The following is a 54555-nucleotide window of genomic DNA, read 5'->3' on the forward strand; positions in this document are numbered from 1 at the left end:
CGCCAATTTACCAAAAAAGTAGCTGTTAAACTATGAAGATGTTAGACTATTTAATAAAAGAAGAAATCTGAGCATTCTATTCATAATTAAGTTTGGAGATTAATTTTATGACAAAAACAACATTTGCATTAATCGGTACTGGTATTGTAGGGGAGCGCATTATTAATCAAATTTTAGCGCACCCAAATGCTGAAATTTTTGCTATTTTTGATGGCAATCAAGCACGTTTGCAAGAGGTTGCTGATAAATATGCAATTTCGGCTGTTGCAACATTGGATGAATTATTGGCAACAAAGCCTGATTGGGTATATATTGGTACACCACCAGTTAGTCATGCGCCACTCGCTAAGGAAATTGCAGCACGTGGTTTAAATATTCTTTCTGAAAAGCCATTAGCACATGATGCACAGGATGGCGCTGGAATGGTACGGGTAGCAAGTGAAGCAGGTGTTCATACAGCGATGCATTTCCCATTAATGTATAGCCCTGCGGTACATGAAATAAAGCAAGCTCTAGCGAACAAAGAATTGGGAGATATTGTGCGTATTGAATTGCATACATATTTCCCAGAATGGCCAAGAAAATGGCAACAAAATCCTTGGATTGCTTCGCGAGAACAAGGTGGCTTTATTCGTGAAGTATTCCCGCATTATTTACAGTTAATGCATCATTTCTTTGGGGATATTGACATTCTATCACATGAAACAACATATCCAGAGGATGTTTCGCTATGTGAAACAGGTGTATCCGCATTAGCAAAAACATCGAGTGGTATACCTGTTGTGTTAAACGGCTTGTCTGGCATAGGGCAAGAGGAGCGCTTAGAATTTAAAGTGTTCGGCACAGAAAAAGTGATGACACTGCGCAACTGGTCTGAGCTATGGGTAAGTGTGGCATATGAAGAAGCACAACAAATTAGCCCAAGCGCACAGCCAGCATCATTACTCGATGCATGCCGCGCACAACTTCAAGGTGAAGACGCACTAATTGTTTCATTTGAAGAAGGCTTAAAAGTGCAAAAGTGGATTGATGAGTTATTGAAATAGAGAGCAGCTGTCGAATTCGACAGCTGCTTTTATCATGATTCAGCGAGTATCACAGATTTTTTAGAAGCTTACTCGAAAAATATGGATGTAATTATATCGAGGCGTAATTGATATTTCAAATCTAATATTTGGATATATAAGAAATCGTTTGGTATCAGGCTTTTATTAAAATCAAGGTGTCTAAAATATGAATTTGAATGGCTGAAAAGCGGTAAAATGTGATATTTGGGAGTTTGTTAAAATGCTAGAAAATGCATATGATACATGAAAAGGAGGGAGGATATGATTGTTTTACAGAGAGAGCAAACTGTGCAGGAACACTTGCTACAAGCAGCGATTCGTCGGGGATTTTCTGAATATAAGGACAGGCTGATTCGATTGCAGCAAGGTATAATAGGAGAACGCTATGTTGACCGCAGTTGGCATGATATGCAATTAGAAGAAGCCTATTATTTGTTTCACGACTTTCAAACAACTATGCATCAGATAGATACAATCTTTTTATGCGCCAAATTTATCCTGATTGTAGAAATTAAAAATATTGCAGGTCGCATTGATTTTGATGAGGACCGACATCAGTTTACGCGAACATTAGAGAATGGCATTGTTCATGGTTTTCGCAATCCACTAGACCAAGTGCGTCGCCATCAAAGAATGCTACAGGAGGTTGTTCGTGGTTTGCCTATTTTATATGCCATTGTCCTTGCTTTACCAAAAACAATTATTGGTCATATTCCACAAGGAGAGCCAATTTTTCATCGCAGCGGACTAGAATTCCACATTAGAAAGCTCCTCACACAATATGCTGTGCGACTAACTTCGCCAGCACTTCAAGATTTAGTTACGCAATTACTTCAAATGCATACTATTCATAAAGCACAATTAAATATTGATAAAGCTAGGGTTCGTACAGGTGTGCTATGTGTACAATGCCAAAGCAAAATGCAGTATCATTATGGGCATTTTAAGTGTTCGAAATGCGATTATAAGGATGATGGCACGGCATTAAAGCAAGCGATGAGGGATTATTGCTTATTGGTGGATGAATGGATTACAAATGAAGAATTTCGGATGTTTGTAGAGATTAAGTCAGGTGATACTGCAAAATATTTGCTAAAGAAATTAGGTTTTCCATATGAAGGAGAAAAAAGATGGAGGAGGTATCAGATAACTTGCTGATAGAACCTAAAAAGTTGCCGATAGAATAGCCAAAGTTACTGATAGAACTTTGAAACTTGCTGATAGAATGTCAAAGCTTACTAATAGTATTCAAAAACCACCGATATATGCTGCCTCGTACAAATTTATGACAAAACAGCTAGTACCATAGCGCACAGTCCCATATATAATGTATACTAAATAATAGTGACTATAATGAGGGGAAACTATTATGCAGAAGCAATCTATTATAAATTTATGGGCACAGGCTGTGAAGACAGGCATTATTAAATCGAATTTGATTCCAATGATTGCAGGGCTTATGCTTGCGCTTTATACGTATGAACTAAATTTCATTAAAAATATTCCTAATATTATTTTGGCGATAGTCGGTTCAGCCCTTGTCATTGCAGCGGCTGGTATTTTTAATAATTTGTATGATCGCGATATCGATAAAATTATGTCGCGTACGAAGACGCGCCCTACTGTAACTGGAGAGCTACAGACACGTACAGTGTTAATGGCTGGGATTATCTTTTTAATTCTCGGTTTAATTGCACTGGCATTTACAACACCGCTTGCAATGCTGTTAGGCTTTTTAGGTGTATTTTTTTATGTAGTGCCGTATACGATATGGACAAAGCGTCGTACGATTTGGAATACAGAGGTTGGTAGTATTTCAGGGGCAGTGCCACCATTAATTGGTTGGGCGGCAGTAGCACCAGATATTTGGCATCCAGCATGTTGGGCATTGTTTATTATTATGGTTATTTGGCAAATGCCGCATTTCTATGCGATTGCCATTCGTAAGCATGATGATTATGCAGCAGCAAATATCCCGATGCTCCCTGTAGCAAAGGGGCGACGGAGAACATATATTCAAACAAATATTTATTTAGTTTTACTAATGTTAACAAGCTTTTTATTTTTACCGTTAAGTTTAGGATTAACACTCGTATCGCTCGTTCTAGGTGGTATTTGGTTGTGGCTAAGCTTTATCGGTTATCGTAAAATGGAAGGGAAAACATGGGCAAATAAAATGTTTGCTTTCTCCTTAATCCATATGACGGTTCTATTCGCAACTGTTATTATTTACGCATCTGTCGGGTTGATTTTGCAAGCTTTATAAGAAAAGGTCTGTCCGAAATGGACAGACCCTTTTTCTTATAGCTTTAATTCTGCAACTTCATGTAAATAATCGCCTAATACGCGTAAGCCTTGATCAAAGTTTTCTAAATGGAAGTGCTCGTTTGGTGCATGGAAGTTTTCTTCAGATAAACCGAAGCCCATTAGCACAACAGGTAAGTTTAAAATTTCATCAAATGCTGCTACAATTGGAATCGAGCCACCACCACGTGTGTAAGCAGTTGGCACTTTGTATACTTTTTCATAAGAGCGACCAGCCGCTTGAATTAATGGGTGATCGAATGGCGTTAAGTATGGTTTTCCTTTATCAAATTCAGAAACGATTACTTCAACACCGTCTGGCTTGAGCTTTTCAATATGTGCTTTTAAGAGTGCCACAATTTCCTCTGGATCTTGATTCGGGACTAAACGACATGTAATTTTCGCACCAGCCTCAGCAGGTAATACCGTTTTAATGCCTTCTCCAGAGAATCCACCAAATACGCCGTTAATTTCCAATGTCGGACGTGCCCAAGTTTGTTCTAAATAAGAATACCCAGCTTCACCAAATAGCGCTGGTACTTGTAGCTCCTGCTTCAAGGCTTCCTCATCAAAGCCTAAGTCACGATATGCTTGACGCTCCTCATCAGATAATGGTAACACTTTATCATAGAAGCCATCAACTTGAATCGTGCCCTGCTCATCGCGGAATGATGCTAAAATTTCAGTTAATGCATGGATTGCATTTTGTACACCACCGCCATAAAGACCCGAATGTAAATCGCCTTTTGCGCCGCGCACATCAATTTGCACACCTGTTAAACCACGCAGACCATAGCACACAGCAGGCTTGCCCTTCGCATAAAGACCTGTATCAGAAATAACAATTAGGTCTGCTGCTAATTTTTCTTTATTATCTTCTGTATATTGTGGAAGAGAGGGGCTACCAATTTCCTCTTCACCTTCATAAATAAGCTTCACATTTACAGGCAAAGTGCCCTCTGCTGCAAATAATGCTTCAATCATTTTTAAATGCATAAATACTTGCCCTTTATCATCAGAAGAACCACGTGCAAACAATTTATTATCGCGAATCGTGGGCTCGAAAGGTGGTGTTTCCCACAAATTTAGTGGGTCTACAGGCTGCACATCATAGTGACCGTAGAATAAAATTGTTGGCTTGCCTTCAGCATGTAGCCACTCGCCATAGACAACAGGATGTCCCGCCGTTTCTTCAACCGCTACGTTTTCAATATTTAGTGATTTTAAATGCTCTGCTAGCCAATTCGCTGCATTGCGCATATCTTCTTTATGCTCAGACAATGCAGAAATACTAGGAATGCGTAAAAACTCATTTAATTCTGCTAAATGACGCTCACGATGCTCTGTAAAATAAGCATCTAATTTTTCTAAATGACTCATGAAAGAAAGCCTCCCTTTATTTCGAATATGGAAATAGTATAGCATAAGGAGGCTAGATAATCCTGCTATAGCAATAGTTTCTAACATGTTTCCTTCGAAAATGATTTTGAAATGTTTTTTTAGGAGTAAATGTGTATAATTTGAATTGATTTAAGGGTAAGTGAATCCATTATATTCAATATGCTTTTATGGAATGATTGAAGATTATTGAAAGGGTTATACGGAATACTTCTCTATTTTAAGGAGACGTTACGATGAAATATATTTTAAAAAGAAAACTGCTAACAAGTTTTATTGTCATATTTAATATTGGATTTTTAGTAATTGTAATGGATACTAATGTCACACAGGGCAGTCACGATAATGTACTATTTTCATTGGTTAGTAGCGTAATACTAATTTTAGTATTCTCTTTAGTATATGTTGCTCCGTTCATTACCACCATAGGTATTCCCGCATCGATAATAATTGATAGAGTTAGTAAAAATAAAAAGCTGCTATCGCTTATTTTACACATGACGGCAGGTTGTGTCGTAGCTGTTATTATTCTCAAGTTATTGGATTCTAATTTACTAACTTATGAGTATTTAACGAATGAGTTTCATCTAATTAAATTAATGTTTATATGCTTATATCCAGGTGTGAATTTCTGGTTTGTCGACCTAGTGATGACTAAAGTCAATCGAGTATTATAGTTAGCCCTCTTAACTTTGTAAGGAGGGCTTTCTTTTTGTATGTTTTTTGCTCACCATAATATTTTTATGACCTAAAACTATATTTTGTTTTGTACCTCATTTCATTGAAAGTAGCATCATATTTTTTCATACCCCACACGAAAACTAAATCTGCAAATCCCCAATCTCCTTTTTGATAAAAGCGTCAATTGGGCTGTCAAGTCGAGAGCTTGAATAAATAAATTGGATTTTGCGTGTTAAGGAGCGGTCGGCTAAATCTTTTTTGACTAAAGAGCCAGCGCGTAGCTCCTCTTCAATTAAAGCTGCTGACAGGAAGGCAACGGTTGTGCCGAATGTTAGCATTTTTTTAATCGTGCTGATGGAGTCCAATTCCATTTTATTCATTGCGGATTGCGGACCTAGCCATTGCTCAATAAAATGATTCGTTGAGCTGGAGGAAGTATGCAATAAAATTTTGTATTGTAAAATATCTGCCTTTGTCACGCTTTGTTTGGAGGCTAACTCATGCTTTGGGCTAAATGCTAAAACAAATGTATCTTCACCGATTGTTTCATATACAAGCAGTGGGTTTTTTAGCTTTGTTTCCATAATAAAGCCAAAGTCAAGCTCATGCTGTGCAACGAGCTCCTCAATTTCAGGAGCTGTTTTCACGATAAATGAAATTTGTATAACTGGGTAGGCTGTTGATATTTGGTGGATAAGCTCTGGCATAAAAATATGTGCAGGTAAGCCGCTTGCACCAAGCCGAATTGAGCCGACATGGCCTGCTAGTAAATCCTCGATAAAATGCGTCATCTCTTTATGTAATTGTACAATTTGTTTTGCGTAATGATACAGCCCTTCACCAGCAGCCGTTAAGCGGTAGCCGCCCCCATTTGTACGAAATAGCTGGATACCGTATTCATCTTCAATGGATCGAATATGGAAGGAGACAGTTGGCTTTGTAATATTGAGCTGCTGTGCTACCGGAGCTAATTTTTTGTATTCCACTAATAAGCAAAATGCCTGTAATTTTATATTGTTCATTTTATCCTCCTAAAGTAAATTAGATAAAATCTTATGTTTGTTTTATTTTATTAGAATTTTTTTAACGCTTTATTAATAGTAGGTTAATATTTTCTAAATATCTGCGCTCTATAGTTGTAATAGACAGGGAGGATATAATGAAAATTTCATTAACGAATATTGAAAAAAAGTACGGAGATACACAAGTATTATGGCCGCTTAATTTAGAGTTAAATAGCAAATTCATTACGATTTTAGGGCAATCGGGTTGTGGCAAAACGACATTGTTAAAAATGTTAGCTGGCTTGGAGCAGCCAACGCAAGGGGAGATTCGTTTTGATGATATGGTAATCTATTCAACTGAACGGAAAATCAATATACAGCCAAGTAAACGTAATATTGCAATGGTGTTTCAAGATTTTGCCTTATGGCCACATATGACCATCTTTCAAAATATCGCATTTGGCTTGAAGGGCATCGTATCGAAAGCAGAAATACCACAGCGTGTGAAGCATGTGATGCAGCTTGTCAGTATGGAAGGGTTTGAGCAAAGAAAGCCTGGAGAGTTATCTGGGGGACAGCAGCAGCGTGTAGCATTAGCAAGAGCGCTCGCGATAAATCCTAAGTTGATTTTGTTTGACGAGCCATTATCAGCATTGGATGCGGTGTTACGAGAGAAGATGCAGTATGAAATTATGAATATTATTCAACGCTTTGATTGCCAAGCGATTTTCGTTACGCACGATCAAACAGAGGCAATGACGATGTCTGACCAGATTATCGTGATGGAGGCAGGACATATCGCGCAAGCTGGCACGCCACAAGAAATTTATAAAACACCTGCGACACCTTATGTAGCTGATTTTATTGGCAAAGTAAACTGGCTAAAGCAAGATACATGTATTGTGCGTCCTGAAGATGTCTCGCGTCAGCAAAGTCAAGGTACAATCGCTATGCAAGCAAAGGTCATGAAAAGTATTTTTCTTGGAGACCGCTACTTTATACAGGCACAAGTAGGTGGCAGAGAGTGGGGCTTTTATGACACAGAGCCTATCGCACAGGGGCAACAACTCGAAATATTTATTGATGAACAGCAAATCTATCAACTGGAGGAACGAGCATGAAAAAGGGGAAATTTTTAACGACAGCAGCACTTGTATTAACACTAGCATTAGCAGGGTGTGGTAACAAAGAGAAGGAAGAAAAGTCTGTGGAGGCCGCAGAACCTTCAACAACGGTAACGGTTTATTCAGCAGGTCCAGATGGTTTAGCAGCAAATATTCAAGAGGCATTTGAACAAGAAACGGGCATTAAAGTGGAAATGTTCCAAGGGACAACAGGTAAAATTTTATCGCGCTTAGAGGCGGAAAAAAATAATCCAATAGCAGATGTTGTTGTATTAGCTTCTGTTGCTTCAATGGATGGTTTAAAGGAAGCAAATCAGCTACAAAGTTATAAGGAAGCAAAAAATGCAGATAAAATGAATGCTGAATGGTCAGATGGAGATGGCTATTATTACGGCTATAGTGCCTCAGCATTAGGTATTGTCTATAATACGAAAAATGCAGAAACTGCTCCGAAGGAATGGGCAGATTTAGCACAGTCACAATGGCAAAACAAAATTAATATTCCTGACCCGAGCTTATCTGGTTCGGCTGTCGATTTCTTATTTGGCTATACAGAGGCTGATGGTGCAGCATGGGATACGATGGCGCAATGGCAAAGCAATGGCTTACAAGTAAATGGTGCAAATAAGGAAGCTTTAGATGCAGTAATTACAGGGGAAAAGGATGTAACGATTGCTGGCGTGGACTATATGGCTTATAAAGCAAAAGCAAGTGGTGAACCAGTAGATATCGTCTATCCAGCAAGTGGTACCGTTGTTAGCCCACGTGCTGTTGGAATTATGAAAGAGGCAAAGCATGTAGATGCAGCACAAGCTTATGTAGATTTTCTATTGTCTGATGAGGGCCAAGCACTTGTAGCAGATGCTTATTTATTACCAGGTAATGGAGAAATTGCTGTAAAGGATCGTGCAACATTAGAGGAAATTCCGCAATTAGCAGTGAATTGGCGCGGAGCAGAACAAAAGCAAATCGATGTTTTAACGAAGTTTATTGAATTATTCCGCTAACAGGATGTTGCAAGGGGCTTGCTCGGTCATGCCGAAAAGCCCTTTTTTAGAAAGGATTGAAGAACATATGGTGATGGAAAGCAAACGTAGTTTTATTATATTAGTAGCAATCATTAGCGCGTTTGCCATTGCACCGATAGTAGCCATCGCATTTTATACATTTGTTCAAGATGGACAATTGAATATGGAGCAATTACAGCGGTTATTTTTACAGGATCGATTATGGAAAACATTATCGAATTCTTTATTACTCGGCTTATTTGTCATTATTGGCACAACAATAATTGCTTTTCCGATGGCACTCATTCGTACAAAAACGAGCTTAGTAAAATACAATTGGCTAGATATTGTGTTGACAATTCCATTTATGACACCGCCTTATATAGGATCAATGGGCTGGATTTTATTTATGCAGCATAATGGTTTTTTACAACAATTAGCACCGAGTATGGCATGGCTTTCAGAGCTGTTTTTCACACTTTTTGGCATGGTATTGATTATGAGCCTGCATTTATTCCCATTCCTATATTTAATGCTAAAAAATACGTTGCTCCGTATTAATGGTTCATTTTTAGATGCTGCTTTAATTTTTGGAAAAGGTGCTTGGCGCAATTGGTTTAAAGTTGTTTTACCTTTAGTTGTATCCAGCTATGTGCTTGGGAGCTTGCTTATTTTTATTAAAACGTTAGCAGAATTTGGGACACCTGCAACATTTGGTAGCCGCATTGGTTTCCCTGTGTTTACAACAGAAATACATTCCTATTTATCAAGATGGCCTGTCGATATTCGCATGGCAACATCCTTATCATTGCTTTTACTATCGGTTTGTTTAATCGTTTGGTATTTCCAAAATTGGATTGGACGTAAATATACATATGGCGTGCGTTCAGGGAAAACACCTGAAGTGCGAGATGTTTGGTTTGTAAAGATTGGAGCATGGCTATTTGTTACTATTGTTTTACTATTATCTATAGGTGTGCCTTATTTTTCTATTATCGTAACATCGTTGCAAAAGGTGCGTGGAAATGGCTTACAAGCGGGGAATTTTACATTTGCGGCATACGCAGAAATATTTACGATTGGTAGCGCAGGCTTTACTGCGTTTATGAATAGCTTTGTTTTTTCGATTTTAACGGCAATCATTACGGCAGTGCTTGGATTGTGTATTGCACTATATGTGAAAAAAGGACAAACGAAAAAGCAGCAGTTATTGGATTTCTTTAGCTTAACGCCAAATATTATTCCAGGTATTGTCTTTGTCGTAGGCTTGATTATGTTTTGGAATTCACCGCTACTGCCTTTTACAATATACAATACGAAAGCAATGGTTGTTGTCACATATTGCGTATTATTTTTACCGTATTCAGTGCAATATACGAAATCTGCATTTACACAATTAGATGCGTCTATTTTTCAATCAGCAGCTATTTTTGGCCGCAGTAAATGGACTGTGTATGTGCAAATTATTATTCCACTGCTGGGGCAGGGCATTGTGGCAGGGATGATGATGACTTTTATTATTTCGATGCGCGAGCTTGTAGCAGGTTTGTTAATTTTGCCTCCTTCTGTTGAAACAGGAGCTACCTTTATTTACAGCCAATTTGAGCAGGGTAATGTAAGTGTTGGGATGGCTGTAGCTGTTATCACAGTCATCATTACGGTGCTCTTTATGTTTTTACTGGAGTGGATGCAAAAGGGAGGGAAACGAACAAATGCTTAACGTCGAAGTTTTAGGAGGGGTTGGCGAGTATGGGCGTAATTGCTTTTACATTGAGGTAGATGGACAAGCAATTTTATTAGATTGTGGCATTATGAAAAATGCGCAAAAAACGCCACCAAAGTTAACAGCAGCACATGTTGAAAAATTAGTAGCCGTTTTTATTTCGCATTCCCACATCGATCATGTTGGAGCACTGCCAATTGCTGAGCGGCTAGGCTATGCAGGGCCGATTGTGATGAGTGAGATGACACAGTGCCAGCTTAAACAATGCTATCGCAATACACATATATTTTACGAAGATTCTATAGGCGAATGGGTGCCAATTAATGATTATTTAGCTTTCAAGTGGGGCTATAGTGGACATGTCATCGGTAGTGTTTGGTATCAAATTCGTTTCGTAGATAAAATGATTTTTTATTCGGGTGATTATGTTGTGGATACTTATGTATTGCAGGCGACATTGCCACAGGACAACGTTATATACGATATTGCTTTAATTGACAGTGGACATGTGGAAAAACATGTGGATAATCAAGCAGTTTTACAGCAAATCGCTCAATTTGTCCAAACATATCCACAGCAACCGATTATTTTTCCTTCTTCCTTTTCAGGGAAAACTCTTGATATTGCAACATATCTTTTCAAACACACCGCAAGACCTATTTATGTAGAACAGCAATTACAAGCATTGTTTCAGCAATATATTGCTGTAGGGCAAAATATGAAGTCAGAAAAAGCAGTGAGTGCCCCGTTTTGGTTACCTATGGAGGGTGTAGAAGAGGGGCTCTATTTTGTAGCAGAACATAGTGAGGTATATTATCCACAGGCAATGGCAGTTTATACAGGATATTTGCAGAAAGAGGATACTTATCCACATTTTTTCTATAAGACCCACCCGGATTATGAGGATATTGTAAAATTATCAAAGCAAATACGTGCAAAGCAAGTAATTTATTTTCATAGTACATTTCCAGTACAGCTAGAGGGCTATTCAGAAAGTCGAAAATAACCTCTAAACAATCACGTTAAAAGTGAATGTAGAGATATTGAATTCTATGTTTTTAATATGTCAAAGAAGGCAACCACTTTTCTGAATGATAAATAAGTTCATTGTTGTCTGAAAAGTGGTGCGTTAAGCATGTTGATTGTGCTGAAAGCAATGTGATAGGTAGATACTTTTCAGACAACCCTCTTTCTGATAGTCCGCAAAACTAATCCAATCACCAAATAAAGCAATGTTGTCACAATGCCAGCTGTTGGTGAAACAAAAAACTCCTTGCCCTGAACAATTTGAATGTAACCATCTAGCATTAAAGGGTTAATCAACGCATCCTCTGTTGCGTGCATCAAAACAAGTGGCCAAATGCTTCTTGTTATTAAATAAATTTCTGTATACATAATCGTCCATACAATCATTGTTAAAATACCGATAATAGCAAATGCTAAACGATTAACGGGTAGTACTGTTGCGATATCGCTTGCTGGTAAAAATACTAGGAAATAGGGTAGATGCCATGCCCCCCAAACACCTCCGACTGTGATATAAAGCCACCAATCATTCATTTTCAGCTGCAGTAGCTTACTAGTTAAGTAGCCTCGCCACACCGATTCTTCGAAAATATTTTTAATAAATTGGATAAGAAATACACTTGCAAAAGCAGATATGACAGCCTGCATATTGAAATTAGAAAAATCAATCCATCCTGTTACATAACCAAATAGCAATAACAGAAATGTTGTAACAGGATAGATTAAAATTGCGACAATATACCATTTCATATTGCCTTTAACATTTAGTGCAAGCCCCATGTCTCTCCAGCCATCCCCTGCAAATGCTCGTAAAAAAATCGTTGCAAGCAAAGGAATAACTAGCCAAAGCCCCATACCAAGCGTGTTCCCGTCTGGCTGTTCTGGTATAAAACGATCAATCACAACACCAAACCAGCCACATAATAATGCAACTACAACAAAAATAATGATATTTCTTTTCGTCTTCATCTCTTATAGCCTCCTTATTTTTTGAGTATAGCGATAATCCACTCTGCTTCAGGACAAGGTACCTCAGGGTGCAAGGCGATATGCTGTGCGATGCCTTGTAAGGAATTCCAAAAGGCAATCGCTAGCGCCTGTGGGTTGCCATCCCTTATTTCATTTAAGCGTTGACCTTCTTCGATAAGGGAGATACTTTTAGTAATTAATTTATCTGCCTCAACTAACATTTCTTTTATATCTGCTGGCAAAGTGTCTAAGTGTTGTGCGTTCTCCATTAAAACAAACATTTTGGCTGCAAATGGATTGGCACGAATGGTTTGGAAAATATCCTCGGCAATGTATTGGAAAGTCGCCAATGGTGATGTTGTTCCGAAATTTAGCTCCATCTTTAATTTTTCACTACCGATTCGAATCAAAGCTTCGTATAATTTCTCTTTTGAGTCAAAATAATGGAAGAGAAGCCCCATGCTCATATTTGCTGCTTTGGCAATATCAGCAATTTTTGTTTCTCCATAGCCTTTGCGAATAAATAAATCTAAGGCCGTTTGTAAAATGAGCTGTCGTCTCTGTTCTTTTTGCTGCTGTCTACTGTTCATATAAAAACCCTCTTCTATTGAATTTATTTTCATTGAAATTATATTCAACAAAAGGGGCGCAAATTCCTTCTTTGGAGGCGTAAAAATTTTTCGAAATGGGTATAAGGATTTTTGAATAGAGGTATAACTTGGCGAAGAGGGCATAAATAATTCATAGGTGACATGGAAGCTTACACAAATGTAAGGAAATTGAAAGTAAATCCGATAGAGCGTAAGGAAGTATTTTGCGAAAATAAGGTTAATAAAGCAGACTGGACGGAGGCAATAACAATGAATGAAATGTTAACGAAAGTTTATGATGAATATAATCGCTATATATACCACCTTTGCTTAAAGCTTACGCGCAATACATTAGAGGCGGAAGATTTAATGCAGGAAGTATGGGTAAAGGTAGTACGCTATGAAGCGACAATTGAACAAGTGGATCATGTAAAAGCTTGGCTTACAACAATTACAATGAATACATTCCGCGACCGCTATCGCAAAAATGTAAGACGTAGTAAGTACATGATGAATCAACCTGAACAATTAGACGTACCGATTTTAGATTTGGTTCCCAATAATGAAGTTTCTACAGAGGAACAGGTGGAGAAAGTGGAAATTACGAAGATCGTGCAAGAGAAAATGCATGAACTTGATGCAATTTACCAAAAAACATTATGGTACTTCTATGTAGACCAGTATTCATTAGCTGAAATCTCAACGTTAATGAAAGTATCCATCGGTACTGTGAAATCGCGTTTATTCCGTGCGAAGGCGCGTTTAAAAGAAATGCTATTAGCAGATCATAAACTAGCAGATGTCGTCCTACCAGCTTAAAGGGTAGGGCGATTTTTTAGGATGGACTAGGGTTTTGAGATGCAACGTAGAATAAATTTGAAAAAACGTAGAATAAATCTTTGAAAACGTGGAATAAACTCTGAAAAACGGAGAATAAACTTCAGAAAACATAGAATAAATCTGTAAATTTATAAAGTGTGGGGCATTATTGTGAGATAAGCTAGAAAGAGGCTGTCCAAAATGGACAGCCCCTTTCATTTTTTATTTGAAATTTGCGCACTTAATAAAGATTTGGCGCAAGTTTTCAATTTCTTCCTCTGTCAGCATGCCGAAAAGTTGGTGGATTAGTGTGTTTACTTGCTCGCGCGATTCGTTTAAAATGGCTCTGCCCGATTCGGTAATCGTGATTTGCGAAGCGCGGCGGTCATTTTCATTTTGTGCTTTTTCGATAAAACCTGATTTTAAAAGCTTTGTTGTTAATACGGTTACGCCACCTGTTGTTACTTTTAAATACTCCGCGATGGCAGAGGGGCGCTTTGGGCCTTCATTTGCTAAAAAGTCTAAAATTAAAATATGTGATTTCGAAAAACCAAGCTCATTTAAACTATTCCATTCATTGGCAATTCTACGTTCTAATGCCGCTACTGCTTCGAAAAGTGGTGTTAAATGCTCATGTTTATGATCACCCATGTTTGTTCATCTCCAATTTTCTTTCATACAAAAAAAGGCGACTTATTCAACCGCCAATTTTTGCAAAGCATTCAGCTCAAACGCACGTACTTTACGTGGGATGAAGCGACGAATGTCCATTTCATTATAACCGACTTGAATGCGTTTTTCATCGAGTAAAATAGGGCTACGCAACATGCGTGGGTATTTTTGAATTAATGTATATAGCTCTTGAATCGAAAGCTGTTCAATATCGATATCAAGGTTTTTGAAATCGTTTGAGTTCGTTGCGATAATTTCATCTGTTCCATCTTCAGTCATACTTAAAATATTTTTAAACTCAGCTAGTGTTAGTGGCTGAGAAGTAATGCGTTTCTCATTGTATGAAATATTGTTTTCGTTTAACCATTTTAATGCTTTTCGTGATGAGGAACAGCTTGATTGAGTATAAATTGTTACTGACATAATTAAATTCCTCTCTTTCTTTACATTAGTAACTTACTTGTAAGGTAATTACTTATATTTATATCTTACAACTAAGTTAATTGTAATGCAATTGTTTTTTTGAATTTTTTTATTTAGGAAAGCAGTAATTAACTCCTATTTAATGTATACCCGCTTCATTACTAATATATACGTAAAAAATAGAAAAAAGTTTCATAGAAATAGAAAAAAGCTGTGGCATTATGCCAACAGCTCTCAACATTACTCTTCTTCTAATTCAATCGTACGACCAGTTGTGAACCAGTCTTGTACGTTCCAAACTTTTGTGGCAAGACCTTCATAAAAATCAGGCTCATGCGATACAAGTACAATTGTTCCTTTGAATGCTTTCATTGCACGTTTCAATTCCTCTTTTGCATCGACATCCAAGTGGTTTGTTGGTTCGTCAAAGATTAGCCAGTTGGCTTCATTCATCATGAGTTTACATAGACGTACCTTTGCTTGCTCACCCCCTGATAATGAGTTAAGCGGGCGAGTAATATGCTCTGTTTTTAAGCCTGCCCGAGCAAGTGCTGCGCGTACTTGTGCTTGCTCCATTGATGGAAAGGCATTCCATACATCATCAATCGGTGTGATTTTATCTGCCTTTACCTCTTGCTCGAAGTAAGAAGGGTATAAATAGTCACCGCGAATGACTTTACCACCTAGCGGATTAATTTTGCCAAGCATCGTTTTTAATAAAGTAGATTTCCCGACACCGTTCATCCCAACAAGGGCAATTTTTTCACCGCGCTCAATTTGGAATGTTAAAGGCGGTAATAGAGGTTTGTCATAGCCAATTAATAAATTTTCTGCTTCTACTACGTAGCGGCTAGGGGACCGTGCCTCTTTAAAGCCAAATTCAGGTTTCACTGCTGTTTCAGGTCGATCGATACGTTCAAGGCGATCAAGCTGCTTCGCGCGAGATTTTGCACGACCTGTTGTTGAGTAGCGCGCTTTATTTTTAGCGATAAAATCCTCTTGCTTTTTAATAAATTCCTGCTGTTTTTCGTATGCTTCAATATGCTGGCGTTTATTAATTTCAGCAAGCTCTAAAAATTTCTCATATGTTGCTGTATAGCGGTTCATTTTTGAAAACTCTAAATGGAAAATAACATCGACAACATCGTTCATAAATTCTGTATCATGTGAAATTAATAAAAAGGCATATGGATAACCTTTTAAGTAATTTTTCAGCCAAGCAACGTGCTCTTCGTCCAAATAGTTCGTTGGCTCATCTAGTAATAATACTTTTGGCTTTTCTAACAGTAATTTAGCAAGTAATACTTTTGTACGTTGACCACCAGAAAGTGTGGCAACGTCTCGCTCTAATCCAATTGCATCTAACCCAAGACCACGTGCAACTTCCTCGATTTTCATATCTAGTGTATAAAAATCGCCTGCATCAAGCGCATCTTGCACTTCTGCCATATCCTCTAGTAATTTCTCTAGCTCTTCAGGTGTAGCCTCCGCCATTTTACCTGCGATTTCATTTAGTTCTTCTTCTTTTTTATAAAGAGGTAAAAAAGCATCGCGTAGCACGTCACGCATTGTACGACCTGCTGTTAATACCGCGTGTTGGTCTAAGTAGCCATAATGCGTGTTGGGTAGCCATTCGACTTTACCAGCATCATGGATTTGCTGTCCTGTAATAATGCCCATAAGTGTTGATTTACCAACACCGTTTGCACCAACAAGCCCGATGTGGTCGCCTTCTACAAGACGGAAAGACACATCTTTAAAAAGGGTGCGGTCACCAAATGAATGACCTAAATTTTCAACTGTTAATATTGCCATATCGATTCCTCCGATAATTAGTATACAAAGAAAAAACTCGCGGGCTTACAACGCCGCGAGCTGTTTATTCAGTTCTGCAAGTCGTGCTTCCATATTTTCAAGGCGTGCTAGTGCTTGCTTTACAGAATCCGCATGACCTAATGATTCAAGCTTCTCCATATCACCTTGTAAATTAACATAATCCATTTTTAGTTCTGCAATTTCTTGCTGTAGTTGAGACTTTGTTAGCATGAACAAACGACCTCTTTTCGTGTTTTCTGCTGTAGATTATATCATACGGAGAGCACTATACTCAAATATGGATTATTTCATGTCGTGCATAGGCCAAATCAAGTAGAAGCTGTTTTAATGCTTCATTGCTTGAACGTAAATCAAGTGTGCGTTGCTTATGAATTGCGCGTTCACAGCGTGCTTCATGCAAAACAAATTCCATTACAGCATTTTGGATGGTTGATTGCTTCATTTTACGTCCAAGACCTAAATGGACGAAGCCATTGTGCTCACGGTTTAAGCTATTTGTAAGCTCGCGTTCATTTTGTGCTGCTGTAATACATGGAATGCCAATTGTCGCAATTTTATAAGGTGTGTAATTGGCGTTACAGACGACAATGTCGGCAGTTGGGAGTAGCGATAAAAGTGCATTTGGATGTTGATGAATGGAAGTGTGGCGACGACTTAATACCATCATCTGTAAATCTTCTACAGAATGGCGATAGTTTTCATCGATGGCAACGGAAATTTTTAGTGGAATGTGTAACTGTGTTAAATGACGTAATGTACGATATGTTAAATTATGCTCATCACCATCCTCAAAGGCAATAACAATATGTGGTGGATCATTTTCTAGCTTGTCCTCAAAGGCAATTTGTAACAACTCACTCGGTGCGGCAAAGGAAAAATTACCAACGAGCATATTAGCAGGCATCATTTCTTGCGTTTCTTCACGCAATGCAACGATATGACAATCAGCGAGAGTAGCTCCTTCTCCGCGGTCATCAAAATGAACGAGTGTATGGCAATGCGCTTTGAATAATTGTGCTTGTTCTATGGTAGAATCATTGCCATCATAAATAATTAAGTCAAAGTGCTGCTTGGCGAGAATGCTCGCTAGTTCATTATAATTTTTGAAAATAGTAGGTGAATCATTTAGTAATTCCGAAATGTGTTGTTCTTTACCTTTTAAAAAAATTGAAATATGCTCTGTCGTCAATAAATTATGCATAATCGCAGCTCGTTCAAATGGATAATAGCCTTTCCATTCGCTATATTCTAAAATGAAGGCAATGTTTTTTGCCATAGCTTATCCCATCCTTTCTGGTTTCTACATAAAATATGGTGAAATTTCCTGAAGTATGTGTGAAAATTGAAAGAATAGGAGAAAAAGAGGAGGATTACTCATGGAGATGCGATCAGCTATTGTGGTAGGTGCAACGGGTTTAGTTGGTTCCGAGCTTATAAAACAATTATGTGAAAGTGATGAATACGTAGCGATAACCGTTATTGCGCGTAGAGCTTTAGATTATTCGCATCCGAAATTGGTTGTGCGAATACGAGAATTTGATGCGCTGGCAGAAAGCGATATGGAATTTGCCCATGAAATCTTTTGTTGTTTAGGGACAACGATTAAGAAAGCTGGGTCACATGAAATATTTGAAAAAATTGATGTAGAATACCCTGTGCAAATTGCAGCAATGGCGAAAAATCGCGGTATTCAACATATGATTGTCATATCCGCAATGAGTGCAAATGAAAAATCCTTCGCATACTATAATCGAGTGAAGGGCAAAATGGAAAAGGAGTTAATCGAAATTGATTTACCTCAGCTATCCATTGTACGTCCATCACTTTTAGTTGGAAATCGCTCCGAGTTTCGATTAGGAGAAAAAATGGGAGCGGCTGTACTAGCAGTATTGAATCCGCTATTAATTGGTCCATTGAAGCTGTATCGTTCAATAAAAGCCGAGCAGGTAGCCTTGGCGATGATGGTCATTGCGTTATATGGTAAAAAATCAAAAGTTGCAATTTATTCATCAAATGAACTTGCACAAATGACGATGCCTGAATTAGAGGAGGAGCCAGAAGTTAATCGTGAGGATTTGTTTAATTGGAATAAACTGAACGCAGAAAATATATTAGATGAAGAAGTCACATTCGATAAATCTAAAATGAAGCAGTATAAAGCAGAGCAGGATACGCCAAAAGACTGAAATTAAGCTTTTCTCAAGCCGTCCTCTGTTCGACAACGTTTGCATCTGCTACAATAGGTGTCGAAGCAAACACCAATTAAGCAATTAGAAATAGTGGAGGTTTAGAAAATGAAAATCTTACTCGTTGACGGTACAGTCTTTGGTCGCAAAACAGGCGCCGTTCTGCAACAAGTTGAAAAATATATTCAAGAATACAACAAAGAGCTACAACTAGAGTTATTATATTTCTCGGATTTAAAGCATCAAATTTTAGATGGTAGTCCTCTAAATGAAGATATGCAAATGATGATTAAAAAATTCGAAGATGCAGACGGCTACGTCATTGCATCGCCAATTTTCCAAGCATCGATTCCAGGCGTATTAAAAAATGCCTTCGATATGATTAGCCCGAAAGCAATGCGCTATAAACCTGTAGCAATGGTGGCAAATGGGGGCACATATCAACATCATTTAGTAATCGAAAATCAGCTCAAGCCGATTTTGGATTACTTCCGTTGCTTAGTAACGCCAAACTATGTGTATACACATTCAGATCATTTCGATGAAAAGAACAATATTATCGACACAGATGTACATGACCGCCTCCGCGAATTAGCACGTGTTTTCGTACAATATTGCGAAATGAGCAAAGGGTTATGTAAGGAACCAGTAGATACACCATAAGAAAAAAAGTAGAGAAGTGCCACATGTGCGCTTCTCTACTTTTTGTTAGAAGCATTTATTTAATCTTCTCACATACATAAATCATGGCGTACGCATCATTCGTAACTGGCGTTTCGTTCCAATCCTGATAAATATGTTTGATTGTAAAGCCATTTGCCTCTAAAAGTCGTTCCATTTCTTTCGGGTAAACATAACGCAATGTAATGTTTGTGCTGTGCTCCTCCGTGCTATTTTCAAATTTACGAATCGTTGTATAGTGTTGGAGTTGATTCAATATGTCGTAGTTACTAATTGTATAAACATCCACTTTCTTTTGTGAATCACAATCAATATAGCTTCTCCAATATTCCTCTGTAGGTGGCTGGAATAATTCTTCTGCGCTTGGGAATCGTGTGTCGAAAATAAAGATGCCGCCAACTTCTAAGTGGTGATTAACCGATGACAATAAATTATCTTGTGCCTCATTTGTTAAAAAATGTTGAAAAGAGTTACCGACTGTGTAAATTAGATGACTTTTCATATTTAATTGTAGCTTGCTGCAATCTTGTTCAATCCATTCAACAGAGAGATTTGCATTTTCAGCCTTCTTTTTTGCCTCATCTAGCATCGCGTTATGAATATCAACGCCGATTAGCTCGTAGCCATGTTGAGCAAGAGGAATGGTTGCTCGACCTGTTCCACACGCTAAATCAATAATTATTCCTTGCTGCTGTGTCGCCCATTTTAATAAAAAGGGAACATCTGCCTGATGTGCTTCGTTCTCTTTATCATATAAAGTGGGGTTATTATACTCGTCTGCATTATGTAGTGTCATAGTTGCTCCTTTGTTTCAATATAGCACAAGGGGCATACCATGTTTTTACATGGTAACTAAGCTAAAATGAAGAAGATGGTGATATAGAGAGGATTGGAACAATGAGTAAAATAGAAGCAATTGTCTTAAATGAAGAAGATGCGAAAATTGCAGAGGCTTGTGGAGCAGACCGTTTAGAATTGGTTTCTGCTATTAATGAGGGAGGCTTAACACCAAGCTATGGCACAATTAAGCGAGTAGTGAGTAGCGTTCAAATTCCTGTTATGGTGATGATACGTCCACATAGTTATTCCTATAATTATCGTCAAGTAGAATGGAAGACGATGCAGGAGGATATTCGCATAGTGAAGGAGCTTGGGGCAGCTGGTATCGTATTTGGTGCGTTAACTACAGAGCAAATGATTGATTTTGCGCTATTAGCAAAGGTGAGTGAGGAGATGGGCGACTTATTCATTACATTCCATCGTGCGATTGATGAGGCAAATACACTTGATTTATATAAATCATTATGTCAATCACCGTATCAAATTCATCAAATTTTAACATCTGGTGGGCATACTAAAGTAATGGATGGGCTCGCAACGCTTCAAGAATTAATTCAACATTCAACAGAGCAATTAAATCGTCCAATGATTATGCCAGGCTCAGGGCTTGGTGCGGATAATATTGCAGCTATACATGAGGTGCTACAGGCACAATTTTACCATTTTGGTTCAGGTATTCGAAAAGAAGGAAGCTTTGCACAAGCAATTGATTCTAAAGCATTGACGCAAATAAAAAGGATACTGAGCTAGGGAAAGTTCCTGTTTTTTGAAAAAATACTAAAGGGCAAGAAAATATGCCCGATATAGACTATGAAACAGAGGAGGTCGGAAAATGAATAAAAAGTTATTTTTTACTTTAGGGGCAGCCCCTATTGTAATGTTTGCACCTGCTGTTGTACATGGAGAAGAGACACATACTGTAGCAATTACAGGTGAAAAAATGGTGAATGGAACATTAACGGCAACAATTGAAAAATTACCAGCACAATCCGTAGTTAAAGGCTATCAATGGTATTATGCCGAAAATATAGCTGGAGAGAACTCAGGTGGTGCAACGTATAAGCCTGTTATAGGTGCAACGAAATCGACGCTAAAAGTGCCAGTAGGAGCAGCTGGTCGCTCAATTTTTGTGGAAGCAACAACGACAGACGGTACGAAATATCAAAGTGAATCTGTAGCGATTAATGACTTACAATTAGCAATTACAACACCGAAACTGAATGACTATGCTGTTCCAGGTGAGGTGGTTAAAGTGCTAGGTGCCACTGTTACAGATAGTGCAGGGGCAAAGTTAGAAAGCGGACAAGTTACATATAGCTATCAATGGTTTTATAAAGTTGGAGAATCTTTCACAATTATTGATGGTGCAACAAGCGGTACATACACCATTGCTAAGGATGCATTGGACAAGGATGTCAAGCAAATTATTGTTAGAGTAAAGGCAACGGTAGGAAATGCCATTATCGAGTCGGATATTTCGAATACGCTGACGATTTCAAATGAATCAGTCAACTCAATGATTGATGAAATTAAAGAAATTTTCGTGAATGATTATCAATATAATTTTACAACATTAGCATCTTTCAAAGCGCATTTAACTGATTTAAATAATAAGTATCAAGCATTATCAGCAGCGGCGAAAGACAGCATAACAAACTATTCGGCATTAAAGCGTGCTATGACAGATGTAGAAGCAATTGAGAAGCTGCAAGAAACAGTAAATAAATCTGGTGAGATTGAAGAAAAAGATAAGGCTAAATATTTGAAGGACATTGAGGAAGCGTATAATAAGTTAGATTTATTACAGCGAAGCCTTGACCCACAAGAAGCTTTATACACAGATATTAGAAACTTGCTTGATAATCGCACAAACGAAGAATTTAAAGAAGTAAGAAAAATCAATGAAGCTATTCAAGCATTATTAATTTATGAAACATCTTTTGCAAAGTATAATGCAGCTGACATAGTTAGCTTACAAGCTAAGGTTGAGGCGATCGAGCAAGATATCGCAGCATTGTCACAAGATGCAAAGGCAGCTGTCCATAATCAATCCATTTTACAAGAGGCAAAACAGGATATTAAAAAGATACAGCAATTTATTAAATCATTCGATAAATTATCTGTAGCAGATACGCCAAACAAGCGAGTAACAACAGCGAAATCAATTCGCACAGCTTATGAGAAGCTAACATATAAACAATCGCAATTAGTAACAGGTGAATGGATTACGCGATTATTGCAAGCAGAAAGCGCAGAGCAGCAGCAAATCGAACGATTGAATGGTGAAATCGCAGGCTATGTTGGAAATCTAGGTAACCGTTATCCGATGAATCCTTCAAGCACTTCTTGGCAGAGCCATGTGAACAATGTCAATCGCCTTGTCCTTGAATATAAAGGATTAACAAAAAATTCAGCTACACAAATTGTTGGATATGACAAACTCCTTACGTTACAAAAGGATTTAAAAACAGCTCTTAAAGTAATTCAAAGCATTGATGCGTACCAAAAATTATCAACAACGAATGGTGTAGCGAGTAACAAGCTACAATCGACATATACAAGCGCATTAAAGGCGTACAATAAATTAACAAGCTTGCAGCAATCTCTTGTTTATAATGTTGATGAGTTTTTGAATAATGCACCAGCGACATCTGTTGATCCAGGTAAGCAAGAGCCGGCGGATAAAGCCGCAGCAGAAAAATTAATCGCTGATATTGAGCAACTGACGAACGTTAAAAATTATACCTTTGCAACATTTGAAAATGCGGTAACCTCAGCATCAACGATTTATAAAAATTTATCTTCAAGTGCACGAAAATACGTAACAAATTATCATATTTTAACAGCTGCTAGTAAAGACCTTTCCGGGGTCAATTCATTCCATAAGAAAGTACAAGCGGCAAGAGAAGAAATGGATGTAAAAAAGCAGGCTAAAAAAATTGAATCCGTTCAAAAAGCATATGATAAGTTACCAGCTAATCAACAATATTTAGCAAGACAACAGTATCAAGATTTATTAGCGAATCGTTTAGTTGATAATAACGCACCGAATTTAGTGCAATTAAATAACGAAATTGCAGCAATATTAGTAAACGATATGTATGTAGTGTCAATTGAAAGAGTTAACGATTTATCAGCACAATTCAATAAGTTAAGCGCAGCTGATAAAAAGGCTATAACAAACGGCAATCTGTTAAAAACGGCTGTATCCGATGCGAAAAAAGCAACGACATTCATCAAACAATATGAAAAATCATTTGCAACAAATCCAAGCACAGTCATTAAAGCTTTCGCCAAGCTGACAACAAAACAAGCAAGCTTAGTAAATCCAACAGTTCGCCAAGCAATCATCAACAAGGAAAAAGAGCTACAATCCTCTGACGTAGTATTAACATTAATCGAATCTATTAATGGGCTAATTGTGAAGGGCGAGTACATTGCCAATCTAGAAAGCAAAGTAAAAGACCTACGAGCTATTTATGATAGCTTAAGCACAAACGACAAAAAAGCTGTGAAAAACTATAAGAAGCTAACAGACGCCGAAAGCGATTTGAAAAAAGTAGCAGACGTACAAGCACTTTACGTCCCTGCTGATGGCGACGACAAGAAACGCAAAGCTTGGAAATCTGCCTACAGCAAATTATCCAAGCGATTAGAAGTACTGTATAAACAAATGTATCCAAGTAATCTATAAGTGAAAAACGAAGCGCCAGAAATCAAGGTGAAAACTTTGACTTCTGGCGCTTTTATTTTGCACTTGTATCCTTGCGTGCGAACGGGAGCTTCTTACGTGCGAAAAGTATACTTTAATGTGCGAAACATCCTCGCCTACGTGCGAATTGTGACTTTTAGCCCATCTTCTCAAGGATTCGATAGTCTTTCGTTTTCGTATAAGCAATATCATACTCGTCACAAAACGTAACTAAATCTTGAAAAACAACTTCAGGCTTAAACAATGCTACCCGAATTGGCAATCCGTTCGATGTTTTAATGACAGCTAATCGTGTTGCCCAGTTAAACCGTTTAAATGTCACTCGTACAATATCCTTCGCCTGTACTCGTTTTTTATACAAAGTCAAACCGAAAAGCTGAATCGTATAAGTAACCGTATCTTCCTGTAATACGAGCGTATATCTTACCCACATGAATACAAGCAGCAAGAGCAAGAGAACGGCATATATCCCTCGTAGCCAACCTTCATTACTGATAAACAACATAGGAATAAATAAACACGCAGAGAGAAAGAAGACTAACCATTGTGTTTTAGCTTGGTAGGTCATGGGAAACACTCCTTAGCATTCTAATATTTGGTTTTATTATATCAGAACTTTTAGAAAAGGTTTAGTTGTTGGGTTTGTTTCATTAATCTTTGCTTTATATATAGGAATCCTTCTGAGACAATTATGATAAACTCAAAATGAATAGAAAATTTAGGAGGAGTATTCTATGACTGGATTTGAGATTTCAAGAAAGAAATTAATCAATATTTTTGATAATGTTATTGGAAAAACATTAGGGGAAGTAGATTCTAAAAATGTATTCCAACGTACTATAAAGAATCCTAAGATTACAGGGATTGCTGGAGATATTATTGAACAGTCAGTCGTTGGATATCCCTCTGATTCTAGACAATCACCTGATTTAATTGTGGATGGTATTGAAACAGAATTAAAAACAACGGGTATTAGAAAATCAAAAAAGAAAAATGATAATCGTTTTGAAGCGAAGGAACCCATGACGATAACAGCAGTGTCTCCTGAAAGGATTATTTACGAGAAATTTGAAACATCAAGCTTCTGGCATAAATTAGAGAATCTTTTGCTTGTCTATTATAACTATGATTCCGAGCAGACTGTTCCAGCAGCTCGATATGCAGACTTTGTTTTAGAAGGCTATCACTTCTATCAATTTTCTGATGAGGATAGAGAAAGATTAAAAAATGATTGGGTATTAGTACGCGATTTTTTATTACAATTAGAAGAAACGGAAAATCCAGTAGAGGGTTATCCAAATTTATCCTCTGCTTTGAGGAAAGACTTGATGTTAATTGATACATCACCAAAATGGCCGAATCGTCCTAGGTTTCGATTGAAAAGATCTACTGTAACGACGATTGTTCAAGGATACTTTGGCGAGCAGTTAGAGAAACTTGATAAATCATACACTACCTTTCAAGAGGTCGATGATAAGTTACAAGAACTCACAAGGGTACATCAAGGTAAGTCAATCAAGCAACTTATTAAAGAATTAGGGTTACCATTAAACCTAAATAAATCAAGAGATGTTCAGAAAGCTATAACAGAGCAAATTGTAGTAAAAATGTTTGATGGTAACGCTTCAAAAATGAATCAAATTGAGCTGTTTAAAAAAATTGGGCTAATTCCCAAATCTGTTACACAAACGGTTAAGGGAACGAGAACAGAGGATATGAAGCTATTAAAAATAGATTTTGGAGAATGGACAGACGAGTCCATAAGCTTTGAAGAATCCTCAGTATTTAGTTATTTTAATGATTATCAACTGCTCTGTATTTTATTTGAGGAGCCAGATAACTCTGCAAAGCTATTAGATAATAAATTTATTGGCTTTAAGCGATTAATAATACCTGATTATATTGTTGATACTGATGTGAGAGAGACTTGGAATAAAGTACGTCATCTTATCAATAATAATGAACTTAAAGAAAGCAGGCTTTATAATAAGAATGGAGAGCTTCTGATTAATCCTAAGACAAAGCTTACGAAAACAAGTATTAATTTTCCAAAATCTAAAGATTTTTTATTTTTTGTGAGAGGGTCTGGAACAGATTCCTCTGCTAAAACTCTTCAAGTAAATGGAATTCAAATGTATACACAGTATCTTTGGATGAAGGGAAGTGTATTATTAGGTATGTTAGAGGATATTGATTATATCTAATATCAAAGATTTGGCTATTATGTCCATGAATGATAAGTATTTGATCTTTTCTTTTTGCAAATAAAACATTATAATAGATAATGTCAAGAATGGAAAGGATGTTCGCTTATGAAAGATACTCTAAATGTTGTCGAGTTGTTTGCGGGCGTAGGAGGCTTTCGATTAGGTTTAGAAAAAGCGGATGCAAAAGTATTTAACACCGTTTGGGCAAATCAATGGGAGCCATCACGTAAAGCACAAGAAGCATTTGAGTGCTATGAAGAGAAATTTGGTGGGGAGCGAAGTAATAAAGATATTGCAACAGTTCCGAATGAATTTTTTAGTGGATTGAATATAGATTTATTAGTAGGAGGCTTCCCTTGTCAAGATTACTCAGTAGCTCGGTCATTATCGGGTGAAAAGGGACTGGAAGGCAAAAAGGGTGTACTATTTTGGGAAATTAAACGAGTAATTGAACATTCGCACCCTAAATATGTTTTACTTGAAAATGTAGATCGCCTTCTAAAATCGCCTTCTAAACAAAGAGGTCGCGATTTTGCGGTAATGTTAGCGACATTTCGCGATTTACAGTACAATGTTGAATGGCGTATAGTGAATGCTGCGGAATACGGTGCTGCACAAAAGCGTCGACGAGTATTTATTTTTGCTTATAAAAATAAATTGGACTTTGCTCGAGAGCAAACGACACTTACTGGCAATGATATCGTTTTTAATGAGGGCTTTTTTGCGAAAACATTCCCAGTTCGAGATGAGCCTTATAAAAATCGAATAGCTACATGCACATTGCCGAAGGATATTTTAGAGATATCAGATAGCTTTGCGTTTGGCTTTCATACGGCAGGTATTATGAGAGAGGGAGAAGTGTTTACAGCTCAAACAGAAGCCCAAAATCCAATTTTCACACCATTGAAAGATATTTTAATTGATGAAGAGATGGTTGATGAACGTTTTTATTTAACTGAGGCACAAGCTGAAAAGTTTGCTTACTTACGTGGGTCAAAAAAAATTGAACGCACCTCCGTAGATGGCCATAAGTACATTTTTTCAGAGGGAGGTATGTCACCAACTGATGAATTAGATGGACCGGGTCGCACAATGTTAACAAGTGAAGGCACTGTTAATCGTAGTACACATATAGTAGAAGTGGCTGGAAGAAAACGATTTTTAACACCTGTAGAATGTGAACGTTTGAATGGTTTCCCAGACAATTGGACAGCTATGATGTCAGACCGTATGCGCTATTTTTGTATGGGAAATGCTTTAGTCGTAGATATGGTTGCAAAAATGGGAGAGACGATATTGAATCTAGATAAATGTGAAAAGCTATCATCTGAGCAAATAACAATTAGTTTTTAATTTAATTTGTAAGAGGAAACTGTTCTGAAATATAGACTTTCAGAACAGTTTTTTCTATGTCTGATTATTCCCTTTACCCCCTCTTAACACTTTTTACACAACCTTCTTAATCCATCCATACTTGCTTAATGTTTGTTTCGTACTATATCAGTTGTAAGCAAATAAAAATAAAGAGAAACAAATGGAGGGTCCAGTTCAATGGCGATTCAAAAATGGTGGAAAAAAGGCTTGGTTGGGGTAGCGGCAATTTCGATGTTGGCGGCTTGCTCAGATGGTTCATCTTCTTCAGGTAAAGAAGTAGATAGCAATTTAGCGCTTGAGGAACTTATTGAGAAAGCAAAGGAAGAGGGCGTAGTGAATTCTGTCGGCATGCCTGATACTTGGGCAAACTGGGAGGAAACTTGGGAGGAGCTTGGGACAGAGTATAGTCTTAAACATTCGGATACAGATATGTCGAGTGCTGAGGAGCTAGCGAAGTTTGAAGCTGAGAAAGATGATGCGACAGCAGATATCGGAGATGTTGGGATTGCCTTTGGGCCAATTGCCAAGGAACGAGGCTTAACATTGCCATACAAAACATCATATTGGGAAGATATCCCGGAGTGGGCAAAAGATGATGAAGGACATTGGATTGTAGGTTATACAGGAACTATCTCATTTATTACTGATAAAAACAGCGTTAAAAATCCACCTACATCATGGGAGGATTTAAAAAATGGTGATTACAATGTGAGTATTAATGATGCATTAACAGCGAATCAAGCCCATTTTGCGATTTTAGCAGCAGCGATAGCTTTCGGTGGGGATGAATCAAATATTCAACCAGGTATTGATTTCTTTGCAGAGTTAGCGAAGCAAGGCCGCTTGCAAGGCGACCCAAGTGTTGCGAACTTAGAAAAAGGTGAGATTGATGTAGCGATTCTTTGGGATTTTAACTCGCTTGGTTACCGTAGTCAAATTGATGAAAGTCGCTTTGAAGTAGTGATTCCAGCTGAAGGCTCTGTAACATCTGGTTATGCAACGATTATTAATAAATATGCGAAAAATCCGTATGCTGCAATGTTAGCACGTGAATATATTTTATCTGACGCTGGACAAGAAAATTTAGCGAAAGGCTATGCTCGTCCGATTCGTGAAAATGTAACGTTATCGGCAGAGGTAGAGGCATTATTATTACCAGACAATATGTACAAAAACGCTAAGCCGGTGAAAGATCAAAAGAAATGGGAAGAAACAACGAAACAAATCCCACAGCTATATCAAGAGCAGGTGCTAATCCATGCAAAATAAAAAAGTGGTGTTAATTGTTGTGGATGCACTGCGCTTTGATACGGCTTGTACACATATGGGCTTTATGCAGCATTTAGTGGAACAAAAAATGGCAGCGCGTTATAAAGTTTGTTCAGAAGTACCTGCTTTATCAAGACCTTTATATGAAACGATTTTAACAGGTACACCACCGATTGTGCATGGAGTAGTGAGCAATATGGTTGTGCGTTTATCAACGCAGACAAGCCTATTTCATGTAGCGCAAAAAAACGGCTTGTCAACAGCTGCTGCTGCGTACTATTGGGTGAGCGAGCTATATAACCGAGCACCGTTTTCTCATATGGAGGACCGCATTCAGCTAGATAAAGAGTTACCAATTAACAATGGTTTGTTCTATTTTGAGGATCATTACCCAGATAGCCATTTATTTGCGGAAGCAGCATGGCTTGTTGATAATAAACAGCCCGATTTCCTTTATGTTCATCCGATGAATGTAGACGATGATGGGCATAAATTTACTGCTGATTCAGCAGGCTATCGCAATCGTGTGTTAGCAACTGATAATTTATTATCATTATTTATTCCAAAATGCTTGGCACATGGTTATGAGGTCATTGTGACAGCGGATCATGGCATGACGAGCGATGGTAACCATGGTGGTACGACAGAGGAAGACCGTCATGTGCCGATGTTTGTTATTTCAGGTACTGTGAAGCCTGGCATTCGAGATGGAATTGTATCACAATTGCAAGTCGCACCGCTTTGTTGCGAGTTACTTGGTATTGAGCCAGCAGAAAGTATGGCTCCGTTGTTGTTGGATGGTGTGAAAGCTAACGTAGAATAAATCCCCAAAAATGTGGAATAAATCATGCAGCAGAGCGAGATTCCACAAAATTGCGCCTAGCCTAACGAGTCATCGTTAGCGGGCGCACTATACATATGAAAAGAAAGAAGGAATTGCTTTGATTTCGAAACGCCAAGCATTTATATGGTTATCCCCTTTCATAGTGCTAGTGCTTCTGTTTTTCCTTGTGCCGCTACTCTATATGCTCATTACGAGCTTTCAAAGTAATGGCGCATTTACATTACAGCAGTACAAAACAGTTTTAACGAATAGCTATATTTTACAAGGTTTTAAAAATAGTATTACGTTATCTGTTGTTTCAGCTGTTATTGCATTGATTGTGACATTATTTGCTGTGTATGCCATCATGAATTTTTCGGAGCCAATGCGTGAAAGGATTTTGATTTTAACGAATTTAACATCAAATTTCTCGGGTATTCCGTTAGCCTTTGCCTTTATCGTTTTACTTGGGAATAGTGGCTTATTTACGCTGTTATTTGATAAATGGGGCATCGGTGTCTTGTCATCATTTTCACTTTATAGTTGGGCTGGATTATTACTTATTTATATATATTTCCAAATGCCATTAGCGTTAATGCTACTATATCCGATTTATGATGGGATACAACAGCAATGGAAGGAAGCTGCAGCACTTTTAGGTGCTTCCACATGGAAATTTTGGTTGAAAATCGGGATTCCTGTTATGCTGCCAGGAATTGTTGGGACATTTAGTGTGCTGTTTGCAAATGCGATGGGGGCGTATGCTTCTGCCTATGCGTTGACGAATAGTAATTATAATTTAGTAGCGATTCGTATTGGTTCGTTAATTAAAGGAGATATTTTCGCGCAGCCTGAGCTGGCGAGTGCTATTGCAGTGCTACTCGCAGTAACGATGGTGTTAGCGATGCTATTAAGTGAGTGGAGTATTGCGAAAACGAGGAGGAAATTATAATGAAAAAACGTAGCTTTGCTGATTTATTTTTCCTTCTATTTGTAGCCTATATTGTATTGCCAGTTGTTGCAACGATGCTTTATGCCTTTGCGGATAAATGGAATAAAACTGTATTGCCAGAAGGGTTAACCTTGAAATGGGTGATGACATTATTCCAAGACCCAGCTTTCATTCAGGCATTTGGGCGTTCTGTATTATTAGCTGGAGGAGCGGTAATCATTGCGTTACTTGTCATTGTACCAGCCATTTTCGTTATTGTACTGTATTTTCCGAAGTATGAAAAATGGATTCAAGCGGCTGTTGTGATGGTGTATTCTTTCCCAGGCATTATTTTAGCGGTAGGGCTGATTCGTGTTTATAGCAAGTTTGGTATTTCGATGATTTTCGTTGTGCTGGGTGCTTATGTTATTTGTATATTGCCGTATATTTATCAAGGTACACGTAATAGTTTACGCAATGTGGATGCACGTCAGCTTTTAGATGCGGCACAGCTACTGGGTGCTTCCAAAATGCAAGCATTCACAAAGGTATTGCTACCAACTGTTTATCCAGGCTTGTTTGCTGGCGCTCTCTTATCCTTTTCCGTGCTGTTTGGTGAATTCGTATTAATTAATCTAGTTGTTGGCTCTCGCTTTGAAACAGTACAAATTTACTTAATGAAAAAGCTAAGTACAAGTGGGCATATTGCGAGTGCAGTTGTCTTTGTATATATCGTGTTAATGGCCATATTAACATTTATCATTGCGAAAGTTACGAAAAAGACGAAAGGTGCTACAAATATATGAGTTATATAACGATTAAAGGGCTTCATAAAAAATTTGGAGAAACGACAGTTTTAACAGAGATTGATATGCAGATTAATAAGGGTGAATTTATTACATTGTTAGGTCCAAGTGGCTGTGGGAAAAGTACGATTTTGCGTATACTAGCAGGGTTAACTGAATCTTCGGCAGGCACTATTCAAATTGATGGTAAAAACATGCTGGGTGTGGAGCCAAAGGAAAGACAGGTTGGCATGGTGTTTCAATCCTATGCGCTATTTCCGAATATGACAGTGTATGAAAACGTAGCATTTGGCTTGCGTATGCAAAAGGTGGCACCAGCAGAGCTGGATGAGCGCGTACAAGAAATGTTAGCGATTGTTCGTTTGACGGAAAAAGCTAATTTTTATCCGAAAGAATTGTCTGGTGGTCAGCAGCAGCGTGTAGCTTTAGCGCGTGCAGTCATCGTTCGTCCTAAAGTACTTTTACTAGATGAGCCGTTAAGTGCACTCGATGCACAAATTCGTAAAAAACTACAAGTAGACCTACGTAATATTCAACAGCAGCTTGGTATGACGATGATTTTAGTGACGCATGATCAAGAAGAAGCAATGGCTATTTCGGATCGCATTTTCGTGATGAATAATGGAATGATTGAACAAAGTGGGGCACCAACTGAAATTTATACAAGTCCTAAAAGCGAATTTGTAGCAAATTTTATCGGGCACTACAATGTATTTACACGTCAGGCGCTAGAAAAAATGAGCGGCACAACATTGCCTGTTAAAGGGGAGAAGTTTGCCATTCGACCCGAGGCCATTCACCTTGACGCGCAGCAAGGAGATATTGGTATTACAGGTGTAGCACAGCATTCTTTAATGAGCGGTAATGTTATTCGTACAACATTTGAAGGAGAAAGCATGTTTTTAATGGAGCAGCTACATCAACGTCAGCACAAGGTGACACTTGGTCAAACTTATACTTGCTATGTTGCGAAGGAAGATGTGGTTGCATTATCATGACGTACGCAAAAATCGAGCGCTTCGAATATATTGTGAAGCAGCTAGAACTAGAAGGTAAGATTATCGTTGCTAACATTGCGGAGGTATTACAAGTTGCACCAGAAACAATTCGGCGAGATTTCGATGAATTAGAGCAACAAAAATTATTAACGCGAGTGCATGGGGGCGCTGTCAAATATACGAATGTAAGAAATGAGCCAGCCTTTTTACGCAAGCTTCAAATGCAAATGGAGGCAAAGCGCCACATCGCAAGTGTAGCGGCTAGTCGTATTCAAAATGGTGATACGATTGTTGTTGATACAGGCACAACAACAGTTCATATAGCGGATTTCCTACTAGCTGTTGATGATGTAACAGTTGTGACAAATTCCATTGCAGCGGCAGTTCAATTTAATTTGGCAATTGAAGAACGTCGAATGACAGGTAAAGTGATTGTGCTTGGTGGGATGACAAATCCTGCGCAATCGTCATTAGTAGGTGCGATTACAATTGAGATGCTTAGCAAGATGAACTTTGATAAAGCGTTCTTATCGTGTGGAGGTATTAGTGATGGCATCGTGTATGATTATGATTTAGATGAGTCATTAGTGTCCAAAAAGATGCTGGAGCAAAGTAAAAAAAGCTATTTACTAGCTGATGCAACGAAGCTAAATAGCAAATCCTTTTATCAAATTTGCCACTTAGATGCATGCGCGGAAGTATTGTGTAATCAAGCTTGTCCAGCGCTGTGGCATGCATATGAGGAAATTTGGACGCTATGTCATGGAGGGAAATTTGGATGATTGATTATCATGTACATTTAGAAGAGGGACCGTATTCGTTTCGTTGGTTAGAGCGCACTGCACAAGCGTTACAAGCACATAAGGAGCCTATAAATAAGGGCTATCGTCAAAGCGTAGAACATCAGGTGCAATTATTATCTGAGCGACTACAAAAAGGGTGCTATAGCGAGGAATGGCTCGATTTGTATTTGCAGCAAGCAAAGCGATTAGGCTTACAGGAAGTTGGCATTGTTGATCACTTATATCGATTTAAGGAAACACGCGCCTATTTTGAGCGTTACATGGAGCTAGATGAACAGCATGAATACGGCAGTTTGCAGCGCTACTGGCTTGAGCGGGTGATGACTGAAAATATGGATGAATTTATAGAGACGATTCAGCGTGCAAAGGAAAAATGGCGTGCACAAGGTGTGACATTGAAGCTCGGTATCGAGGCGGATTATTTTATCGGGGGCGAAGAAGAGCTAGCGTCATTGTTAAAGGATTACCCTTGGGATTTCGTAATTGGCTCTGTGCATTTTGTAGATGGCTGGGGTTTTGATAACCCACAGACAGAGTATATTTTCAAAGGCATGGATGAAGTAGCCTTGAAGCAGCATTATCAGCGATTTTTCGAAACAGTTGAAAGCATGATTACATCCAATTTATTCGATTTTGTAGCACATTTAGATAATTTTAAAGTATTTAATTACAAAGTACAGGACGAGCTATTTTTAGATGCTGCATATGAACGTGTAGCACAGGTACTTAAAGCAACAAATACAGCAACGGAAATTAACGCAGGTTTGTATTATCGCTATCCTGTAAAGGAAATGTGCCCAGGTCCACGTTTTTTACAAACATTATTAGCGCATGGTGTTGAGTTTACAGTTTCGTCTGATTCACATTTTCCAGATGATTTAGGGAAATTCACATTTGACAATGTCCAGCAGCTAAAGGAAGCAGGAATTTCTTCATTAGTCACATTCACAAAGCGTAAAAAAGGGTATATAGAGATTTAATAGAGCTATTGGAAAAGCAAGTATTTATTTGCTTTTCCAATAGCTTATTTTTACATATAGATTGCTTAGAATCTGTTTAGCTCAATGTGGTAATATATTGATTATTGTTGATTGGTGAGGAATCTTGCAAAAAACAAGTAGTGTGGGATAAGTCAGGATATGTGAGGAAACGCAAGGATATCAAGGGATATGAGGAAAATCAATGTGAGATAGGAAAGTTTGATAGTTTGCAAAAAAATCGAGGTAATCATGATTTTTAACGTAAAAGTTAAAGCCATGATTACCTCGATTTTTTGTCTTGCAAAGACTTGCAAACGGCTATATAACGGCTTGCAAGGACTTTCACAGCTACTCTAAAAAAATAACATTAGCGTGGGGACATGGGGACAAAATCGGATTTTGAAAGGGACATGTCCCTATGTTCTTTAAACCTATGAATTGCAAGAGGTACAGCTATTTTAAAAAATAGGCGTGGGGACAATTTGCACGATTCATTGCAAAAAAGTATTAAGAAAATTTAATTAAATTGTCCCCAAATAGAGCCTCTAAAACTATACATATTTTGAAAGGCAACATGATATACAAGTTTATCATTTGAACCAAAAATTAAGCCGTTTCATCTGTTGCGGCGTCTTCGCCATGTGTCAAGTTCAGTGACGGTGCTTTTTTATTGTACAATTCGCGGGCTATCAAAAGACCATCAATTATGCCATCAATTTTCATTTTTTCATCATGGGAAAGGCGATTAATTTTTTGAGCTAAATTAATATCTTCTGATGGAATATCTGTAATTTTGTTTTGTTCTATTTTTGGAACGACATGTTCTACACCAAAGAGTAAATAGTCTGCTGATACATTGAAAACATCGCATAAAGATATGATTGTTTTAGCAGAAGGCTCAAATTTATCGTGTTCGTAGCCACTAACATTACTTTTAGTTTTCTTTATTAATAGAGCTAACTGTTCCTGAGTATAACCTTTTTCTGTTCGTAAAGTATTTATTCTAGCACCTATAGTTGTCATAATTGAAACCTCCATGAAATAAAATTCTAAAAACAATAACAAAATACTTGTTTTGTTCTAAAATTAGAACTATAATGTAATTAAGATAAACAAATACATCATACTTAATTTTATCACAACAGTAGCAAACTAGCGTTGACGATAATTTTCCTATTAGTTTATCTATGTACATTGACAATTAAATAGAAGGAATTGTGTTTACACGAAGAAAGGAGGATACAAGTAGATGAAAAAGCGAGAGCTGACACCACAGGGTAAAAGAATCATCAAACGTCTTATTGATTTAGGTCGCACGCAAGTATGGCTTTGTGAACAAGTAGGAACAAGTAAGGTATATATGAACTTCATCTTACGTGGTGAGCGCAGTGGCGAGAAATACTTGCAAAAAATTTATGAAGTCCTCGATTTAGAGGAGGAGCAGCATACGGCGTAACATATTTTGGAAAGGGAGGTGAAAATAATATGCTTAGCCAGTTTAATCATTACTTGGAAATGTATGAGGAAGGCTATTGGAGTCAGGAAGAAGCTATAAATCGAGCAACTGAGTTTTATGTATTATACGTTGAGGCTATTATGGCTGAGAAAAGGATTACAGATAAAAGTCGTCTGCAATTTATCGAAAACATGGGAGCAGATTATAGTGCTTTCAAGGATAAAATCAAAGCTCTAGTAGCTTAAAGCCCATCGAAGGGTAGCGGCGAATGGACAAGAAATAAGCCGTAATTATCAGAAGGAGGTTACAACTATGCAAGAATCAAGCAATAAAAGGTCAGTTGAAGAAATACTCCACCAACAGCTGGAACTGTTAGCGGAGCGTAGTGCTAATGAAACGAATACAGGAAATTTAATTCGTTTAACATTAGCGATGGTTGAAATTCACAAGTTTTTAGGAACTGAAAATAAAGAATTTATTTAGCATTCCTATTTAATTATTTCATCGTGGATAATCCTTAAATCGCGAGCAACTTGTTCGGCTGTTAAAGGTTCAGGTCCAACATTAGTGTCACCGATTTGCTCGAAAGCTTTTGAATTATGTTCATACATCGCTTTCAAGACTTCAACTGCCAATGGTGCAAATGTAGTGTTCATTGCGTTCTAGCTCCTTTCATAGAATGAATGTTCTTGCAGTTTGAATATACCACAATATATTGTGCCTTTCAAAAGAAAGGGGGTCTAGATATTGAAAATTTGTGTCAGGGAATTAAGAGAATCTCGCAAGCTATCAAGGTATCGTTTAGCGAAACTATCAGGAATAAATGAATCTACCCTTCAAATGATAGAAAACAATGAAAATCCCAATCCTACTTTTCATGTTATGTGTAAAATTGCAGATACGTTAGGTGTGAGTTTGGATGAATTAAGAAAAAAGTAAAATGTTAGGGCAACTAATAAGAGAAAGGAGGCACACCATGAGTGCATTACTAACGTTAAAAGAAGTCGCAGAGCTTGAAAGAATTAGCTATGAGAATATCAAAAAGAGAGTTCAGCGGAAACGAGTGAATGTTGTTCAAATACCAGCTAAAAACGGTGGCATGTATGAGTTAGGCGTACCAATCAGCGAACTCACTGAAAAGGCACAAGCCCGCTACTATGCTCAGTTACAACATGTGGAGCAGCCAAATTTCCAAGAAGCTGGAACACCTGAGAAGTATGGACAAAGCATAAATGATTTGACGGGTGAGCAGCTCGATGAAATTGCTTTCTGGCAACGAGTTATCAAGTCGTGGCGCAGTTATATTGCAGATTTTCCAAAGCAAACGACGGAGAAAACAAAAGATTTTGTTAAGTTTTTCAACTCCATTGACAAGCGTCCTATAACAGAACGCACATTACGCAATAAATACAAGTTATTTAAAGAGTTTGGTGAAGTTGCTTTAGCAGACCATCGTAAAAATCGAAAGGATCGCAACACAACGAATATTCCTGTAGAGTTGCAAAATGCTTTTCTTGATTGGTGGCTGGATGAATCCCAACCGACTGTAGCGTTTACACATAACATGCTGCAAGCATGGGTGGAAATGGACATGCCGCAACTAGCACCTGTACCAAGCTATGATTCTTTTTATAGGCTTGTAAAGAACTTGCCACCAGGTGTATTGAAATATTACCGCGAAGGTGATAAGGCGCTAACAGATGATGTATTACCATATGTCGAACGAGATTATAGTCGCATTGATAGCAATGAAATTTGGTCAGCAGATTATCATACATTAGATTTCTTTGTTAAAGATGATTTGTCAGGCAAAGTATTTAGACCACATGTAGTTGTTTGGATAGATGTACGTTCCCGCAAAGTTTTGTCTATGAAATTATGTGAAACAAGTAATAGTGACGGAGTTATCACATCATTTAGACAAGCAGTAAAGGCATGGGGGCTGCCGAAATCCGTTTATTTAGATAATGGACGAGAGTTTTTAGTTCGGGACTTCGGTGGTAGTGGGAGAAGAAAAAGTAATCCAAAGGCGAATTATGGCAGAACGATGCTAGAGCGCTTGAATATCGAAATGACAAATGCACGTGTGAGAAACGGGCGAGCAAAAGTTATCGAACGTGCATTTAAAAATGTTGCATCGGAATTTGCGAAAACTTATATCACCTATACAGGTGGGCGACCAGATAAACGTCCAGAGCGTTTGACAGGTGTATTAAAAGATGAAAGTAATATTCCGCTACGTTCAGAGGTAGAGGCGGACTTATGGACTTATTTAGAGGGCTGGTGTAACAATCGAGCATCACAAGCAGTTGGGTTAGGTGGGCAAACACCAAACGCCTGCTATGCGGCAAATCTAGTGAGAAAGCGTACAGCTACAGAGGACGAGCTAGACATGATTACATTGCGTACAAGTAGCTTGCGGAAAGTGGAGCGAAACGGTGTTTACCTTCAGTTTGGCGAACGCAAAATATGGTTCTATGATACAGATTTGGTACACAATTATTTTGGTCAAAAGGTCTTTGTTTGTTATGACAGTGAAGATTTAAGTCAAGTCCTTATAAGAGATGAACAAGAGCGTCGTATCGGTTATGCGTCAATGACTGAAGTAGGCGGCTACAGTAAGGATATGGACAAAGAGGCAATTAAAAAAGTAAGCAAAAATGATAAGGCACAGCGAAAACTTATCAAAACTTTTAAAGAAGAATTAAGCAGCGATGTTCATGTGCCAAGCATGAATGAAATATTGATAAGAAAATCTGAACAGAACATCAAAGGCAACAAACATATTGCAAATGCAAAAGTAATCGAAGTTTTCAAGCCTACTGAGGTGCAGCGTAAAGTAGTTGGACATGAAAATGACGGAATCGACCGTATGAAAATGGCAAAGAATGCGAAGAAAAATGGAGGGACAAGAATATGACGCTAACTTTACAAGAGCAGGCAAAACAATATATTAAACAAAATAAAATTCCACAAGTACATTTTGGAAAGTTAGTCGGTGTTGGAGAAAGTACCATCTCACGTTGGCTAAAAGGAGATTATCCGAATGCTGAGCGGATTGACGCCCAGGTCAAAGATTTCTTAGGCAAAGAAACAGCTCGTGAAAGTGTGATGGAAATTAGAGATATCCCTTTTGTTCAAACGACGATTTCAGAGCAGGTGTGGGGTGAACTTGAATACGGGCGTATTCAGCGCACGATTAGTATTATCCGAGGTGATGCAGGTGTAGGAAAAACACGTACTATGCGCGAGTGGGCGGCAGATAAGTCGGATGTCATTGTCATTACAGCAAACCCAGCGTTCAAGTCGCCGAAAGCATTTTTCAAGCTATTAGCAAGAGCATTGAAAACCACAACGAGCGGTGCAATTGACGATATCGTAATGGACGTCATGGATAAGTTAATGATTTCTGATAGAACCATTGTCATTGATGAAGCTCAACATTTAACACGCCCTACTTTGGAACTTGTTCGTAGCTTAAATGATGCTGCTGGAACAGCCATCATTTTAATGGGGAACGAGATTATCTATTCGAAGATGTTCGGTAGACAAGAGGCAGAGTTCTCACAGTTATTCACTCGAACAGATACACCGAGACCGAAGTTAGTAGATTTTTTCACTGAAGCAGATGTAATGGCAATTTTTAATGTGAGGGAAGTAGAGCAAGTGCGGCATTTACTGAATATTTGTCGAAGCAGATACAGCTTGCGTACAGCTATTCGTGTTTTTGTAAATGCACAAAATAATGAGGATATATCGGCAGACGGACTAAAAGCTATGTCTAAAGCGATGGGGATCGTGGTTTAGACATAGCTTCATAATTAACTAACATTAACGCGTACCGAAATCGTATCATGATTTCGGTATACGCGCAAGGATGGGGTGAGAATTTTGCAGAAACGTAATCCGACATATGAAGAAAAGGCAATCATTCTCCAGTTAAATCCACATTTAAATATGGGGAACTGGTGGATAGTAGCGAAAAGTGTCCATACGATGACGTTGCAACATAAAAAATACTCGCGTGTATATAAAAATTTGCAACTAGAGGAGGGACAGCTATGTCTACACAGCAATCTGTAGATGCTGAGAAACAACGCATCCAACAAATCGTATATCGGGCAAAACAGGAAATTGCACAGGTCTTTGCTCACTTAGAACAAGATTTATGTAATGTAGGCAATGATGCTCCTCAAACTGAGATAAGCGAAATGTATGCCATGTTCGAGCAAGAGTTTGGGCGCTTGTTATCGCCAATGGAGCTAACGAACATTAGCAACTGGCTAGATGAAGACCATCATTCACCTGAGCTAATTAAGGCAGCTTTAAGAGAGGCAGTTATCGGTGGCAAGCTTTCTTTGCGCTACATTGACACCATTCTGCTCAATTGGAAAAAACAGAATATTACGACACCAAAGCAGGCGGCACAACATGCAGAGCAGTTTCGTAAACGCACATCACCGCCACCAATTACTAATCGTGAGCCACGACAAAAAAAGCCTATGTATGACTGGCTAAATGAAAAGGAGTGAAAGCAATGGAAATTACACAAGATGCACGCACACAAATACTTGCCTATGCGCAACAGTTTACTGGTGCAAGTGAAGAGGCAATTACCTTGCACAAATTCTCTAATAAACCTGGCTATATGCTAACGGTGGAAACACGCAATGCGGAGGGGTTTCTACAGCTATTAAAATGGTTGGAAGTAAACGAGTTTAAGGGTATTACAGCTATCCGCACACTTCCTGAAGAATACAGCATTTATGATGATTTCGAACGAAAATCATTAGCATTTTTCGAATATGCACATGCAGGTTTTAGTATAGCAACTGAGGTTAGCGCTGGAAAAATTTCAAACATGATAAAAGACGAGGAGGAACAAACGCATGCAGCAATATAACAAAAAAATGAGCAAAGCAGGTAGTATCACTTTACCAGCAGCCCTACGCCGCGCAATCGGTGTCGAGGCAGGGGAAAAGTTTAGCGTGAATCTACAAGGGGATGGTAGTGTGCTCCTGAAGCGCACGCAGGGGAATTGTTTACTGTGTAATTCTGAAGATAATCTTGTTACACATAACGGTCGACTGGTATGTAAACCGTGCATTGACACGTTACAAACGAAGGCAGGTGAAGGGGCGTGAATGAGCAATTAATAGCGCTGGTAGATGAAGCTATCGAATTAGATCGCCGCACGAAAGTAGATAAAAAACGTTTGGATGAAATTAAAGCACAGCTCCAAACACACGCTACAGCAGAGATGGACAACAAAAATCTCAAGTATTATCAAATATACGGCTCTGATGGTCGATTCAATGTGTCATTTAAGGAGAAATTTGAGGTTGATCGCTACTCAGTTTTACAATCCACACTGGGTGATTTGGCTGAAGGCAAAATCTCAAAAAAAGAAGATGTTAAATATGACGTTGACGCCAAGTTTAAAGCCGCTTTAATCGCTCTTTATAAAGATGATTATTCAAATGAAATCCATTTAGGGGGCATCTTGATGGGACTAGGTTTAAGTCACGAGCAAGCCGCAGTAGCGCGCAAAAAGCTAAAAGGCGATTACCTTCACGATAAAAAACTCTTAGAAAGTTTGGGTATCACAGGTGAAATTGAGGAGGAGCTGGATGCTATCCGCCAATGCAAAAACCAAGAATCCATTGACCGCTTTTTCGGTGATTTACCGCCAGAAAAAATTGCAGAAATCAAACGGGCGATTTTTGTGGAGGATAGCATAGCTGTAGGGCTTGACTATGAAAAGTAAGAGGGGGCAATCCCCTCTACTCATGAAAGGAGTGAACTATGATGAAAAAACGCAACTTTAATCAACTAATGACGAGCAAAGCTATTTACCGTAAACACGCAGCACGTCACAAGGCTAACGATTATCCAAGCGGTCGTTGTAAACGTATGATGGCGTATACATCATTACTAACAAAGGCAATTGCTAAAACTAGTGAAAGAGGCTAACGTAACAACACCAAAGAACCATTATAAGGGGGAAAACCGATGGAAAGCAGCGATTTAGCAAAAATGTTAGCACAAATGGCAAGTGTAGCGATACTTAACGCACGTTGTGTAACAGCAAGGCAACAATATGAACGTTTCGAATCATGTAAGCTAGATGATGGCAAGTATAATCGTAGAAAAATAGAGCACATTGAAGGGTATGAGCCACCACAAGAGCTAGATATATGGTTGGACGAGCTTTTAATAGATGCGGCATTAGACAAGCGTGATAAAGCAACCTTTGAGCATTTAACAGCGCTGGCAAGATTTTGAGGAGGGATGAAATGACTGTAGTCAAAAAAATCTGGGCAATCGCCCGTGACATCGGCATGGAGCGAGAAGATATTTATAATGTCCTATTGCGTGAAACAGGCAAGGACAGTATGCGTAAATGCTCACAAAAAGAGCTAGAACGTGTGCTATTGTCATTGAGGGCTATGCAAGGGAATAAAGATGCACGCCCCAACAAGGCAACAAAGCGCCAGATATGGAAAATCGAACAGTTAGAGCAACAACTAGGGTGGCAAGACGAGCCGCAACGCTTACAAGGATTCATTCGAAAATACTACAAGGTTGAGCGTGTAGAATGGCTCACATCCGCGCAAGCTTGGCGGCTAATCGAAAGCCTCAAAAAACTGCTAGAAAAGGGGAATGACAATGGATGAGCTTTTAATCGAACGCTTGGGCACATATTATGTGTACTTTAAAATTGGAGAGCGTTTCGGCTATACGTTTGAACAATTCCTTGTAAAATACTTAAACAATCCAGCAGCATGCACAGTAAATCAATTAAATAAAAAAGCTGCAACGACCGCCATCGCTACAGCTTAATAACACGAAAGAAAGTCTCTCATGTACCTTGAAACTACATTATACATTGAGAGGCTTTCATTTGTATAGGAGGAAAAAGCAGATGAAACCTGCTGTTAGATTGGCACAAATCATAGTAGACACGCCAAATTGGGAGCAGAATCCCGTGTTAGTTAAAGAGGTTAAAAAGATACGCCAACTTTTAGGTGTTTCTAGCGATAAATGTAGTGGGCAAATGGGAGCACCACAAGGCTATCAATACAAAATGTATAGAGGTGAGGAATTGGTATTCGAAGGCACTCACAAGCAAATGGCAGATTACGCAAATGTATCTGTTACAACAGTTTATAACAGGTGTGCAACAGGTAGAATTGTTAATGGTTTAAAGATTACAAGGCAGAAATGGGAGGAAGTTAATGACTAATATTGTAAATATCCCATCCACAGGGGTTGACCATCAAAAGAATGTCTGTGCGATATGCAAGAAGCAGCCAGTCGTACGCTGGTGTGATTATATTATCCGTTATGACCATGCCCGCATCATAGTCAATTACTTAGACAAGCTATGCTACCTACAGACTATCAACAAGAACGACAGCAACTAGAAAAAGTAAAAATAGCGCGTATTGAAATGGGGCTTGAAACCGATCCAGGTGATATAAATGAACAAATGCAGTTATTTGATGAATAGAGGTGTTTACGGTGGTGAAGAAAAAATATAAACCATTAACAGCTAAGGAGAAAAAGTGGAACAAGGAATTTCGGGAACGTATGCGAGAAAAAGGGTTAATACCTCCTGTTAAAGAGCGGCTGAACAGAAAGAAATTCTTGGAAGAAACTTTGGAACAGTGGAAAATGAAAAAAGGGGAGGCATTTTATTATTTGCCCAAAGCGATAGGTTGGATGGTGGGTGGTGGTCATATTAAAATAACACCTGAGCAAATTGGCGTATTGAAAGCGGTGAAAATAGCTTTAGAAATCCAAGCATTTGAAGAACGACTAAGTAAAGAAGGAAAAACTACTTATGAAGTAGGTGAACTTTATGAACAGGTGATAAAACCAATACTAGATTTATAAAGAAGGGGTGTACAAGTTGGAGAATATGCAAATTAAACTGTCAATGTTGTCAGATGAACATAAAGAAATTGCATCTGTCATCGGTGTAGAAGCTTTTTTAAGACTATGTGAGCATTACGGTGGCTCCAATTTGTACATTCCCAAACGTGACAGCGTTATACGCTATGTGAGAGATACAGAAATTAAAAACGAATTTGACGGTGGAAATTATAGAAAACTAGCACGAAAATATCACCTTAGCGAAAGTCATGTCCGAAAAATTGTTGCAAATAGTGATGCAAAGTATCTTGTGCATAAGCAGACAGATATTTTTGACTTTTTATAGTGTAATAATAGTCAATCATTTATATGATTATTCATTCTACGGTTTTGTTTTTTTATGATTACTAAAGTATCTATGATAACGAAAGTTAGAAGTGATTCAGTAATAAAACTTATATGCTCTGTGTCATAAATATAGGAGAAATCAAGCAAGTTTACTGTTATATAGATAAATAATAGTAATAAATAAATATGGTAACGAAACAAAGAGTTTCTAATCTTTTTGTCTTCATTCGTTATCAACTCATCGAAATATGAAACATTCCATATCTTTCTACTTTTCTTTAAAAGAAAAGCATATAGTTTTTTCAGGACAGGAGTATGTGCATAAATAAAAGCCCATAAAGTAGTAGTTACATATCCAAGTGCAGAAAAACTAATTTTAATTTGTGTAGTGTCTACCAATAAAAGGGATAAATGAAATAATAAAAAATAAAGCAGTGCTCCATATAGTACAGGAAAGAAAAATTTAATAAGAACAGACAAATTAATTTTCATTAAAATAACTATCATGGCGACAAAAGGCATAATAAGGGTAAGTAAGATGGGAGAAGAGTATCTTTTTTTTGCTAACGTATCCAAAATGGTCGGGTTTTCCCCGTACCTTCTTTCAGGGATAGATCGTGCTTGAATCCAGGCGAATAAAAATAAATAAATAGGAATATAAAAGTATAAAAATATCAGTCCATATTGCCAGAGGTTCATATAAGTCACCACCATTTTGAGTTATATATATAATAATCGGCATCGAAAGAGAAGTTTAAAGAAAAATTATTATGTTTCGTACAAATAGATTCTTCAAATAGATTCAAGGAAATAATAATCAAAATCCCCCAAAATAACCAGTGAAGGCAAAAGCCACACTGGTTTTTTGCATTTTCGGGAGTAGCGCCCACTCCCTTATACAAGGCGTATTCCTGCCAATCCACAAATCGATGAAAAATGTTAGCTGAAGCGAGAGGACATTTTGAGATTTTAGCGCGCCCAAGTCTTGCGATGGTTGTTGGGGAGACTAAATTTTGAAGAGATTACTTTTCACTTTTAGTAGGATATATTTCACGGACAAGGCTGAACCTCTCGATGTACCTTGTGAAATATTGATATAATAGACCTTTCTTTGTAAGGATGATTATAGTGAAAGGTAAACGTATTAGTGAAACTGAAAGAATTCAGTTGAAAAAACAATTAGGTATTAATAGTTCTGATGGAAATAATAAAAAGTGTAACAATTGTTTTTACTACACAAAGCAAAAAATTTGTAGCAAACATTTACTTGTTACAAAAAGAGAAGAGGTATGTGCTCAATATGCTTCACGAAGCATTAAAGTATTTCAAGGAGGCAGTGCTTCTTCAAAATAAATAATGAAAATCCTTTGGAGACGTCCTCTAAAGGATTTTTTACTTTTAAGAGGAGAAAATAATATGGCTGAATGGATTATTCAAACAGCAATCTTAACAGGTCTAGGACTTATAGGTTATTTTTTGAAAAATTTTAAAACAGATTTGGCGCAAAATGACGCTGAGCTGAAGCAACAAATCGACAATGTAGAAAGCAAGTTTGCTGAATATAAATTAGAAGTTTCGGACAAATATGTTCAGAAAGATGACTTCATTCGCGCAACTTCCCAAATGGAACGCAAGCTAGATCGTATATACGATGAACTTATAAAAATGAACAAAGGAAGTGAAGCTAAATCATGAATCCAGCAGAAATTTTTAAGAATCGAGAGCAACGTGGGCATATTATGCGTGTTATGGCTATGTTTTATCCCGAACCAGTTACAGTGCGACAACTTAAAATTGCATTAATTGAGCGGTATGAGGTTTCTTATTCAGTTGACATTGATAAACACATTTACTATCTGGCAAACGATATGGAGAAAGGGAGACCGCCTTATATCAGTGTGGAGGGTGGCTATCTTGATTTAACTGACGACAACAAAAAAATATATATGACAACATCTGGTGTAGATTTGATTGAGGGGCAACTGAAAAATAGTAGCATTATGTTGTAAGGCGGCGATAGGATGAGCAATAGAAATAATAAGTCATATAAAAAATATCGTAAACACAATAAAGTGTTTAGCCTCCCCAAAGCACTACAAACGGCTGTTGACGAAATGTTGCTGGATACAAGTATCACTTATCAAGATATAAGCACCTATCTAAAGGAACAAGGACAGGCAGTTTCTAAGTCCACCATTGGACGCTATGCACTAGAAACAAAACAGCTTGCCCACCGCTTGCTTGAAACACAGGCAAGGGTACAAGAGCTTGTAAAAGTGGCTAAGTACAATCAAGATGATGAAGGGCTAACAGAGGCAGCGTTACAAATATCCGTACATAAACTATCGGAGCGGATCGCACTGATTGAGGAGGAACTTGATGATTTACCTCCAGAGGCTGCCATTGATTTAATGATTAAACTTTCCAGAGCTAAAGCTTACAAGGATAAAACCTACGCAGCACTAAAAAATGAGCATGAACGAGCATATGAAAAATTCAAAGCATTGGTTTATGGAGAGCTTCAGGAGTATCCTGAATTAGTGGAAAAACTTGTCCAGCTTGCTGATGAAACGATGGGAAAACTTTACGAAAAGTAGTTTTAAAGAAGGTTGCAGGTGAGTTGCATGAGCATTTTACAGGACTTTAAAAAAGATGAAGTCACACAAAAACGAGACGCTGCCATTAAAGCAGGGAAAGAAAGCTTTAGAGAATATTGTAATCGTATCAACCCTGGCTTTTTCAAGCCTCATCGGACTTATCAGGATATTTTGTGCGATACGATGCAAGCGATGTTTGAAAAGCAAATTATCAATCCCAAAACAGGAAAACCATATCCTATTTGTATCATTAATTTGCCGCCTGGCTTTGGGAAATCCTATACAGGTATTCTATTTGCGACATGGATATATGGTCAAAGTGTGAAAAATCAAATTGTTACTGTTTCATACAATCAAACGCTTTCTACCACGTTTGCCAAATCAGTGCGTGACACCATCGAAGATGAAGAGATAGCGGATGACAGTGATTATTATGTTGTAAAAAGCTTTTTTCCAAATGTAAAGATTAAAGTTGGAGACGGGGCTATGGACAAGTGGGCGTTGGAAGGCGCGCATCAAAGTTATCTAGCATCATCATTCGACGGAACGTTGACGGGGATGAGGGGGAATATCGGCATCATTGACGATCCTATCAAAAATGCCGAGGAAGCCGTTAATGAGAATGTAAAAAAGAAACATTGGAATTTCTATAAAAATACCTTCATGTCAAGGATGCTAGATGGAGCGGTTCAATTCATCATTCAAACACGCTGGGCAACAGATGATTTGGCAGGTATGCTGCTGAAGGAATTTCCTGATCGGTGCTACGAATTGAAAATGAGTGCGCTCGATAAGAACGGCAAGAGTATTTGTGAGGACTTATATTCTACAGAAGATTTACAGACAAAAAAAGAAACATTGGATGAGCACATATGGCTTGCAAACTTCGGGCAAGAACCAATCGACCTCAAAGGCAGCCTTTACAGTGCAGGCTTTAAAACATACGATGTGATTGACCCAGATCAATTCGAGCGTATCATCGCCTATACTGATACAGCCGACACAGGGGCAGACAAACTCTGTAGTATCATCGCAGGCGTTATTGATAAATACGCCTATGTATTGGATATTTACTATACGGATGAACCAATGGAGAAAACAGAGCCTGAAGTAGCTCGTAGGCATGATATTCATCACACAAGAGAAAGTGCGATTGAATCGAATAACGGCGGGCGCGGCTTTGCTCGTAATGTGGAACAAAAGTTGAAGAAACGTAAAAATCGCAAATGTCAAATCACTTGGTTTCATCAATCGAAAAATAAGAAGGCGCGTATTCTTTCCAATAGTTCCAATGTCTTAGAACAAGTCATCATGCCTGAAGGATGGGATAAAAAATTCCCCGAATATTACGAAGACATGATGCGTTACCAGCGCAAGGGCAAAAATAAACATGATGATGCACCAGATGCAACAACAGGTTTAGTGGAAATTGTGAATGGTGACATCAAATTAAAACGTAAAGGACGAGTCGGATCTCGCCGACTATTTGGCATATAGGAGGGATACTGTTGATTAAAGTAAAAAGAGGGACAGCCCCTACCGAAAAGCTGGTGACAAAAATTATTAAGAAATTCCAGCAACACGAACTACCACGTTTTGAGCAGCTTGAAAAATATTATCAAGTAAAAAATAATATTTTAAACCGACCTAAGACAGACCGCAAACCGAACAATAAAATGGCACACGGCTTTGCAAAATATATCGCAAATATGGCAACAGGCTATTTTATGGGTGAAGGTGTTCGAGTAGAGACAGCGGATGAAGGGTATAAGGCGTTACTGGATGAGTTAAATGCAATGGACATGAATTTCGAAATTGCCAAAGAAATGTCTAAAAAGGGAATTGCTTTTGAACTTTTATATATGAATGAACAAAGTGAAATACGCTCGCGTTATTTCAAAGCAGAAGAAATGATTCCTATCTATTCTTATGCTGTGGATGAATTTTTAGAATTTGCTATACGTCTTTGGCAAGAAGAAGATTTACTAGAAGAAAAAACTGTGAATTATGCTGAAGTGTACACAAAGGATGAAATTATCTTATTCCAGCAGGTGAAAAAAGATAAGAAATATATAGAAGTACAACGTGACAAGCACTATTTTGGCGATGTACCTGTTGTTGTGTACTGGAATAACGAGGAGCGGACGGGTGATTATGAGGATGTTATTACCTTAATAGATGCCTACGATAAGACACAATCAGATACGGCGAATGACTTTGAATACTTCACTGATGCATTCCTTGTTATTGTCGGTGCAGCAGGTGGATTAGAAAACGTTACAGAGGACGATGAAGAGGGCAAAAAGGCTGCCAAAACACTCAGAAATGAACGTATACTTTTCTTAGACGAAAAGGGACAAGCACAGTGGTTGATTAAAGAAGTAAATGATACTGCTGTAGAAAACTTTAAAAATCGTATTGCGAAGGACATCTTTTTCCTTTCGCTTGTCCCTGCACTCACAGATGAATCGTTTGCAGGAAATCTGACAGGTGTAGCTATTAAATATAAAATGATCGGGCTGGAGCAATTGGCTGCCATTAAAGAGAAAAAGTTTTTGCCATCATATAAGAAGAAACTTCGGATTGTGACGCGTATGTTTAATCTAAGGTTAAATCGTAATTATGATGCAAATAGTGTTGAAACGAAATTTGATCGTAATATGATTAGTAACATTAAAGAACTTGCAGAGATTGTTGCGCTGTTGGATGGGATTATTAGCAAAGAATCACAATATGAGCTATTACCATTCATTAAAAATGTGCGCGATGAGCTGTCGAAAGCGCTGCAAGATAAGTTAAAAGAGCGAGAGTATCAAGAGTTAGGTAACATTGACTCTGATAAGATAGATGCCTATGTCGCAGCTGGATGAACAATACTGGTTAAAACGTCTCTTACATGACAGTGCCAAAGTTTACAATTTTGCTGAAGGGCAACTCGGCAAGCTACGCCGTGAGTACGAAAAAGCCATCAAACAAATTGATAGAGATTTGCGTACAGCCAAACATACGGAACGGATCGACAAGTTAAAGGCAAGGCTACTTGCAGAAATCGACCGCCTCATGGAATATGAGGATGCATTAACAAAAGACACGCTACTGCAAGTCTACGAGGAAGGCTTTTATAGATCAACATACAATGTACAGAGAGCACTTGGCTATGGCACAAGTGCTATTTTTATTGGTCCACAAGCAGCGGAAATAGCTGTAGGCATTGCATGGAGTGGCAAAAACTATAGTGAGCGCATCTGGCAGCATCGTGATTTGCTTGCAAAAAAAGTAGAGCAAATCCTCACCAAAGGCACGATTCTTGGACAGTCAAACGCGCAAATGGCGAAGCAACTTGCAGAGGAAATGGACAATACATTTGCGAATGCTGCGCGACTTGTACGTACTGAAACAAATTACATTCATAACCAAGCAAGCAAAGAAAGTTACGCAGCGTTAGGTGTGGAACAGTATCAATTTTTAGCCACATTGGATTTACGAACAAGTGATATTTGTGCTTCACTTGATGGCAAAAAATTCGATCTGAAAAAAGCACAGGCTGGTGTCAATTATCCTCCAATGCATCCAAATTGTCGCAGCGCTACAGTTCCTGTTGTTGAATATGATGCTGAAGAAGTGCGTTTAGCAAAGCTCAATGGCACATATTATGAAGTTCCAGCAACTATGACATACGATGAATGGTATCAATCTATTGTCAAAGAGCATGGTGCAGATCAAGTGGCAGCGTGGAAGAAGATGGAGCAAAATGTATCGAAAGACCGTCAGTTGCATGATGTTTATAAAAAGGCTATTGGTGTAGATGCACCACAATCATTCGCAGCCTTCCAGCAAATCAAGTATAATGTTAATGATAGTGATAGATGGGCTGCATTAAAAAGACAGCGTGGCACTTTCGAAAAAGTTAATAACGGCACGTACAGCGATGAGTATAAACGTAAGCTAAAAAATACGTATCGCTATTTCAAAAAAGATGGCTTCGAGTTTACCATCCATTCATTAAATCGAACTATTGGGCAGAAACAAAGTAAGGGGAAAGTTGCATTTACGAAAGAAGATATTAAAGCCATGTTAAAAGAGCAGCATAATTTTGTGCAATCTGATAACGGACATCTCGTCCGATTTAAAAATGAGATTGCGGTAATGCAAGCAACTGACACGAAAGAAATAGTCAGTATCGTCACACGGAAAAATAAAAAAGACAACTGGGAGGAGGTTTAATAGATGGCAGCACAAGCTATATTAGAGATGATGGGGAATTTTCTTGCTGGGAAGATAGATGCAGAGGATTTTTCATATACGTTTCCTGATGTCCTAGTAGATCAGTGGGAGGAAATTGAGCAAGAGAACCCACAGTTAGTAAATCTATTAAATGAAGATATGCCTGACATATGCGCCAACTATGAGCCAGAACCGCAAGCATGCTCTCAACGTCCAGAATATCTAAATGAAGAACAGTTTAAAAAGCGTGTGAATGCAATTTACAAAGAAGCTTTAAAACTACTAAATTAACAAAGTCACAGGAACGCCTATAAGCGCCTTGACAAACAAATAGCTAAATTTGTACAACAAGTAAACTTGCAAGCAAAATAAAGCCGATTAAAGTGGTTTTAAAGTATATATGAACGCAAGAGACCTATCGAAAATGACAGGTCTCTTTTTTGTGTCCTTAAAGGGGGTGAAAAAGTGAATCAGCAAATTAACAATGTCTACAAGTACCATGCCCCAAAACCTGGGCAATCAGAGAAGTACGATATCATCCGTGCGAAAGCAAAAGAGCTTGCGTATTTAATGAACGATGTATGTCCTGATTCAAGGGAGCGTTCCTTAGCACATACCAACTTGGAGCAAGCAGTTATGTGGGCAAATGCTTCGATTGCTAGAGGCAAATAAATTTGAAGGAGGAAAAGAGAATGAATTTTGACTTAACTATTTTTGACACAACGGTCATTCCAGCGATTATTTTCATCATTTGGATTATCGTTCAAGCTGGCTTACCGAAAAAATTTGCTCCAATCGTTTCACTAGCATTAGGCGTTGCAGGTGGTTTAACCTTTGTCGGCTTTTCGCCAGAGGGGTTTGTTGCAGGTGTGCTACTAGGTGCGGCTGCAATTGGCTTTCATTCGGGTACTAAAAATATTTTACAAGGAGGAGCGTATTATGATGCTCGAAAACGATAAACCAAAATTATTATATCCATTAGATATTCAATTTTTTGCTGAAGAGGAGTCACCAATTGAAGCTGACCCTGTAGATCCGTCACCAGCTGATAACCCTGCACCTACATACACAGAGCAGGAATTACAAGCGAAGGTAGACGAAGCACTTGCGCAGGCAAAAGCTGACATCGAGAACGAAGTAGCTTCGGCACGTTCAGAGGCGGAAAAATTGGCGAAAATGAATGCCGATGAAAAGGCGCAATATGAGCTAGAAAAACGTGAACAAGCACTTGCCACGAAAGAGCAGAAAATTGCTGCACGAGAACTACGCTCAGAAACTTTAAACATGCTTGCAGATGCAAAGTACAACTTGCCAGCAGATGTCATTGACTTGGTATTAGGGACAGATGCAGAAACAACAACAAAAAACATAGAAACATTTAAGAAAGTGTTTGATGCAGCTGTGCAAAAAGTCGTGGACGAACGCTTAGCAGGTAAATCACCAACGGTTGGCAATGGAACACAACAAGCACAAGGCGCAGAAGAATTAGCACGCGAGCAATTCGCAAGTGCATTAACAGGAGGGGCAAAATAATATGGCAAATTCGATTGCATATGCAACTATCTTTCAGCAAGAGCTAGACAAGCAGCTATTAGTTGGCGCAACATCTGGCTGGATGGAACCAAATTCAAGACTGGTCAAATATAACGGCGGTAACGAAGTGAAAATCCCAAACATCTTAATGGATGGCTTAGGGGACTATGACCGAGCAGACGGGTTTGTCAAAGGCTCTGTCACGATGACATGGCAAACACATGAGCTGACACAAGACCGTGGTCGTACATTTTCGATTGACTCAATGGACGTGGATGAATCTAATTTTGTCGTCACGGCAGGGGCTGTTATGGGAGAGTTCCAGCGTACAAAGGTTATCCCTGAATTGGACGCATATCGCTACAGCAAAATTGCAGCACTTGCCATCGCTGCAAGCAAAGCATCGGGTGGCTATAATCCTACCGATACAACAATTTTAAATAAATTGTTGTACGATATTGCCATAATGCAAGACCAAATTGGTGAGGGTGATTCACTAGTTTTAACTTTGCCTTACACAGTAGCAGCCATTTTAGATAGCAACACAACTATCCAAAAACGCCTTGATGTAATTGAATTTGAGCAGGGCGGCATTAAAACAAAAGTTAAGGCATTGGACGGGCATCCAATTATTCGCGTCCCTTCTACGCGTTTGCAAACAGCGTATGAATTTATGGATGGAGAAACGGCTGGTCAAGAGCAAGGCGGATTTAAAGCAGCATCGGACGCTAAAAATATTAACTGGATTATTAGCGCACGTAATGCACCAATCGCGATTTCAAAAACCGATAAAGTGCGCGTATTTGACCCTAACACGAATCAAAATGCCGATGCCTGGAAGCTTGATTACCGTCAATATCACGATTTATGGATTCCAGCAAATAAGTTTTCAGGCGTGTTCGTCAACATCAAGGAGGCATTGTAGATGTATAAATTACGCAAACATAATGTAGTCAAAACAGTTGATACCATCCCAAAACGCGACACCCTACTTGCAAAGGGCTTTCAGTTGGTGGAAGAGGTAAAAAAGCCTACTATTAAAAAGGCTGAAAAAGAGGATGATACGTAATGAACACCGTATTGGAACGTGTAAAAATTCGTTTAGGTATCGCTACGGACGATGGGCAGCACGACCAGCTGCTCATCATCCAAATTGAAGACGCAGAAAGCTTCTTTAAAGACTATTGCAAGCGGCGTGATGTACCCTTGCAAGCACAGCCTATCATTGAAAAGTTGATTGTAGAACTACGAGAAAGTCACGGCGGCATCCAGAGCGAAAAAATCGGCGATACAAGCACCAGTTACTTTGAAAACATCATATCCACTGAATTAAAGCAGCAACTCAACCGCTATCGCAAAACACTCATCGTGTAGGAGGTGCAGCCATGAGACGCAGCCGTTTAGCAGAGCGTTACTATACAGACCGTGCGCGGATATCTCGTAAAGAGGACTATGAAACTTCCTATGGTGAAACGAGACTACAGCCCGATATATTGGTTTACGATGATGTACCTTGTCGCATTTCACAAAAAGCTTTACCAAGCAATATGCAAACAGACACAGTAAATAAAATCAGCTATGAAACCAAGCTATTTATTGCGTCCCAGTACAACATCAAACAAGGTGACAAAATCACCGTAAAAAGAGGCTTATCCACACATTTATACACAGCGGGGGAGCCTTTTTTTTATGCAGATCATCAAGAAATTAGTTTGCAACGGGAGGATAAAGCCTAATGTTTGAATTTGGAGAAATGCGTGCATTAGCAGGTCGGTTAGAGCAATTTATTAATGGTGGGCAAACTGAGGCTTTCATGCGAGAGTGTTTAATTGAATTAGCAAAGAAACTGTGGAAGAAAACCAAAAATAAGACACCGTTTAATACTGGATTGCTACGAAATACTTGGCAGATCGGGTCAATATCTAAAATTGGAGATATATACGAAATCGAAGTATATAACGATACAGAGTACGCAGAATTCGTGGAATATGGCTTCAAGGCTCACTGGGTTCCAGGGCGCTGGGAAGGTCATCAATTTGTTTATGATCCAAACGAAAGAAAAAGTGGTATGTTCGTTGGTAAGCCTGGCACGTACGTTGAAGGTAAATTTATGATGAAACTTTCTGAACAAGAGCTAGAGAGGGAAATGGAACACTTCTTACAACGGAAACAAGAGCAGTTTTTAAGGGAAATGCTGGGGGGAGATTGATATTGACTATAACAGTTAACATGGTAAGAAATGCTGTGATTGCAAAGTTAAATACTT

At 38.4% G+C, this 54555-nt stretch carries 72 protein-coding genes (1 of these 72 only partly in view); 58 read left to right on the forward strand and 14 right to left on the reverse strand.

Annotated elements, in window-relative coordinates; all coding sequences use genetic code 11:
• The first annotated feature begins 107 nt into the window (after positions 1–107).
• The 3 genes from C9J34_RS05700 to cyoE all read left to right on the forward strand — a co-directional run bounded on the left by C9J34_RS05700 (position 108) and on the right by cyoE (position 3333).
• Entirely contained in the window at positions 108–1046 is a 939-nt protein-coding gene (locus C9J34_RS05700) for a Gfo/Idh/MocA family protein (protein WP_107838904.1), read from the forward strand.
• A 282-nt stretch (positions 1047–1328) separates the two neighbouring features.
• Complete coding sequence (locus tag C9J34_RS05705; RefSeq protein WP_193768901.1) at positions 1329–2225, forward strand: nuclease-related domain-containing protein; 897 nt, start codon at positions 1329–1331, stop codon at positions 2223–2225.
• A 211-nt stretch (positions 2226–2436) separates the two neighbouring features.
• Positions 2437–3333, forward strand: coding sequence for a heme o synthase (gene cyoE / locus C9J34_RS05710; RefSeq protein ID WP_107838906.1), 897 nt, complete (start codon positions 2437–2439; stop codon positions 3331–3333).
• Positions 3334–3368: 35 nt separating this feature from the next.
• Here the strand turns inward: cyoE and C9J34_RS05715 are convergent, their stop codons facing one another.
• On the reverse strand, positions 3369–4751 hold the full coding sequence (locus C9J34_RS05715; protein ID WP_107838907.1) for a dipeptidase: 1383 nt from the start codon (positions 4749–4751) through the stop codon (positions 3369–3371).
• Between the two features lie 254 nt (positions 4752–5005).
• Between C9J34_RS05715 and C9J34_RS05720 the strand changes: the two genes are divergently transcribed.
• Positions 5006–5446 carry a hypothetical protein gene (locus C9J34_RS05720; RefSeq protein WP_107838908.1) on the forward strand — a complete coding sequence of 147 codons (441 nt, stop codon included), beginning with the start codon at positions 5006–5008 and terminating at the stop codon, positions 5444–5446.
• A gap of 144 nt (positions 5447–5590) precedes the next feature.
• Here the strand turns inward: C9J34_RS05720 and C9J34_RS05725 are convergent, their stop codons facing one another.
• Positions 5591–6472 (reverse strand): LysR family transcriptional regulator, encoded by an 882-nt coding sequence (locus C9J34_RS05725; RefSeq protein WP_107838909.1) that lies wholly within the window; start codon positions 6470–6472, stop codon positions 5591–5593.
• Positions 6473–6609: 137 nt separating this feature from the next.
• Between C9J34_RS05725 and C9J34_RS05730 the strand changes: the two genes are divergently transcribed.
• Genes C9J34_RS05730 through C9J34_RS05745 form a run of 4 tightly spaced genes read left to right on the forward strand, consistent with a single transcriptional unit; the run spans position 6610 to position 11314 of the window.
• Positions 6610–7575, forward strand: a complete 966-nt coding sequence (locus C9J34_RS05730; RefSeq protein WP_107838910.1) for an ABC transporter ATP-binding protein — start codon at positions 6610–6612, stop codon at positions 7573–7575.
• On the forward strand, positions 7572–8585 hold the full coding sequence (locus C9J34_RS05735) for an ABC transporter substrate-binding protein (RefSeq protein ID WP_107838911.1): 1014 nt from the start codon (positions 7572–7574) through the stop codon (positions 8583–8585). The genes C9J34_RS05730 and C9J34_RS05735 overlap by 4 nt, the downstream gene beginning before the upstream one ends.
• Positions 8586–8640: 55 nt before the next feature.
• Complete coding sequence (locus C9J34_RS05740) at positions 8641–10305, forward strand: ABC transporter permease (protein WP_420799118.1); 1665 nt, start codon at positions 8641–8643, stop codon at positions 10303–10305.
• The gene (locus C9J34_RS05745; RefSeq protein WP_107838912.1) at positions 10298–11314 is read left to right on the forward strand and encodes an MBL fold metallo-hydrolase; all 1017 of its coding nucleotides are present in this window, start codon (positions 10298–10300) and stop codon (positions 11312–11314) included. The genes C9J34_RS05740 and C9J34_RS05745 overlap by 8 nt, the downstream gene beginning before the upstream one ends.
• A 170-nt stretch (positions 11315–11484) precedes the next feature.
• On the opposite strand, the gene C9J34_RS05750 is transcribed toward C9J34_RS05745, so the two are convergent.
• Both C9J34_RS05750 and C9J34_RS05755 read right to left on the reverse strand, forming a co-directional pair.
• On the reverse strand, positions 11485–12303 hold the full coding sequence (locus C9J34_RS05750; RefSeq protein WP_202973678.1) for a CPBP family intramembrane glutamic endopeptidase: 819 nt from the start codon (positions 12301–12303) through the stop codon (positions 11485–11487).
• A 14-nt stretch (positions 12304–12317) separates the two neighbouring features.
• A complete protein-coding gene (locus C9J34_RS05755) occupies positions 12318–12893 on the reverse strand; it encodes a TetR/AcrR family transcriptional regulator (RefSeq protein WP_193768902.1) in 576 nt (191 codons plus the stop codon).
• A gap of 270 nt (positions 12894–13163) precedes the next feature.
• Between C9J34_RS05755 and C9J34_RS05760 the strand changes: the two genes are divergently transcribed.
• A complete protein-coding gene (locus tag C9J34_RS05760) occupies positions 13164–13712 on the forward strand; it encodes an RNA polymerase sigma factor (RefSeq protein ID WP_107838992.1) in 549 nt (182 codons plus the stop codon).
• Positions 13713–13934: 222 nt separating this feature from the next.
• Here C9J34_RS05760 and C9J34_RS05770 read toward each other — a convergent pair whose 3' ends face one another.
• From C9J34_RS05770 to C9J34_RS05790, 5 genes are all read right to left on the reverse strand, one after another.
• Complete coding sequence (locus C9J34_RS05770; protein ID WP_107838915.1) at positions 13935–14363, reverse strand: MarR family winged helix-turn-helix transcriptional regulator; 429 nt, start codon at positions 14361–14363, stop codon at positions 13935–13937.
• 42 nt (positions 14364–14405) lie between these two features.
• Positions 14406–14807: a transcriptional regulator Spx gene (gene spx, locus C9J34_RS05775; RefSeq protein ID WP_042470570.1), complete on the reverse strand. Its 402-nt coding sequence runs from the start codon at positions 14805–14807 to the stop codon at positions 14406–14408.
• A gap of 240 nt (positions 14808–15047) precedes the next feature.
• Positions 15048–16622 carry an ABC-F family ATP-binding cassette domain-containing protein gene (locus C9J34_RS05780; protein ID WP_107838916.1) on the reverse strand — a complete coding sequence of 525 codons (1575 nt, stop codon included), beginning with the start codon at positions 16620–16622 and terminating at the stop codon, positions 15048–15050.
• Positions 16623–16667: 45 nt separating this feature from the next.
• Complete coding sequence (locus C9J34_RS05785) at positions 16668–16853, reverse strand: SE1832 family protein (RefSeq protein WP_107838917.1); 186 nt, start codon at positions 16851–16853, stop codon at positions 16668–16670.
• Positions 16854–16914: 61 nt separating this feature from the next.
• Positions 16915–17919, reverse strand: coding sequence for a CMP-N-acetylneuraminic acid synthetase (locus tag C9J34_RS05790; protein ID WP_107838918.1), 1005 nt, complete (start codon positions 17917–17919; stop codon positions 16915–16917).
• Between the two features lie 100 nt (positions 17920–18019).
• Here C9J34_RS05790 and C9J34_RS05795 point away from each other — a divergent pair, with 100 nt between their 5' ends.
• Both C9J34_RS05795 and C9J34_RS05800 read left to right on the forward strand, forming a co-directional pair.
• Positions 18020–18829 (forward strand): NAD(P)H-binding protein, encoded by an 810-nt coding sequence (locus C9J34_RS05795; protein ID WP_107838919.1) that lies wholly within the window; start codon positions 18020–18022, stop codon positions 18827–18829.
• A 108-nt stretch (positions 18830–18937) separates the two neighbouring features.
• Entirely contained in the window at positions 18938–19492 is a 555-nt protein-coding gene (locus C9J34_RS05800) for an NADPH-dependent FMN reductase (protein WP_107838920.1), read from the forward strand.
• Positions 19493–19547: 55 nt separating this feature from the next.
• Here the strand turns inward: C9J34_RS05800 and C9J34_RS05805 are convergent, their stop codons facing one another.
• A complete protein-coding gene (locus tag C9J34_RS05805; protein WP_107838921.1) occupies positions 19548–20306 on the reverse strand; it encodes a class I SAM-dependent DNA methyltransferase in 759 nt (252 codons plus the stop codon).
• Positions 20307–20407: 101 nt separating this feature from the next.
• Here C9J34_RS05805 and C9J34_RS05810 point away from each other — a divergent pair, with 101 nt between their 5' ends.
• Both C9J34_RS05810 and C9J34_RS05815 read left to right on the forward strand, forming a co-directional pair.
• Positions 20408–21100 (forward strand): copper homeostasis protein CutC, encoded by a 693-nt coding sequence (locus C9J34_RS05810; protein ID WP_107838922.1) that lies wholly within the window; start codon positions 20408–20410, stop codon positions 21098–21100.
• Positions 21101–21182: 82 nt separating this feature from the next.
• A complete protein-coding gene (locus C9J34_RS05815) occupies positions 21183–24044 on the forward strand; it encodes a hypothetical protein (protein WP_107838923.1) in 2862 nt (953 codons plus the stop codon).
• A gap of 154 nt (positions 24045–24198) precedes the next feature.
• Here C9J34_RS05815 and C9J34_RS05820 read toward each other — a convergent pair whose 3' ends face one another.
• Positions 24199–24630: a diguanylate cyclase gene (locus C9J34_RS05820; protein ID WP_107838924.1), complete on the reverse strand. Its 432-nt coding sequence runs from the start codon at positions 24628–24630 to the stop codon at positions 24199–24201.
• Between the two features lie 166 nt (positions 24631–24796).
• On the opposite strand from C9J34_RS05820, the gene C9J34_RS05825 reads away from it, so the two are divergent.
• The 9 genes from C9J34_RS05825 (at position 24797) to C9J34_RS05865 (ending at position 34253) form a co-directional block, all read left to right on the forward strand.
• On the forward strand, positions 24797–26266 hold the full coding sequence (locus C9J34_RS05825) for a MutH/Sau3AI family endonuclease (RefSeq protein WP_107838925.1): 1470 nt from the start codon (positions 24797–24799) through the stop codon (positions 26264–26266).
• 108 nt (positions 26267–26374) lie between these two features.
• Positions 26375–27622, forward strand: a complete 1248-nt coding sequence (gene dcm, locus C9J34_RS05830) for a DNA (cytosine-5-)-methyltransferase (protein WP_107838926.1) — start codon at positions 26375–26377, stop codon at positions 27620–27622.
• Positions 27623–27820: 198 nt separating this feature from the next.
• The gene (locus C9J34_RS05835; protein WP_107838927.1) at positions 27821–28912 is read left to right on the forward strand and encodes an ABC transporter substrate-binding protein; all 1092 of its coding nucleotides are present in this window, start codon (positions 27821–27823) and stop codon (positions 28910–28912) included.
• On the forward strand, positions 28902–29735 hold the full coding sequence (locus C9J34_RS05840; protein ID WP_107838928.1) for an alkaline phosphatase family protein: 834 nt from the start codon (positions 28902–28904) through the stop codon (positions 29733–29735). The genes C9J34_RS05835 and C9J34_RS05840 overlap by 11 nt, the downstream gene beginning before the upstream one ends.
• A 121-nt stretch (positions 29736–29856) precedes the next feature.
• Complete coding sequence (locus C9J34_RS05845) at positions 29857–30687, forward strand: ABC transporter permease (RefSeq protein ID WP_420799119.1); 831 nt, start codon at positions 29857–29859, stop codon at positions 30685–30687.
• Positions 30687–31472, forward strand: coding sequence for an ABC transporter permease (locus tag C9J34_RS05850; protein ID WP_107838930.1), 786 nt, complete (start codon positions 30687–30689; stop codon positions 31470–31472). The genes C9J34_RS05845 and C9J34_RS05850 overlap by 1 nt, the downstream gene beginning before the upstream one ends.
• The gene (locus tag C9J34_RS05855; protein ID WP_107838931.1) at positions 31469–32470 is read left to right on the forward strand and encodes an ABC transporter ATP-binding protein; all 1002 of its coding nucleotides are present in this window, start codon (positions 31469–31471) and stop codon (positions 32468–32470) included. The genes C9J34_RS05850 and C9J34_RS05855 overlap by 4 nt, the downstream gene beginning before the upstream one ends.
• Positions 32467–33252: a DeoR/GlpR family DNA-binding transcription regulator gene (locus C9J34_RS05860; protein ID WP_107838932.1), complete on the forward strand. Its 786-nt coding sequence runs from the start codon at positions 32467–32469 to the stop codon at positions 33250–33252. The genes C9J34_RS05855 and C9J34_RS05860 overlap by 4 nt, the downstream gene beginning before the upstream one ends.
• Complete coding sequence (locus C9J34_RS05865; protein WP_107838933.1) at positions 33249–34253, forward strand: histidinol phosphate phosphatase domain-containing protein; 1005 nt, start codon at positions 33249–33251, stop codon at positions 34251–34253. The genes C9J34_RS05860 and C9J34_RS05865 overlap by 4 nt, the downstream gene beginning before the upstream one ends.
• A gap of 606 nt (positions 34254–34859) precedes the next feature.
• Here C9J34_RS05865 and C9J34_RS05870 read toward each other — a convergent pair.
• Positions 34860–35276: a helix-turn-helix domain-containing protein gene (locus C9J34_RS05870; RefSeq protein ID WP_193768903.1), complete on the reverse strand. Its 417-nt coding sequence runs from the start codon at positions 35274–35276 to the stop codon at positions 34860–34862.
• A gap of 226 nt (positions 35277–35502) precedes the next feature.
• Here C9J34_RS05870 and C9J34_RS05875 point away from each other — a divergent pair, with 226 nt between their 5' ends.
• The 3 genes from C9J34_RS05875 to C9J34_RS21845 all read left to right on the forward strand — a co-directional run bounded on the left by C9J34_RS05875 (position 35503) and on the right by C9J34_RS21845 (position 36192).
• Positions 35503–35709: a transcriptional regulator gene (locus tag C9J34_RS05875; protein WP_107838935.1), complete on the forward strand. Its 207-nt coding sequence runs from the start codon at positions 35503–35505 to the stop codon at positions 35707–35709.
• 29 nt (positions 35710–35738) lie between these two features.
• Positions 35739–35954 (forward strand): hypothetical protein, encoded by a 216-nt coding sequence (locus tag C9J34_RS05880; RefSeq protein WP_107838936.1) that lies wholly within the window; start codon positions 35739–35741, stop codon positions 35952–35954.
• A gap of 67 nt (positions 35955–36021) precedes the next feature.
• Positions 36022–36192 carry a hypothetical protein gene (locus C9J34_RS21845; RefSeq protein WP_193768904.1) on the forward strand — a complete coding sequence of 57 codons (171 nt, stop codon included), beginning with the start codon at positions 36022–36024 and terminating at the stop codon, positions 36190–36192.
• A 5-nt stretch (positions 36193–36197) separates the two neighbouring features.
• Here C9J34_RS21845 and C9J34_RS21850 read toward each other — a convergent pair whose 3' ends face one another.
• Positions 36198–36365, reverse strand: a complete 168-nt coding sequence (locus C9J34_RS21850) for a hypothetical protein (protein WP_193768905.1) — start codon at positions 36363–36365, stop codon at positions 36198–36200.
• A gap of 91 nt (positions 36366–36456) precedes the next feature.
• On the opposite strand from C9J34_RS21850, the gene C9J34_RS05885 reads away from it, so the two are divergent.
• The 16 genes from C9J34_RS05885 (at position 36457) to C9J34_RS05940 (ending at position 43933) form a co-directional block, all read left to right on the forward strand.
• The gene (locus C9J34_RS05885; protein ID WP_107838937.1) at positions 36457–36648 is read left to right on the forward strand and encodes a helix-turn-helix domain-containing protein; all 192 of its coding nucleotides are present in this window, start codon (positions 36457–36459) and stop codon (positions 36646–36648) included.
• A 37-nt stretch (positions 36649–36685) separates the two neighbouring features.
• Positions 36686–38629, forward strand: a complete 1944-nt coding sequence (locus C9J34_RS05890) for a transposase domain-containing protein (protein ID WP_193768906.1) — start codon at positions 36686–36688, stop codon at positions 38627–38629.
• On the forward strand, positions 38626–39516 hold the full coding sequence (locus C9J34_RS05895) for an AAA family ATPase (protein WP_107838939.1): 891 nt from the start codon (positions 38626–38628) through the stop codon (positions 39514–39516). The genes C9J34_RS05890 and C9J34_RS05895 overlap by 4 nt, the downstream gene beginning before the upstream one ends.
• Positions 39517–39600: 84 nt before the next feature.
• Positions 39601–39792 (forward strand): hypothetical protein, encoded by a 192-nt coding sequence (locus tag C9J34_RS21695; protein WP_153062608.1) that lies wholly within the window; start codon positions 39601–39603, stop codon positions 39790–39792.
• Entirely contained in the window at positions 39771–40241 is a 471-nt protein-coding gene (locus C9J34_RS05900; RefSeq protein WP_107838940.1) for a DnaD domain-containing protein, read from the forward strand. Before C9J34_RS21695 ends, C9J34_RS05900 begins: the two co-directional genes overlap by 22 nt.
• 5 nt (positions 40242–40246) lie before the next feature.
• On the forward strand, positions 40247–40612 hold the full coding sequence (locus C9J34_RS05905) for a hypothetical protein (RefSeq protein ID WP_107838941.1): 366 nt from the start codon (positions 40247–40249) through the stop codon (positions 40610–40612).
• On the forward strand, positions 40599–40853 hold the full coding sequence (locus C9J34_RS05910) for an AbrB/MazE/SpoVT family DNA-binding domain-containing protein (RefSeq protein ID WP_107838942.1): 255 nt from the start codon (positions 40599–40601) through the stop codon (positions 40851–40853). Before C9J34_RS05905 ends, C9J34_RS05910 begins: the two co-directional genes overlap by 14 nt.
• Positions 40850–41476: an ABC transporter permease gene (locus C9J34_RS05915; RefSeq protein WP_107838943.1), complete on the forward strand. Its 627-nt coding sequence runs from the start codon at positions 40850–40852 to the stop codon at positions 41474–41476. Before C9J34_RS05910 ends, C9J34_RS05915 begins: the two co-directional genes overlap by 4 nt.
• Positions 41477–41517: 41 nt before the next feature.
• On the forward strand, positions 41518–41682 hold the full coding sequence (locus C9J34_RS21855) for a hypothetical protein (protein WP_193768907.1): 165 nt from the start codon (positions 41518–41520) through the stop codon (positions 41680–41682).
• A 39-nt stretch (positions 41683–41721) separates the two neighbouring features.
• Complete coding sequence (locus tag C9J34_RS05920) at positions 41722–41994, forward strand: IDEAL domain-containing protein (RefSeq protein ID WP_107838944.1); 273 nt, start codon at positions 41722–41724, stop codon at positions 41992–41994.
• Positions 41995–42005: 11 nt separating this feature from the next.
• Complete coding sequence (locus C9J34_RS05925; RefSeq protein WP_107838945.1) at positions 42006–42386, forward strand: regulatory protein GemA; 381 nt, start codon at positions 42006–42008, stop codon at positions 42384–42386.
• On the forward strand, positions 42379–42552 hold the full coding sequence (locus tag C9J34_RS21860; RefSeq protein ID WP_193768908.1) for a hypothetical protein: 174 nt from the start codon (positions 42379–42381) through the stop codon (positions 42550–42552). Before C9J34_RS05925 ends, C9J34_RS21860 begins: the two co-directional genes overlap by 8 nt.
• An 82-nt stretch (positions 42553–42634) precedes the next feature.
• On the forward strand, positions 42635–42955 hold the full coding sequence (locus C9J34_RS05930) for a hypothetical protein (RefSeq protein ID WP_107838946.1): 321 nt from the start codon (positions 42635–42637) through the stop codon (positions 42953–42955).
• Positions 42956–43096: 141 nt separating this feature from the next.
• Entirely contained in the window at positions 43097–43222 is a 126-nt protein-coding gene (locus C9J34_RS22595) for a hypothetical protein (RefSeq protein ID WP_274523354.1), read from the forward strand.
• A 14-nt stretch (positions 43223–43236) separates the two neighbouring features.
• Positions 43237–43608, forward strand: a complete 372-nt coding sequence (locus C9J34_RS05935) for an addiction module toxin RelE (protein ID WP_153062609.1) — start codon at positions 43237–43239, stop codon at positions 43606–43608.
• A 25-nt stretch (positions 43609–43633) separates the two neighbouring features.
• A complete protein-coding gene (locus tag C9J34_RS05940) occupies positions 43634–43933 on the forward strand; it encodes a Mor transcription activator family protein (RefSeq protein WP_238600582.1) in 300 nt (99 codons plus the stop codon).
• An 11-nt stretch (positions 43934–43944) separates the two neighbouring features.
• Here the strand turns inward: C9J34_RS05940 and C9J34_RS05945 are convergent, their stop codons facing one another.
• The gene (locus C9J34_RS05945; RefSeq protein WP_107838949.1) at positions 43945–44634 is read right to left on the reverse strand and encodes a hypothetical protein; all 690 of its coding nucleotides are present in this window, start codon (positions 44632–44634) and stop codon (positions 43945–43947) included.
• A 429-nt stretch (positions 44635–45063) separates the two neighbouring features.
• On the opposite strand from C9J34_RS05945, the gene C9J34_RS05950 reads away from it, so the two are divergent.
• The 17 genes from C9J34_RS05950 to C9J34_RS06025 all read left to right on the forward strand — a co-directional run.
• On the forward strand, positions 45064–45288 hold the full coding sequence (locus C9J34_RS05950) for a hypothetical protein (RefSeq protein ID WP_107838950.1): 225 nt from the start codon (positions 45064–45066) through the stop codon (positions 45286–45288).
• Positions 45289–45351: 63 nt separating this feature from the next.
• Positions 45352–45630: a hypothetical protein gene (locus C9J34_RS05955; RefSeq protein WP_153062610.1), complete on the forward strand. Its 279-nt coding sequence runs from the start codon at positions 45352–45354 to the stop codon at positions 45628–45630.
• Positions 45627–45944, forward strand: a complete 318-nt coding sequence (locus C9J34_RS05960) for a hypothetical protein (RefSeq protein ID WP_107838952.1) — start codon at positions 45627–45629, stop codon at positions 45942–45944. The genes C9J34_RS05955 and C9J34_RS05960 overlap by 4 nt, the downstream gene beginning before the upstream one ends.
• A gap of 12 nt (positions 45945–45956) precedes the next feature.
• The gene (locus C9J34_RS05965) at positions 45957–46532 is read left to right on the forward strand and encodes a phage protein Gp27 family protein (protein WP_107838953.1); all 576 of its coding nucleotides are present in this window, start codon (positions 45957–45959) and stop codon (positions 46530–46532) included.
• A gap of 27 nt (positions 46533–46559) precedes the next feature.
• Positions 46560–48029, forward strand: coding sequence for a phage terminase large subunit (terL, locus tag C9J34_RS05970; RefSeq protein WP_107838954.1), 1470 nt, complete (start codon positions 46560–46562; stop codon positions 48027–48029).
• 11 nt (positions 48030–48040) lie between these two features.
• Positions 48041–49402, forward strand: a complete 1362-nt coding sequence (locus C9J34_RS05975) for a phage portal protein (RefSeq protein ID WP_193768909.1) — start codon at positions 48041–48043, stop codon at positions 49400–49402.
• A complete protein-coding gene (locus C9J34_RS05980; protein ID WP_193768910.1) occupies positions 49386–50756 on the forward strand; it encodes a minor capsid protein in 1371 nt (456 codons plus the stop codon). Before C9J34_RS05975 ends, C9J34_RS05980 begins: the two co-directional genes overlap by 17 nt.
• Before the next feature lie 3 nt (positions 50757–50759).
• On the forward strand, positions 50760–51047 hold the full coding sequence (locus tag C9J34_RS05985; protein WP_107838957.1) for a hypothetical protein: 288 nt from the start codon (positions 50760–50762) through the stop codon (positions 51045–51047).
• A 174-nt stretch (positions 51048–51221) separates the two neighbouring features.
• Complete coding sequence (locus C9J34_RS05990) at positions 51222–51428, forward strand: Acb2/Tad1 domain-containing protein (RefSeq protein ID WP_107838958.1); 207 nt, start codon at positions 51222–51224, stop codon at positions 51426–51428.
• A 20-nt stretch (positions 51429–51448) separates the two neighbouring features.
• Positions 51449–51715, forward strand: coding sequence for a hypothetical protein (locus C9J34_RS05995; protein WP_107838959.1), 267 nt, complete (start codon positions 51449–51451; stop codon positions 51713–51715).
• Positions 51696–52289: a DUF4355 domain-containing protein gene (locus C9J34_RS06000; RefSeq protein ID WP_107838960.1), complete on the forward strand. Its 594-nt coding sequence runs from the start codon at positions 51696–51698 to the stop codon at positions 52287–52289. The genes C9J34_RS05995 and C9J34_RS06000 overlap by 20 nt, the downstream gene beginning before the upstream one ends.
• A 1-nt stretch (position 52290) precedes the next feature.
• The gene (locus C9J34_RS06005) at positions 52291–53214 is read left to right on the forward strand and encodes a hypothetical protein (RefSeq protein WP_107838961.1); all 924 of its coding nucleotides are present in this window, start codon (positions 52291–52293) and stop codon (positions 53212–53214) included.
• On the forward strand, positions 53215–53358 hold the full coding sequence (locus tag C9J34_RS21865) for a hypothetical protein (protein ID WP_193768911.1): 144 nt from the start codon (positions 53215–53217) through the stop codon (positions 53356–53358).
• Positions 53358–53663, forward strand: a complete 306-nt coding sequence (locus C9J34_RS06010; protein WP_107838962.1) for a phage head-tail connector protein — start codon at positions 53358–53360, stop codon at positions 53661–53663. Before C9J34_RS21865 ends, C9J34_RS06010 begins: the two co-directional genes overlap by 1 nt.
• Before the next feature lie 11 nt (positions 53664–53674).
• Positions 53675–54025 (forward strand): ABC transporter ATP-binding protein, encoded by a 351-nt coding sequence (locus tag C9J34_RS06015; RefSeq protein WP_107838963.1) that lies wholly within the window; start codon positions 53675–53677, stop codon positions 54023–54025.
• On the forward strand, positions 54025–54498 hold the full coding sequence (locus tag C9J34_RS06020) for an HK97 gp10 family phage protein (protein WP_107838964.1): 474 nt from the start codon (positions 54025–54027) through the stop codon (positions 54496–54498). The genes C9J34_RS06015 and C9J34_RS06020 overlap by 1 nt, the downstream gene beginning before the upstream one ends.
• A 2-nt stretch (positions 54499–54500) precedes the next feature.
• Positions 54501–54555: the beginning of a phage tail terminator family protein gene (locus tag C9J34_RS06025; RefSeq protein WP_202973679.1), read on the forward strand. 416 nt of this gene lie beyond the right edge of the window; only the first 55 of its 471 coding nucleotides appear in the window; its start codon is at positions 54501–54503; its stop codon lies off the right edge, out of view.

The sequence above is a fragment of the Metasolibacillus meyeri genome (genome assembly GCF_003049505.1).
Classification (GTDB): domain Bacteria; phylum Bacillota; class Bacilli; order Bacillales_A; family Planococcaceae; genus Metasolibacillus; species Metasolibacillus meyeri.

Bases quoted from the DNA above. Each gene is read 5' to 3' on its own strand.
- C9J34_RS05700 (WP_107838904.1), top strand. From the start codon at position 108: ATGACAAAAACAACATTTGCATTAATCGGTACTGGTATTGTAGGGGAG.
- C9J34_RS05705 (WP_193768901.1), top strand. From the start codon at position 1,329: ATGATTGTTTTACAGAGAGAGCAAACTGTGCAGGAACACTTGCTACAA.
- cyoE (WP_107838906.1), top strand. From the start codon at position 2,437: ATGCAGAAGCAATCTATTATAAATTTATGGGCACAGGCTGTGAAGACA.
- C9J34_RS05715 (WP_107838907.1), bottom strand. From the start codon at position 4,751: ATGAGTCATTTAGAAAAATTAGATGCTTATTTTACAGAGCATCGTGAG.
- C9J34_RS05720 (WP_107838908.1), top strand. From the start codon at position 5,006: ATGAAATATATTTTAAAAAGAAAACTGCTAACAAGTTTTATTGTCATA.
- C9J34_RS05725 (WP_107838909.1), bottom strand. From the start codon at position 6,472: ATGAACAATATAAAATTACAGGCATTTTGCTTATTAGTGGAATACAAA.
- C9J34_RS05730 (WP_107838910.1), top strand. From the start codon at position 6,610: ATGAAAATTTCATTAACGAATATTGAAAAAAAGTACGGAGATACACAA.
- C9J34_RS05735 (WP_107838911.1), top strand. From the start codon at position 7,572: ATGAAAAAGGGGAAATTTTTAACGACAGCAGCACTTGTATTAACACTA.
- C9J34_RS05745 (WP_107838912.1), top strand. From the start codon at position 10,298: ATGCTTAACGTCGAAGTTTTAGGAGGGGTTGGCGAGTATGGGCGTAAT.
- C9J34_RS05750 (WP_202973678.1), bottom strand. From the start codon at position 12,303: ATGAAGACGAAAAGAAATATCATTATTTTTGTTGTAGTTGCATTATTA.
- C9J34_RS05755 (WP_193768902.1), bottom strand. From the start codon at position 12,893: ATGAACAGTAGACAGCAGCAAAAAGAACAGAGACGACAGCTCATTTTA.
- C9J34_RS05760 (WP_107838992.1), top strand. From the start codon at position 13,164: ATGAATGAAATGTTAACGAAAGTTTATGATGAATATAATCGCTATATA.
- C9J34_RS05770 (WP_107838915.1), bottom strand. From the start codon at position 14,363: ATGGGTGATCATAAACATGAGCATTTAACACCACTTTTCGAAGCAGTA.
- spx (WP_042470570.1), bottom strand. From the start codon at position 14,807: ATGTCAGTAACAATTTATACTCAATCAAGCTGTTCCTCATCACGAAAA.
- C9J34_RS05780 (WP_107838916.1), bottom strand. From the start codon at position 16,622: ATGGCAATATTAACAGTTGAAAATTTAGGTCATTCATTTGGTGACCGC.
- C9J34_RS05785 (WP_107838917.1), bottom strand. From the start codon at position 16,853: ATGCTAACAAAGTCTCAACTACAGCAAGAAATTGCAGAACTAAAAATG.
- C9J34_RS05790 (WP_107838918.1), bottom strand. From the start codon at position 17,919: ATGGCAAAAAACATTGCCTTCATTTTAGAATATAGCGAATGGAAAGGC.
- C9J34_RS05795 (WP_107838919.1), top strand. From the start codon at position 18,020: ATGGAGATGCGATCAGCTATTGTGGTAGGTGCAACGGGTTTAGTTGGT.
- C9J34_RS05800 (WP_107838920.1), top strand. From the start codon at position 18,938: ATGAAAATCTTACTCGTTGACGGTACAGTCTTTGGTCGCAAAACAGGC.
- C9J34_RS05805 (WP_107838921.1), bottom strand. From the start codon at position 20,306: ATGACACTACATAATGCAGACGAGTATAATAACCCCACTTTATATGAT.
- C9J34_RS05810 (WP_107838922.1), top strand. From the start codon at position 20,408: ATGAGTAAAATAGAAGCAATTGTCTTAAATGAAGAAGATGCGAAAATT.
- C9J34_RS05815 (WP_107838923.1), top strand. From the start codon at position 21,183: ATGAATAAAAAGTTATTTTTTACTTTAGGGGCAGCCCCTATTGTAATG.
- C9J34_RS05820 (WP_107838924.1), bottom strand. From the start codon at position 24,630: ATGACCTACCAAGCTAAAACACAATGGTTAGTCTTCTTTCTCTCTGCG.
- C9J34_RS05825 (WP_107838925.1), top strand. From the start codon at position 24,797: ATGACTGGATTTGAGATTTCAAGAAAGAAATTAATCAATATTTTTGAT.
- dcm (WP_107838926.1), top strand. From the start codon at position 26,375: ATGAAAGATACTCTAAATGTTGTCGAGTTGTTTGCGGGCGTAGGAGGC.
- C9J34_RS05835 (WP_107838927.1), top strand. From the start codon at position 27,821: ATGGCGATTCAAAAATGGTGGAAAAAAGGCTTGGTTGGGGTAGCGGCA.
- C9J34_RS05840 (WP_107838928.1), top strand. From the start codon at position 28,902: ATGCAAAATAAAAAAGTGGTGTTAATTGTTGTGGATGCACTGCGCTTT.
- C9J34_RS05850 (WP_107838930.1), top strand. From the start codon at position 30,687: ATGAAAAAACGTAGCTTTGCTGATTTATTTTTCCTTCTATTTGTAGCC.
- C9J34_RS05855 (WP_107838931.1), top strand. From the start codon at position 31,469: ATGAGTTATATAACGATTAAAGGGCTTCATAAAAAATTTGGAGAAACG.
- C9J34_RS05860 (WP_107838932.1), top strand. From the start codon at position 32,467: ATGACGTACGCAAAAATCGAGCGCTTCGAATATATTGTGAAGCAGCTA.
- C9J34_RS05865 (WP_107838933.1), top strand. From the start codon at position 33,249: ATGATTGATTATCATGTACATTTAGAAGAGGGACCGTATTCGTTTCGT.
- C9J34_RS05870 (WP_193768903.1), bottom strand. From the start codon at position 35,276: ATGACAACTATAGGTGCTAGAATAAATACTTTACGAACAGAAAAAGGT.
- C9J34_RS05875 (WP_107838935.1), top strand. From the start codon at position 35,503: ATGAAAAAGCGAGAGCTGACACCACAGGGTAAAAGAATCATCAAACGT.
- C9J34_RS05880 (WP_107838936.1), top strand. From the start codon at position 35,739: ATGCTTAGCCAGTTTAATCATTACTTGGAAATGTATGAGGAAGGCTAT.
- C9J34_RS21845 (WP_193768904.1), top strand. From the start codon at position 36,022: ATGCAAGAATCAAGCAATAAAAGGTCAGTTGAAGAAATACTCCACCAA.
- C9J34_RS21850 (WP_193768905.1), bottom strand. From the start codon at position 36,365: ATGAACACTACATTTGCACCATTGGCAGTTGAAGTCTTGAAAGCGATG.
- C9J34_RS05890 (WP_193768906.1), top strand. From the start codon at position 36,686: ATGAGTGCATTACTAACGTTAAAAGAAGTCGCAGAGCTTGAAAGAATT.
- C9J34_RS05895 (WP_107838939.1), top strand. From the start codon at position 38,626: ATGACGCTAACTTTACAAGAGCAGGCAAAACAATATATTAAACAAAAT.
- C9J34_RS05900 (WP_107838940.1), top strand. From the start codon at position 39,771: ATGTCTACACAGCAATCTGTAGATGCTGAGAAACAACGCATCCAACAA.
- C9J34_RS05905 (WP_107838941.1), top strand. From the start codon at position 40,247: ATGGAAATTACACAAGATGCACGCACACAAATACTTGCCTATGCGCAA.
- C9J34_RS05910 (WP_107838942.1), top strand. From the start codon at position 40,599: ATGCAGCAATATAACAAAAAAATGAGCAAAGCAGGTAGTATCACTTTA.
- C9J34_RS21855 (WP_193768907.1), top strand. From the start codon at position 41,518: ATGAAAAAACGCAACTTTAATCAACTAATGACGAGCAAAGCTATTTAC.
- C9J34_RS05920 (WP_107838944.1), top strand. From the start codon at position 41,722: ATGGAAAGCAGCGATTTAGCAAAAATGTTAGCACAAATGGCAAGTGTA.
- C9J34_RS05925 (WP_107838945.1), top strand. From the start codon at position 42,006: ATGACTGTAGTCAAAAAAATCTGGGCAATCGCCCGTGACATCGGCATG.
- C9J34_RS21860 (WP_193768908.1), top strand. From the start codon at position 42,379: ATGGATGAGCTTTTAATCGAACGCTTGGGCACATATTATGTGTACTTT.
- C9J34_RS05930 (WP_107838946.1), top strand. From the start codon at position 42,635: ATGAAACCTGCTGTTAGATTGGCACAAATCATAGTAGACACGCCAAAT.
- C9J34_RS22595 (WP_274523354.1), top strand. From the start codon at position 43,097: ATGCTACCTACAGACTATCAACAAGAACGACAGCAACTAGAAAAAGTA.
- C9J34_RS05940 (WP_238600582.1), top strand. From the start codon at position 43,634: ATGCAAATTAAACTGTCAATGTTGTCAGATGAACATAAAGAAATTGCA.
- C9J34_RS05945 (WP_107838949.1), bottom strand. From the start codon at position 44,634: ATGAACCTCTGGCAATATGGACTGATATTTTTATACTTTTATATTCCT.
- C9J34_RS05955 (WP_153062610.1), top strand. From the start codon at position 45,352: ATGGCTGAATGGATTATTCAAACAGCAATCTTAACAGGTCTAGGACTT.
- C9J34_RS05960 (WP_107838952.1), top strand. From the start codon at position 45,627: ATGAATCCAGCAGAAATTTTTAAGAATCGAGAGCAACGTGGGCATATT.
- C9J34_RS05965 (WP_107838953.1), top strand. From the start codon at position 45,957: ATGAGCAATAGAAATAATAAGTCATATAAAAAATATCGTAAACACAAT.
- terL (WP_107838954.1), top strand. From the start codon at position 46,560: ATGAGCATTTTACAGGACTTTAAAAAAGATGAAGTCACACAAAAACGA.
- C9J34_RS05980 (WP_193768910.1), top strand. From the start codon at position 49,386: ATGTCGCAGCTGGATGAACAATACTGGTTAAAACGTCTCTTACATGAC.
- C9J34_RS05985 (WP_107838957.1), top strand. From the start codon at position 50,760: ATGGCAGCACAAGCTATATTAGAGATGATGGGGAATTTTCTTGCTGGG.
- C9J34_RS05995 (WP_107838959.1), top strand. From the start codon at position 51,449: ATGAATTTTGACTTAACTATTTTTGACACAACGGTCATTCCAGCGATT.
- C9J34_RS06000 (WP_107838960.1), top strand. From the start codon at position 51,696: ATGATGCTCGAAAACGATAAACCAAAATTATTATATCCATTAGATATT.
- C9J34_RS06005 (WP_107838961.1), top strand. From the start codon at position 52,291: ATGGCAAATTCGATTGCATATGCAACTATCTTTCAGCAAGAGCTAGAC.
- C9J34_RS21865 (WP_193768911.1), top strand. From the start codon at position 53,215: ATGTATAAATTACGCAAACATAATGTAGTCAAAACAGTTGATACCATC.
- C9J34_RS06010 (WP_107838962.1), top strand. From the start codon at position 53,358: ATGAACACCGTATTGGAACGTGTAAAAATTCGTTTAGGTATCGCTACG.
- C9J34_RS06015 (WP_107838963.1), top strand. From the start codon at position 53,675: ATGAGACGCAGCCGTTTAGCAGAGCGTTACTATACAGACCGTGCGCGG.
- C9J34_RS06020 (WP_107838964.1), top strand. From the start codon at position 54,025: ATGTTTGAATTTGGAGAAATGCGTGCATTAGCAGGTCGGTTAGAGCAA.